The sequence below is a fragment of the Pseudomonas sp. D3-27 genome (genome assembly GCF_051132165.1).
Taxonomy (GTDB): domain Bacteria; phylum Pseudomonadota; class Gammaproteobacteria; order Pseudomonadales; family Pseudomonadaceae; genus Aquipseudomonas.
In genome coordinates, this window is record NZ_CP071667.1 from 4,917,251 (window position 1) to 4,974,921 (window position 57,671).

The window sequence follows — 57,671 nt, forward strand, 5'->3', positions numbered from 1 at the left end:
TACGACACCATAGCCGCGATCAAGCAGGCGGTGTCCATTCCGGTCTTCGCCAATGGCGATGTCGACTCGCCCGAGAAGGCCCGGTACGTGCTGGACGCGACCGGTGCCGACGGCCTGTTGATCGGCCGGGCCGCCCAGGGGCGGCCATGGATTTTTCGTGAAATCGAACATTACCTGCGCACGGGAGAAAAGCTCGCTGCGCCGCAGTTGTCCGAGGTGGAACGTATTCTGCTAGAGCATCTGGCCGCGCTGCATGCCTTCTACGGAGAAGTCATGGGCGTACGCATCGCTCGCAAGCATGTGGGCTGGTATCTCGCAACCCTGCCGGGCGCCAGGGAGTTTCGCGCCCGTTTCAATCGTTTGGATGGTACGCAAGCACAATGCGCCGACGTTCAGGCGTTTTTCGCCGAACGTTACAAGAGCCTGACAGGGGACGAAGGGGTGGCCGCATGACGATGATGACCGAGACTTTAGTGAGTGGAACAGCACCCGTGAGCGACAACGTGAATTTGAAACAGCACCTCAATACGCCCAGCGAAGAAGGCCAGACCCTTCGCGGGAGCGTCGAGAAGGCGCTGCACAATTATTTCGCCCACCTTGAGGGCGCTGCCGTCACGGATGTGTACAACCTGGTGCTCTCCGAAGTCGAGGCGCCTCTGCTCGAAAGCGTGATGAACTACGTCAAGGGCAACCAGACCAAGGCCAGCGAGCTGCTGGGCTTGAATCGCGGAACCCTGCGCAAGAAACTCAAGCAGTACGATCTACTTTAAGCATTCAATCAAACCAGAAAGGCGCCCGCGTAAAAAACGGTCGCCTTTTTTGCTGACTTCCCTTGCTTTTGATGGAACCTGAAATGACCGACCAGACCACCCGCCTGCCGATCCGCCGCGCCTTGATCAGCGTCTCCGACAAGACCGGGATCCTTGAATTCGCCCGCGAGCTGCAACAGTTGGGCGTCGAGATCCTCTCCACCGGCGGGACCTTCAAGTTGCTGCAGGACAACGGCGTCGCCGCGGTGGAAGTCGCTGACTACACCGGTTTTGCGGAAATGATGGACGGTCGCGTCAAGACCCTGCACCCGAAAATCCACGGCGGGATCCTGGGCCGTCGCGGCATCGACGACGCCATCATGAACGAACACGGCATCAAGCCGATCGACCTGGTAGCGGTCAACCTCTACCCGTTCGAAGCCACCATCAACAAGCCCGGCTGCGACCTGCCGACCGCCATCGAGAACATCGACATCGGCGGCCCGACCATGGTCCGCTCGGCGGCCAAGAACCATAAAGACGTGGCGATCGTGGTCAACGCCAGCGACTACGCCAGCGTGCTGGAAAATCTCAAGGCCGGTGGCCTGACCTACGCCCAGCGTTTCGACCTGATGCTCAAGGCCTTCGAACACACCGCGGCCTACGACGGCATGATCGCCAACTACATGGGCACCGTGAACCAGGCGGCCGAAACCCTGGGCACCGAAGGCCGCAGCGAATTCCCGCGCACCTTCAACACCCAATTCGTCAAGGCCCAGGAAATGCGCTACGGCGAGAACCCGCACCAGAGCGCGGCGTTCTACGTGGAAGCCAAGCCTGCCGAAGTCGGCATCGCCACCGCCACCCAGTTGCAAGGCAAGGAACTTTCCTTCAACAACGTAGCCGATACCGACGCCGCGCTGGAATGCGTGAAGAGCTTCGTCAAGCCAGCCTGCGTAATCGTCAAGCACGCCAACCCGTGCGGCGTGGCGGTGAGCCCGGACGCCGAGGGCGGCATCCGCCAGGCCTACGAGCTGGCCTACGCCACCGACACCGAGTCGGCCTTTGGCGGCATCATCGCCTTCAACCGTGAACTGGACGCCGAGACCGCCAAGGCCATCGTCGAGCGCCAGTTCGTCGAGGTGATCATTGCCCCCTCCGTCAGCGAAGAAGCCCGCGCTATCGTTGCCGCCAAGGCCAACGTGCGCCTGCTGGCCTGCGGCCAATGGTCGGCCGACCGGGCGCCAGCCTGGGACTACAAGCGCGTCAACGGCGGCCTGCTGGTCCAGAGCCGCGATATCGGCATGATCGGCAGTGAAGACCTGAAGGTCGTGACCCAGCGCGCCCCGAGCGAGCAGGAAATCAACGACCTGATCTTCGCCTGGAAAGTCGCCAAGTACGTCAAATCCAACGCCATCGTCTACGCCAAGAACCGCCAGACCATCGGCGTCGGCGCCGGTCAGATGAGCCGCGTGAACTCGGCTCGCATCGCCGCCATCAAGGCTGAACACGCTGGTTTGCAGGTCCAGGGCGCGGTCATGGCCTCCGATGCGTTCTTCCCGTTCCGTGATGGCATCGACAATGCGGCCAAGGTCGGCATCACCGCGGTGATCCAGCCGGGTGGTTCGATGCGTGATGCAGAAGTGATTGCTGCCGCCGACGAGGCAGGGATTGCAATGGTGTTCACCGGCATGCGCCACTTCCGTCACTGATACACCGACCCACTGTGGGAGCGAGCTTGCTCGCGATAGCGCCGGTTCAGTCAGCATTGGCGTCCGCTGACGCACCGCCATCGCGAGCAAGCTCGCTCCCACAGAAAGGCAGCTTTAACGCTGCATCCAGAATCAGCGTCATCGAGGTTTTTTGAAATGAATGTTTTGATCATTGGCAGCGGTGGCCGTGAACACGCCCTGGCCTGGAAAGTGGCTCAGGATCCGCGCGTGCAGAAGGTCTTTGTCGCTCCGGGCAATGCCGGCACCGCCATCGAAGCCAAGTGCGAGAACGTCGCCATCGACGTGCTGGCCCTGGAGCAACTGGCCGATTTCGCCGAGAAAAATGTCTCGCTGACCATCGTCGGTCCGGAAGTACCACTGGTTGCCGGTGTAGTCGATCTGTTCCGCTCCCGTGGCCTGGACTGCTTCGGCCCGACTGCCGGCGCCGCGCAGCTGGAAGGTTCGAAAGCGTTCACCAAGGATTTCCTGGCGCGCCACAAGATCCCAACTGCCGACTACCAGAACTTCACCGAAATCGAACCGGCATTGGCTTACCTGCGCGAAAAAGGCGCACCGATCGTGATCAAGGCCGATGGCCTGGCCGCTGGTAAAGGCGTGATCGTGGCCATGACCCTGAGCGAGGCCGAAGAAGCCGTACGCGACATGCTCGCTGGCAACGCCTTCGGTGACGCCGGTTCCCGTGTGGTAATCGAAGAATTCCTCGACGGCGAGGAAGCCAGCTTCATCGTCATGGTCGATGGCAAGAACGTCCTGCCCATGGCCACCAGCCAGGACCACAAGCGCGTCGGCGATGGCGACAGCGGCCCGAACACCGGCGGCATGGGTGCCTACTCCCCCGCGCCAGTGGTCACCGCCGACGTTCACCAGCGCGTGATGGACCAGGTCATCTGGCCAACCGTGCGTGGCATGGCCGAGGAAGGCAACGTCTACACCGGTTTCCTCTATGCTGGCCTGATGATCGACAAGGCTGGTAACCCAAAAGTCATCGAATTCAACTGCCGTTTCGGCGATCCTGAGACCCAGCCGGTCATGCTGCGCCTGCAATCGAGCCTGGTGCTGCTGGTCGAGGCCGCTCTGGCCCAAGCGCTGGACAAGGTTGAAGCCCAATGGGATCCACGTCCGAGCGTTGGCATCGTGCTGGCGGCCGGTGGTTACCCGGGCGACTACGCCAAGGGCAGCGCCATCAAGGGCCTGGAAGCCGCCGCCCAGTTGGAAGGTAAGGTTTTCCACGCAGGTACGGCATTGAAGGACGGCCAGGTCGTGACGGCTGGTGGTCGAGTGTTATGCGCCACTGCCATGGGTGCCAGCGTCGACGCCGCTCAGCAGCAAGCCTACAAGCTTGCCGCGCAGATTGATTGGGAAGGCTGTTTCTACCGCAAGGACATTGGCTACCGTGCCATTGCACGCGAGCGTGGCGAAAACCTGGAATAATCCGGTCATTCAGACAGGCAAGGGTCCAGAGCTCTTGCCTGTCTGCTCGGGCGCCGCGCATAGTTATCATCTGGCATCAACCTACGAAGGGATTTCGCCGTGCGCTGGCTCAGGATTGCCATAAGCTTGACCGTTACCCTGCTGACGCTGCTCTGCGTGTTCCCGGCACAGGCTGCGCCCGGCAGCGGCTGGGCGGTATTGCTCGACGAACAGGGCGACCTGAAGCTGAGCGACATCCGCTCTGCCCGCTATACCAACCAGTTCAGCCCCATTGACCTGGATCACCTCAAGGCAGCCGAGCCGGGGGGAGCCCTGTGGCTGCGCTTCCGGCTTTCCCCCGACAGGCATGAACAGATCCTGCGGGTCTTCGCGCCCGATCTGTCGCGCCTGAATCTTTATGTGCTGGATGGCGACACTCTGGTCAGCCAACAAGTCACCGGCAACGCCATGCCGCATACCGAACCTACGGTGCCCAGCAGCGATTTCATGCTGCCCTTGCCGCGCAGCGATAAATCGCTGGACGTCTACCTGAGACTGGCATCGCGCTACGAACTGCGCCCCTATGTCACGTTGCAGCCGGCGGTCCTGGCGGCGGCCAACCAGAACCAGACGCTGGTCTATGGGCTGTTGTTCGGCTGTATCGCCATGCTGATCCTGCACAACCTCACCCGCTACGCTTATACCCGGTCGCGCAGTTGCCTGTGGCTGGCCGCCTGCGAAGGGCTGCTGATGCTCAGCCTGGTACTGCTGCTGAACCTCGCTGGGGCCTGGCTGCCTGACTGGCCGGCGATCCAGACGCCGGGTGCGTATCTGGCCTTGTTGCTGACCGCGCCCTGCGGCTTGATGTTCGCCTATCGTTATTTCGCCCCGCTGGGACCGCATCCATTGGACCGGCTGCTGCTGGGTGAAATTGTCTTCATCATGCTCTGCAGCCTGTTGCTGTTATTCGTCAACACGCTGCCCCTCAATATCATGACTTATGCGCTGGTGGCCCTGGCCGGCCTGAGCATGCTGTTCGTCAGCGCCTGGCACTGGCAGAAGGGCTACCGCCCGGCGCGGCTTTTCGTCGCCGCCATGGTGGTGTTCAACCTGGGTACGCTGATCATTCTTCCAGCCCTGCAAGGGCTGACCGAAGTCGCGCCCCAAGGGCTGATCGTCACCTTGCTGGTCATTATCTGCGTCAGCGGCCTGCTGATGAGCGTCGCGTTGGGCGAACGCCAGCGATCGATCAATGAAAACCGTTTCAGCCTGAGCCGCGACCTGGCGGCGAGCAATGCCGAGATCAACGCCAAGGCCGAGTTCCTGGCCAAGATCAGCCACGAGATCCGCACACCGATGAATGGCGTGCTGGGCATGACCGAGCTGTTGCTGGGCACGCCGCTCTCCGTCAAACAGCGCGACTACGTGCAGACGATCCACAGCGCCGGCAATGAACTGCTTACCCTGATCAACGAGATTCTCGACATTTCCCGTCTCGAATCCGGACAAATCGAGCTGGATGACGTGCAGTTCGATCTCAATGCACTGATCGAGGACTGCCTGAGCATCTTCCGCGCCAAGGCCGAACAGCAAAATGTCGAGCTGATCAGCTTCATCCAGCCCCAGGTGCCTCGGGTCATCAGCGGCGATCCGACGCGGCTGCGTCAGGCGCTGTTGAGCCTGCTGGAAAATGCCTTGAAGAAAACCGATGAAGGCGAGGTCCTGATCGTTGTCGCCCTCGACGAGCGCAGCAGTCAACCGCGCCTGCGAATCGCGGTACAGGACAGCGGCTCGCCCATGGATGCCGAAGAACGCGAAACGTTGATGCATGCCGAGCTGCACAGCAAGAACGTCCTATCGGCCACGCGCCTGGGCGGCAACCTGGGGCTGGTCATCGCTCGCCAGTTGATCATGCTGATGAATGGCGAATTCGGCATCAAGAGTGGCAGCAGCCAAGGCAGCACCTTGTGGCTGACCTTGCCGCTGGACCCAGACCGCCTGGAACATCCGACCGCCGACCTCGATGGCCCGCTACAGGGCGCGCGGGTCTTGGTGGTCGATGACAACGACACCTGCCGCAAGGTGCTCGTGCAGCAATGCAGCGCTTGGGGCCTGAACGTCAGCGCCGTACCGTCGGGCAAGGAAGCCCTCGCGCTGCTGCGCACCAAGGCGCACCTGCGCGACTACTTCGACGTGGTGCTGCTGGACCAGAACATGCCTGGCATGACCGGCATGCAACTGGCCGCCAAGATCAAGGAAGACCCAAGCCTCAACCACGATATCCTGCTGATCATGCTGACCGGCATCAGCAACGCGCCCAGCAAGATCGTGGCGCGCAACAGCGGCGTCAAGCGCATCCTCGCCAAACCCGTGGCAGGTTACACGCTCAAGACCACCCTGGCGGACGAACTGAACCAGCGTAATAAAGGCCAGGCGCCGAATGTCCCGGTCAACGCCGGCCTGCCACTCCCAGTGAAGGTCCCCAGCGATTTCCGCATCCTGGTGGCAGAAGATAACACCATCTCCACCAAGGTCATTCGCGGCATGCTCGGCAAGCTCAATCTGCAACCCGACACCGCCAGCAACGGCGAAGAAGCGCTCAAGGCGATGAAAGAGCAACGCTACGACCTGGTCCTGATGGACTGTGAGATGCCCATTCTCGATGGGTTCTCCGCCACCCAACAGCTACGCGCCTGGGAAGTCGGAAACCAGCGCACCCGCACGCCAGTGGTGGCGCTCACCGCGCATATCCTCGCCGAACACAAGGAGCGCGCTCGCCAGGCGGGCATGGACGGGCACATGGCCAAGCCGGTGGAACTGTCGCAGTTGCGTGAGCTGATCGAACACTGGGTGGCCCAGCGCGATCAGCAAAACAATACAGCGCATACGTCCTGAGCCGACAGGCGCCAAATCGCCTGATAGACTCCCGTCGTCTTCCTCTGTCACGAGCCTTGACCATGCTCCATGTGCTGTTCAGCGTTTACCTGAAAATGTTGGTGCTCTACAGCCCCTTTTTCGTGCTGTCGTGTTTTATCAGCCTGACACGCGGCTATTCCCGCAAGGAACAGCGTCGCCTGGCCTGGAAAGTCGCGACCGCAACGCTGGTTTCCAGCGTGTTGCTGTATTTGTTTGGCAGGGTGATCTTCAGCGTGTTCGGCATCACGGTGGATGCGTTCCGTATCGGCGCCGGCAGCGTCTTGTTCATTTCGGCCTTGGGCATGGCCCAGGGCAAATCGGCGGTACAAACCGATAATGTTCAGCAGGACGTGACCATCGTCCCGCTGACCATTCCGTTGACCGTCGGCCCCGGCACCATCGGCGCCCTGCTGGTGATGGGCGTAAGCCAGCCGCACTGGGACGACAAGCTCATGGCGATCATCAGCATCGCCCTGGCCAGCTTCACCGTTGGCGTGGTGCTCTACCTGTCCAGCCGCATCGAGCGAATCCTCGGCGACCAGGGCTTGCAGATTGTCAGCCGGCTGATGGGGTTGTTTGTCTGTGCGCTGGCGGCCCAGATCATTTTTACCGGGGTGAGAGGCTATCTGGTGCCGTGACCTTGGCCGAGAAAGGAATTAGCTGCTCTTGCGGCGGCTGAAGCGTTTACTAAGAACTTCCCTGCGATGCTTGCCCAAATACCCTTCAATATCGTTCCTGAGTGCCTCGTAACGTTCCGGGTTGAAGGTCACGAACGATTTGCCCCGGAAGATATCCCGTGCCGACGCACGCCAGTTCACGAAAAGAACGCCACCGTTACTTGAGGAGCCGGTCTGTTTTATCGAACTGGAGGATGCGATGAGAATACCGTTGGGTAACTGCTCACAAGGAAGGACAGACAGGCGCGCACCATCGGCGGACTTGACTTGGGTATTGAATAGGTCAATGGTCTCCTTGTCCTGCTTCAAACCATCAATTGTCGTACTGACCACCGCACCAAGTACCGTTGCCGCCGGTAGGCTGGCTTTCACGCCATCGATAACTCCTTTGACGATGTCGCTGATGACATTGTCCATATCCACCTGTAGCGAATTTTCGGAATAGCGCGAGTAGCCGTCATCGGCCACAAAGCAGCCAAGATCCTGCAAGCATCGAATGAAAGCCTCATACCAGCCATGAGTATTCTTGCCGCCAGGCACCTCATAGTTGGCCTCCATGATTGACATGGTGATCAGGTTCTCCATGATCGCCATGTTATTGAGCGACATATTATTGCCATAACCCAAAAGTGCATCCCCGAGCATCAAGGCATCCATTTCCTTGTTGGGATTATCCTGCACTGTCTGCATAACGGACCTGCGCGTACGCCGCCCGGTATCAACCAACGCCTTCCGCCTATTGATGCGAGCACTCACCAACTCCAAACTTTGCGCAACGCTAACGACACTATCAAACTTTTCCATACTACTTTCCTTTTTTAATGACTGACCGCTCCTGCGGACAAAAAACAATCTAAACCACGCACAACCAAACTCACAATCAAAAAGCAAATACGATATATGTCGCACCACCCCTACCACCGCCAAAAACATATTTAGACGACAACTATCATTCCTACCTTTATAAACACTCTGCGATAGTAGCCCTTCAACTAACCCACCCTCTCTAATGAAGGAAATTTTTGTCATGGCCGACAAACCATTAACCGGACTCGTAACGGGCCCGAATCTGTTCTCATATATCGGGGCACTTTCCCTACAAGACCACGACGACATTGCAGACTGCACCAATATAGCCACCCTATCGGCCGACCTCGGCTATCTCCGTCACGCCAACCCCCGCGATTGGTTTGGCGAATATGTCAACACACTGAATTTTCTCGGCTGGGGGCTTTATGACGGGTCTATCTTCGAAAGCACACAACACTCTTTATCCGGTTCCGTGGCAGAGTTCCTGGTACGAAGCGCCGACGCCATGCGTGATTCACGGCAAGCGAATGCGATGATCGATACATTGGACACCTTCAAGGCCAACAGTCCTGCCCTGTTATCGTTCGATACGGAAACGCTCCAGGGCGAGTCATTTCAAATCGTCCCGGCCCGGTACGACTCACAAGGCAACCTGCATATCGCTCTGTTTAAGCTCGAACTGAGCGTAAATGTAAAAAGAAGCAGTTTTTTGTTCTGGAACTGGGAAAACCGCACTGCCCGAGTGATCCAACGCAAAGCGTACTTGAGACTTGACAGAAGCACGCTGGACACACGAAGGGAATTAATCCGGAAGAAACTTGACGAGCAAGTCATGAGACGATTTTCCCTACGAAGCAATCGCCGCATAAGCGGCCAGTAACGGAACTCAAGGGGGCGCTATCCGTTTAGCGCCCATTAAAAAGGGCTGCTAATGGATCACATGCGCAGCCCTTCTTCTTACCGCTCGATTTAGCCAGGGATCAACCCGCCAAATCGACTTCCCTCGCCGCCGATGTTTCCAGTAACTCCTTTAGCGTGATGCTCTGGCTACCCGACAAAGCGACCACCTGCGTCACCCATGTCGAAACGGAATAGTAACGAGCCCCGCCGAAACTGAACCGCACATTGCCACGCAAGCTGATATCGGTGGCAAACACCTCACGACAAATCACACTGCGTCCGCTGTTCGGATCAAAAATCACCAGGTGTTCATCGACAATGCTCAACTGTAGTTGCTCAGGCTCCTTGAGGTCCCAGACCAACGTGCCGGGAACGGTAGCCTTGTCGGGCAATGAAGGCCGGCAGTCAAGGATGACCGACTGGACTTGCCACCAGATGGACGGTGGAAGTCGGTAAGTCACCGCACCTTCGCCCATGCGCAGGACCAACGTTGTCACATCGTCTGGAAGCAGCGCGGGCAGATCATCAATCTTCGTTTCGGCGCTCTGGACAACCAGCACCTCGCCCTCACGCTGAACATAGCTGAGCGGTCCCGCATCCCCTTCGCGGGGGTATGTCAGCAGTTTCCCATCCTTGTTTTCGCGAAGTAACACGTTGGTCTGGTGCTGGGTTCCAAGCACCTCGAATCCTTGCGCGAAGGCAACCCTGGGCACCCGGATCATGCGCCCGGTATCGGCGACGAACCACGCCAGGCCATCAGGCACTTCCACCGTCAACAGGGCGCTATGGGCGACGGACCTCGCCAATCGCTCAAGCGCTTCTTGCTCTCGCCCGCCCTGGGTGACCACCCACTCACGGGTGACTCCGGTGAGCAAAGCGTGTCCAGGATCTCGCAGCATGATCACCAGGCCCTCCTCGGTGACACCACGCAATCCCGGTCCGTCGACCGTCAGGTTGACGAACTTCCAGGGCGCCCACTCACGTTTCGCAGGAGCCAACACGTCAGCCTGGAGCAACTGCGAACCTTGACCGAACGCGCGCTCCACCTGTTCATGATCGATCAGGGCCTGGCGAAGGACCTCGCCATTGGACATATCGAACAACCAGGCCGCCTCGCCATCCGGGGTGACGTTCAAAAGACGAAGGACGGTCGCGTGCTCCGGTTTAGCCAGCAGCAGCCTGTTGTCGATGTACCAGGCGTACAACCTCGTCTTGCCGTCGGGAGCGACCAGCCCCAGAAGGTCGAAACGATCTTTGTTTTGCTTGCGGGCGAGTGACTCCAGGGCAGGCCACCAATGCTGTTGTTTCTGCGGCGGCGCCTTGAACCAATGTTCGTTTATGCCCCCAAACCGAAGGTCTCCCTGGCGGGTCAGGTTGAAGAACAAGCCGTCGGTCCTCATGGCCGCGTACCCGTTGTCCGTGGCGACGAAATCCTCGACGCTCCCCCTCTGCTGCCATCTATCGGACCAAACTGCTTTGCCATCGACGAGGGTGCGCTGGCGACGACACAGCGTCTGGTATTGGCGGTCGAAAATCATGAATGCATCGATTTCGTCTGCCAGGCTCAACAGGGTCAGCTCGGTCCCGTCCTTGATCGTGTCACGCCAGCCGCGGTAATGCTTGGGTGGCGGCACGGGACGAATGATCAGGTTATCGCTCCAGCGCACCCACGCCATATCCCTGTCTGCATCGTCCAGCATCCAACAGATCGATACAAAGGGAGCCGGTTGCCAGGTGACAGTTTCGAAGGTGTGCATCCCTCCGAACGACGACGAATATTCAAAACCATCCGTAAGCACTTGCGACCAGTCGCGAAGGGTTTCGCTGCTCCCCAGAAGTGCTTCCAGATTGGGGTCCAAACCTCGTGTGATCGAAGTCAGCAGCAGTCTCTCATCCTGGATGACATAAGCCAGAACATCGGTGCTGCCATCCTTGCGGGTAATCCGCTGCACGATATGGATGATCCCCTGTGCGTCTGCCTCGACACTCTTGATCACCGCCTTTACGCTTATTGAACCCCACAACCAATAGTGTCGGATCAACAGCCCTGTCTTAGCGTCGACTTGCCAGATCCTCACATCCTTCGTGTCATAGAACCAGGCACAACCATTTACCACCGCCCCAAGCGATGTCGGTTCGTCACCTATGATTTCATTGCGCATGTAGAGGAAACGGTCCTCTTTCGAGTCGTACCAAGCCGTAACGTGTCGCGGGGGTTTCGGGTCTTCGAACGGAATCAGGTATTGACGAACCGGCGTGTACGGTGCCGTCAGCCGGTGCTGTTGGTTCAAGGCCTTGAAATGTTCCTGCAGTGCCTGCTGACCCTGACACTCCGGCACCACTTCCAGGACAACATTGAGCTGGCGAGAGCCTCGGTCTACCTGGAACACTTTTCCTTGGGCGGTCCGCAACAAAACCTCATGGCGCCCAGTTGCAGTGAATGTCACCTCAACGTCACCAATGGCCAGACTTTCCGTGGATGGAAACTTGATATCGCTTTCCTCGGCCCAGGGAGCGTCCAGTATCCAGGTCGAATGACCTGGTTGCGTTGTACCGAGAGCCAGCTTCACACCTGGGTTGATCAGCACCGCACACCGCTTGCCGGCGCCCTGGATGCGATAAGTGATCAATTTGTGCCAGATCGGCGGAAGCTCGGGGATCACCAGCGAACGATCGGTATCATCCAGCACTACATCGATCGTGGTTGAACTATAGTCCGGCTCGAAAAGACGATGGAGGATGTAGTCACTGGGAAACGAATAAAAGGAAAAAAGGAACAGCCATTCGCCGTTCGCCTTTCTTTTCTCCAGGCGTCGCGCCGTGTCGAAACCGGTGTCATGGCGCCAATTCGCAAAAGGCAGAGCCTTGTATTCGTAGCGGTAACAGGTCTGCGGAATGCACGGCAAGACGATGGCTTGGCCGGCGGCCGGCGTGAAGCTGACTCGAGACGGCAAGTCCAGCTCCCCGCGGATATCGATCGGCTGGCCGCGGTCGGTCGAAAACGATGGCACGCCAAAATGATCGTTCAAGGGATACAGCTTGGGACTGCCCAGGTTCAGGGTTCCCTCGGCCAGATTCACGGCGTCGATGATCAGCGACGGGCGTGGCTTCCAGGCGCCATGAGCCGCATCGAGCCGATAGGCGTTCAAATGGGCTTTTGCCACCTCATCGAAAAACAACCCGACCTGCTTGGCTTCCTCGGCAATAATGGCAAACCCTTGGGCTAGTGCGGCGACTCCGACGCCCAGCCCCGCCAGCAACACGGAAGCGCTGCCGAGGAACGCCCCGGTCGTGGCGCCAGCCATCAGGGCTCCCGCCGACAATGCAAGGCCACCCGAATCGAAAGCCAGTTGGGTGCCGAACTGCGCGCGTTCAACATCGTTATGCGCGGTCGCCAATTGGTAGATGTCGAACCCGACATTCGCCAGTTGCAGCAACCCCCCCGTCGCTTCGCTCACAGTGGCGCCCACGGAGGCCTTGACCACCGGCGCGACGGTGCTGGCGATCAGTTTCTCTTCATCCAACGCTTTGCGGACCAGGCCGACCAGCCCGGCGAAGTCGGCCACAGTGCCATGGGCCATTTGCGCATAATTGACATAGGCATGCAATCGCACCGCCAGGGTGAGGGGACGGTCGGCCCCTTCCCGTCCCCTCAGCGCGTTCATCAACGCCTGTATGGCGAAACCGGCGTTCAACGTATGAACGCCGCCCACCGCATGGGCATCGTCCGTGGCGGTGGGGTGGTTGGCCAACGTCGAGAAACGTTCCGAAAGGTGGTTTTTTATTCGCATGAGACGATGGTCATCGGTCTTGATCTGTACCGGATGCCCTGGATCGGCCGGATCGACCATGGTTATCCGGTACGTCCCGTCCGGATCACCCTCCAGAGTGTCGAACAGCGGTACGAGGCTTGAGGCAGACTCACTCGTCTGTTGCAAACGCGTTGTCGCTTCAGCGATCTGTTGCGCCCACCAATGGCCATCCAAGGCCAGCAAGCAGCTGCCAAGTCGCGGATTGTCCTGGAGCGATTGTCCCCGGGCGCTGGCGATCCGCGTCCTGACAGAGCGTTGCGACTGGCCTCGTAAGGCGTCGGGTTGCAACAACTGCGAAACCCGTACCGTATTGGGTAATACCTCCTTTGCCACCCGGCTACCATCCAGCTCGATCAAGTCAAACGAAGGATGAGTCTCTTCGCCATATGCGCCGTACTGGGCGGCCATCCCCTGGGTGATAAAAAATTCTTCCAGCGCCTTCGTAAAACCCGTGGCGTCCTGATAATCGAACACGCCAAAATTCGGATCGTAGAAGTGGTAGGTTTCGTGTCCGCCTTCGATAGTCTTTGCGGCAAGCATGACGTGATTATCTGAATTGAGCATCAATGTACTGGCCGTCTTGCTCTGCAGAATATGCACGACCTCACCCAGATCAGCGCGTTCGAGGGCATTACCCACGTTGTCCACTTTCATCTCACGCAACGATTCCAGGCTGCTCATGAAATCAGGCGAGTCCCCCTCGTCAGATGCCGCGATCGCCAGCTCGAATCGATTACACAGGGTTCGAATGGCATCCGCCCCCTGAGAAAAAGCAGCCGCCATGGCCAGGGACAATGGGTAGCAACGCCCAGCTACGCGATCACCCGGGCCCTGGAACAGTAGATCCTGTGGTACGGACCTGAAAGCGTTCGGGTCAACGGCAAACAGAACAGTGTTCAACCGCCTGACTATCTGGCTCCGGTATTCATGCATCGCCGCCTGCTGGACGCGCTCTACGTATTGACCCCACTGACGTAACGTCAACGGCTTTTCGAGCAGGGACCTCCTCAGCCCCAACGCGGTTTCGTCATGCCGGGGAGCACCGTTCACCGCACTTTCAATCCCTGCCAGGAACGCCGGGGCCTGATGCGCATATAACGCGCGCTCGATTGCTGTGTAACGGTTCAGGGTTCCGGGTTTCTTGAAATCATTGAGCAGGTTTTCCAACTGCGGGCGAGCCGCGTCGAAACTGGCATTGTCCAGCCTCTTCAAACCGATCAATGCCCCAACCTGAACGCGTTGCAGCGGTCCCAACTGGAGAACGTCAAGATGCCCGCCAGCCATCTCGTTCAAGAGTTGCCCAATGGATAACGGTTGCACCCGCTGTTCGCGCGGTGGCGCTGGCATGAGTTTTCCGTTGCTTTGGGCACGAATGGATTGGCGGTCATCGAACCCCAGGGGAATGACCTCATCGAATACCACCTCACCGGTGTGGCCCTGACTCATCGCGGTGATGAAGGGCTCACCCAACTCATCGGCGAGTGGCTGTAGCACGTCGGTGGAAAGCACATGGCGCCCCTCGATCAACGGCCAGCCTTCCTCGAACTCGATACTGTATGGCTTGAGCAGTTCCGCCAGGTTCGCGGTGTAGCGGGCTTGCATCCGGCCTTCCGTCCAGCGAGCTCTTTCGGCTGCGAACCAGGCGTCCATGTCTTCGATGTTTTCCTTCCATGAATGGTCCTGCTCTTCCTCCGTATTGTTGTTGAAACCCGTCTTCAACCGAATGGATTTGCGTAGCGCTTGAGCCCCATGTGGCGTGAGAAATCTGCTCCCATACTCCATCAGCCCCGCCCGCACAGCGCCCGGCCCCGTCAGGAATATCGAACCCTGGGCCTGGGGACGTAAACCGTCACTGAAATAGTCCATTATTGCCACGCGAAGCCTCAAGGCATGGTTATCTTCAGTGCTGACCTTTTCCTCGACGATATCGAATTCAACCTTGAGGACTCGCTCCGCAAGATTCAAGATGCGGTTGGCCTCATGGAAATCGATATTATTTTTGCGGGCTTCGCGCTCAACAGCGAGCAGTGCCTGATGATGAATCTCGAAGCGCTCGATAATGGCATTGACCGCAGCCGACCCCGGATGGCTGACAATCAAGGCATTGGATTCCCCCCCTTCGATTTGGGCCAGGCGCAAACTGTCGGCACGCGCGCGGTCATCCGTGAACGGAGCAAACACTTGCTTCAACGACGGGGTAGTTTTTGCAAATTGTTCCAACGCCCCGCGATGCTCTTCAGGGATGGCAGCGGTGTAGTCCTTGTATCGATCGGCCAGCGCCTGGCGACCCGGCATCCAATCGGGATTATTGTTGAGCAACAACTGCAACGCGCCCAGCCGTGGATGCTTCTCCAGACGGTTGATATCAACGCCCGCCACGCCTTGGACAAAGGGCGGCAAGAAGTCCACATCGCTGTAGATACCACCTTCGTCATGCACCACCAGCATCCGCACAATGTCCGAGGCTGCCGCGAGGTTACCGCGCAAGGACATTTCACGATGATAAAAATCCCTCAGACGAGGGAAAGCCTGAAGCTCACGGACGTCGCGCAGTTGCATGCCTTCGTCGCTCAAACCGTGCATGACATGAGCGTTCTTATTCTTCAGTGCGCGCAGAACACTTTCATCGCGTTCATATCCGCGAACCAACAAGTCGATGCGTGCTTCGTCCGCACGCTTACCCCGTTTGATAGCTCGGTCAATGTGCATTGACATCTGGCGCTTCAACGCCGTCACTCTCATCTCGTAGCGAGTGGCCAGATCATCGCCAGACGCCGCCGACTGCTCTTCGCCACCCCATGTATCAGCCTTCGCCGCCTCAACGATAATGCGCGTAGTTTCGTGTACCAATAGCCCATCCGGGTCATGCCAGACATTCACGGTGAAATCTTTGGGCATTACCTGTTTCCACAGGCGAAGGTAATCCAGCTGAATGTCGCCCAAGCCTCCGCCAAGCCAAACAAAATGCAGTTTTCGTGGCACTTCGCTGACGGGTTGTTTCATTAACTCAATACGGTTGGACAGGCGCGTTTCGTAACTTTCTACCCTGCGGTGACTACGCCTCAGGCCCATATCCTCGCTGGCCGGGTCCGAAGACGATTCTGACGCACGCCTACGCCTGCTTTGCCCCTGAAGCGACTCCAAGGTTCTTTTCAGCAACGCCAAAGGCGTTAGCATTTCAGGCGTATCTCGCGTTTTGACACAGCTGTCATAGTATCTAAGCGCTGCGTCGTATCCTTCGGTACCTGTATAAGGCGTCAATATTCGCTCTAGCGCATCGCGCGCCACCAACTTGTCGAAAGTGGCGTAATCCCTCACGGGTGAATCCTTGAATCGTTTCATAAAACGGCAATTCCATTTGATATAACAGCCCGACGGGGCGGGCATTGTTTTAATCGAGCACTTCCCTGCACTCGCGCATACTTTTAAAAAACAATAGAACAGTTCACATTTGACGACACAAACATAACCGTCACCCGGGCGAACCTCAACCAATCGCTCCGTCAATCATCATTCAAGATAAAACCATTAAACAGTTACACTTCACCGCGAGGCAGCCGAATACCGTCAAACAACACCTGACAACTATCCTGAATTAACTCGCCTCAACTAATCGGTCGAGACTCAAAAAAAGTAGGGTAACTTAAAGACAGCGACCCGAACGGGCCGCCAGATTTATTCAGAGCGGTTTATCGCCGTACCACCGTGGGGTGTAGACCCAGTTCCCACCCTCGGCACGAGGGAAGACACAGGTCATGGAAGAACCCACAAGCACCATCGTGCGCATATCGACCTGCTCCGGGGTCAACTGCCCCAGTGTCGTAACACGCAATGTCTGGCCGGGACGGCCTATGTCGCGCCCCAAGACCACCGGAGTATCCGGTGCGCGGTGTTCTGCCAAGATCTCAAGCGCACGGCCCAGTTGCCATGGGCGAGAACGGGAAATCGGATTGTAGAACGCCAGGGCCAGGTCGGCTTCCGCCGCCAGGGCCAGGCGCTTCTCGATAATTGACCAGGGCTTGAGGTTGTCCGACAGCGACATCACGCAGAAATCGTGCCCCAGCGGCGCGCCGGCCTGGGCGGCGGTGGCCAGGGAGGCCGACACGCCCGGCAGGATTTGCAAGTCGACGTTATGCCAGCCCGGGTCACTGGATTCATGCAACGCTTCGAGCACGGCCGCCGCCATGGCGAATACGCCAGGGTCGCCCGAGGACACCACCACCACCGATCGCCCCTGGGCAGCCAGTTCAAAGGCGTGCCGGGCGCGCTGCATCTCTTCACGATTGTCGGTGCAATGCTGCACCTGGTCGGCACGGAAAGGGCCGGCCATGCGCACATAGGTTTCATACCCCAGCACGTCGGTGGCGCGGTCAAGTTCGGCGCGCACGGCCGGCACCATCAGCTCGGCCGCGCCAGGGCCAAGACCGATCACCGCCAGACGTCCGCGCGCGCGGCCGATCCGTTGCGGATCGACGGGTTGTGCGGCCACGGCAATGGCGATATTGCCCGTGGTCTGAATCGATACCGGCTGCCCCAAGGCACCGGTCAGCCACTGCGCGACGCTGCCGTCGGGCGCGGCGAATCGCAGCGGTACGCCCAAGGCCGAAGCGGCTTGCTGCAATTGCGGGCGCGCCATGTCGCTGTCCGCCGCCAACAGGCAGGCCAGTGACTGCATTGCAAGCCCCGCCTGGGCCAGCGCTTGGACAATGGCGGTGGAATCGTCTGACGCGCCGGCGCTCACCGCGATCACGACGTTGCGCGGATAGATGCGCAACTCATCCGCCGCCGGCACGCCCGCGGCACTGTCGACACGAATCGCCAGCCGCGCCTGTGCATCCTGTGGCAACTGCGCCTGGTCCAGCCACGGCGCCGAGCCCTCGATCCGCACCGGCTCACCGGCCAACAGGTCGGACACGAAGCGCTTGCCTTGCTCCAGGTCGCCAAGGCTGTAGCCGCCTGGCGGATTAAGCAGGCATGTGCCGAAACGCAATTCGCCGCTGGTGGTGATGGCCGGCGCGACTTGGAGCGCCCCGGCAATCTCGCGGGCCATGACGTTCACGCCACCCAGGCCGCCCAGTAACGGCACCACGGCGCTGCCATCCTCGGCCACCGCGAGCACCGGCGGCTCGACGCCCTTCTCCAGCAACAGCGGCGCCAGCGTGCGGATGACAATGCCAGCCGCGCATAGCGCGATGATCGGCGAATCCTCCTGATAGAGCTGGCGCAACGTCGCGCCAAACTCGGCGTATGGCCGATCGCTACCCTCGACCCGGCCCGCCAGGCCATGGATCAAAGCCTCGGGATAACGCTGCTGGATTCGCCGGGCCGTTGCCAGGCTGCCGGTGCCGAGAATGACAATGGCAGGAGCTTTTGCCGTCATCCCTGCCACCGTTCGCCAGGGACGATGATCAGCGAGAAATACGGCGAGGACATCGGCTCGACTTCATCCAGCGGGACGATTTTCTGGTTGGCCATGGTAGCTCGCTCCACATACAACGCCCGCCCATCCAGATCCAGCTCCTGCAACACCTGTCGAACCTTGGGGAAGTTGCGTCCCAGCTTCATGATGACCGCCGCGTCGGCGTCGGCCAGCCGGCGCTTGAGTTCCTCGTGGGGCAATACCCCCGAAAGCACCGACAAGCTCTGGTTGCGATAGACCAGCGGCGCGCCGAGCACCGAGGCACCACCGAGCATCGAGCACACGCCCGGGATGACTTCGGCGACATAACGCTCGGCCAGCCGATCGTGCAGGTACATGTAGGAGCCGTAGAAGAACGGGTCGCCCTCGCAGATGACCGCCACGTCGCGACCGGCGTCCAGGTGTACGGCCAACTGTTCGGCGGCGGTGTCGTAGAAGTCGGCGATCACCTCTTCATAGGACAGCGGCGCTGGCAGCACCTCGGTGGTGACTGGATAGACCAGCGGCAGCAACGTTTGCGCGTCCTGCAAATGGGCCTCGATGATGCCGAAAGCGTTGCCCTTCTTGCCCTTGGCGACGAAGTACGCCACCACGGGCGATTCGCGCAGCAGGCGCAAGGCTTTGACCGTGATCAGTTCGGGGTCACCGGGCCCTACGCCGAGGCCGATCAGGCGTCCTGGCTGCTGCATCATTCCACCTCCGTGGCGAGGGCGTTGACGGCGGCGGCGGCCATGGCGCTGCCGCCGAGCCGCCCTTGCATGATCACGAACGGCACGCCCCGGCTGTTGGCCGCCAGCGCCGCCTTGGATTCGGCGGCGCCGACAAACCCCACCGGAAAACCGAGGATCAGGGCCGGTTTTGGCGCCCCGGCGTCGAGCATTTCCAGCAGGTAGAAGAGTGCCGTTGGAGCATTGCCGATGACCACGACGCTGCCTTCCAGGTGTGGGCGCCACAGCTCAAGGGCCGCCGCCGAGCGGGTGTTGCCCAGGTCCAGGGCCAACGCCGGCACGCGCTCGTCACGCAAGGTGCAGATCACCGGATTGTTGGCCGGCAGGCGAGCCCGCGTCACGCCCTCGGAAACCATCCGCGCGTCGCACAGGATCGGCGCGCCGGCCGCCAGCGCCTGGCGACCGGCCGTGCCCGCGCCCTCGGAAAACTGCAGGCCATCGACCGCCTCGACCATGCCGCAAGCGTGGATCACCCGCACCGCGAGTTTTTCCAGATCGGCCGGTATGCGCGCCAGGTTGGCCTCGGCGCGGATGATCGCGAAGGAGTTGCGATAGATCTCCTGACCGTCGCGGATGTAATCAAGCATCAAGGGGGCTCCGGGGATGAGCGTCGAGCCAGTGGTCGAGCGCTTCGATAGTCAGATTGTGCGCCTGCAACGCGCCGAAACCCGGCAGCGTCGCATCGCGAAAATACAGGTCATAACGACCGGGGGCGACCGCCAACAAGGTGACGGGCGCGATATGGGCCGCCGCGCAGGAACGCGGGCAACCGGACAAATGAATGCTCAGCGCCTGGCCACGGCGGTGCAGCCGCTCCGCCAATTGGTGAGCGTCGGCCTTGGTGTCGGCCATGGCCTTGGCGCAGCCACTGGACCCGGTGCACGCGATGAGCTGCGCCAGGGGCTGATCGACCGAAACCAACAGGCCCAGCGCCTGAAGCCGCGCCAGTACACCGGCGGCGTTATCGGCGCGAACGTTAGGCAGCAACAGGCTTTGCCAAGGGGTGAAACGAAGGCTGCCGTCGCCCTTCTCCCGCGCCAGCCGCGCCGCGCCGCGCAGCATGGCGGCATCGAGCCGGCCCAGGGGAACCGCGGCGCCAACGAAAACGCCCTCGTCATGCTGGGGATGAATACCGATGTGCAAGCCATCAGTCGAAGCAACCCGCCGCCAATCCGGGCAGGGTTGCAGCGGTACCCGGCGGGCCAAAAGCGTGACGAATTCATCCGCGGAGAGTTCAGCCAGCAACTCACGCATGCGGTTCTGGTCGGGGCGGGCCAGGTCGAGGAACAGCTCAAGTACCGCCACCACCAAGGCGTGCCCTTCGGCCAGGGGTACCCGTCCCGCCGGCTCGTCCAGCGGGACGCCAGCGAAGCCGAAGGCCAGCCAGGGCTCACCATCGCGTACCAACGCCGACAACCACAGGTCGTGGTGATGTTCCAGCATCGCCAGTGCTTCTGCACCGTCCAGTTGCACGGCGAACTTGGCCGACAGTTCATGGAAACGTTCGTGGGTTTGCAACGTAGTGAGGATCTGTTCGGCCAATGGGCGAGTGTCGATGAGCATCCGCCGATCGATGCCGGCCGAGGGGCTGAGCATGAGATTGCGCACGTCATCGCCGGCCGGATTGCGAGGGCCAAGCCCAGCAGCCAGCAAAGACTCGATCAGCGCGTCGCGCTCGGGGCCGATCCCACGAACTTGCAGGTTGGCTCGGTTGGTCGCCTCGATCACACCGCCGGCGAACCGCTCGGCCACCAATGCCACGGCCTCGGCCTGGTCCGCCTGGATCGAACCGCCATCGAGCTTGATCCGACAGATCCCACCGTCCAGCGCCTGGACGACACGCAGCAACCCGGGGCAACCCGAGGGGCGTATGACGTGGCAGGACGGACGTTCGTTCAAGTTATAACCGGCAAGTAGGAGCGCCGCATCGGCGAAAGGCCGCCATTATGCCTGCTTTGCCTGGGGTCATGAAAAGCTTGCTGGTCGGATTGCCGATCGTGCATACACAAATCCTGTATCCATCACAAATCCCACTGTGGGAGCAATGCTGTTCAGTAAAGGCGAACACTGTGGGAGCGAGCTTGCTCGCGATAGCGGTGAGCCTGAAAAAATGAGTGTTGAATGTGACGCCGGCATCGCGAGCAGGCTCGCTCCCACAAGGGATGGTCCACGCCTGATCCGCCAGGGCGCGGTATGATGGCGGCCCGGTTCGCGGACGCAACCAGTGCGCCGAACAATCCCATTTATTCGAGGAACAGAGATGACCCCCTGGCTGACTGTAGTGGGCATCGGTGAAGATGGCTTCAAGGGCCTGGGCCGAACGGCTCGCCATGCATTGCTGCGGGCGCCGCGGATTCTGGGCAGCGCTCGTCAGTTGGAACTGTTGCCACTGTGTATTCGCGGCGAAAGGGAGCTATGGCCCAGCCCGTTCTCCCTGGAGCCGCTGCTGGCTCGAAAGGGCGAAGCAGTGTGCGTGCTGGCCAGCGGCGATCCGATGTTCTATGGCGTGGGCGCCAGCCTGGCGAAACAAGTGCCGGGTGATCAGATGCTGGTCATCCCCGCGCCGTCCTCTTGTTCGCTGGCGGCGGCGCGCATGGGCTGGCCGCTGCAGGACGTGGTCCCGCTGTCGCTGGTGGCGCGCCCCCTGGCGGTGCTCAATGGGTATTTATCCACAGGCGTGAGGCTGTTGCTGCTGAGCAATGATCGCCACAGCCCCGGCGCGGTGGCGACGTTGCTGCGCGAGCGCGGCTTCGGCCCGAGCGCCATGACTGTGCTGGAGCATCTCGGCGGTGCGGCAGAACGCCGGATCGACGGTTGCGCCGCGCAATGGTCCGATGAAACCGTCGCCGACCTGAACCTGATCGCCATCGAATGCCGGGCCGAACCATCGACACAGCGCCTGTCACGCCTGGCCGGTCTGCCGGACACCGCGTTCGAACATGACGGCCAATTGACCAAGCGCGACGTGCGCGCCATCACCCTCGCCCGCCTCGCCCCCACGCCCGGTGAATTGCTGTGGGATGTCGGTGCCGGGAGCGGCTCCATCGGCATCGAATGGATGCGCACCCACCCCAGTTGCCGGGCCCTGGCCATCGAAGTCGACGAGGGCCGCCAAGGCTTGATCGAACGCAACCGCGACACACTCGGCGTGCCGGGCCTGCAATTGATTCGCGGCAGCGCCCCGCAAGCGTTGGAAAACCTGGAGCGGCCGGACGCGGTATTCATCGGCGGCGGCGTCACCCGCGAAGGCGTACTCGACACCTGCTGGGCCCACCTCAAGCCCGGCGGGCGGCTCGTCGCCAACGCCGTGACCCTGCAGAGCGAAATGACCCTCATGGGCTGGCGCGAACGCCATGGCGGTGAGCTGACCCGCATCCACATTGCCCAGGCGCAGCCGTTGGGTGAGTTCGACACCTGGCGCCAGGCGCTGCCGATTACCTTGCTGGACCTGACGAAGCCCCTCGATGCGTGACGAAACCGCCGAACAACCCGCCCCCCTGCGTAGCGGCCTGACCACCGGCAGTTGCGCCACCGCCACCAGCCTGGCGGCGGCCCGCTTGTTGTTGCGCGGCACCGAGGCCGACGCCGTGGAAATCGTCTTGCCCAAGGGCAAGCAGGTGCAGATGCGCCTGGAGTTCTGCCGATTGACCGAGCAAGGCGCCGAGGCCGGGACGATCAAGGACGCTGGCGATGACCCGGACGTAACCCACGGCGCCCTGCTGTTTTCCCAAGTGCGCTTGGTAGCCGAACCCGGCGTGCGCTTCGTCGCCGGTCGCGGCGTGGGCACGGTGACGCGACCGGGGCTGGTGCTGGGCGTCGGTGAGCCGGCAATCAACCCGGTGCCACGCCAGATGATCAACGATCACCTGGGCCGGCTGGCCGAGGAAAGCGGCTACGCCGGTGGTTTCGAAGTCACGGTCAATGTCGAGGGTGGCGAAGCCTTGGCGCTGAAAACCATGAACCCGCGACTGGGCATTCTCGGCGGTCTGTCGATCCTTGGCACCAGCGGCATCGTCCGGCCCTTTTCCTGCGCGGCCTACATCGCCTCGATCCACCAGGGCATCGATGTGGCGAAAACCAACGGCTACCTGCACATCGCCGCCTGCACCGGCAACGCCAGCGAAGACACCATGCGCCGGGTCTATAATCTGCCGGAAATCGCCCTGATCGAAATGGGCGATTTCGTCGGCGCCGTGCTCAAGCATGTGCGCAAGGTACCCGTGGAAAAACTCAGCCTCTGCGGCGGCTTTGGCAAGATCAGCAAACTTGCCGCCGGCCACATGGACCTGCACAGCCGCCATTCGAGCATCGACCTGCCACAACTGGCCGAATGGGCCGCCGCCCTCGGCGCCGATGAGGTTTTGCAACAGGGCATCCGGCAAGCCAATACCAGCCAGCAAGCCCTGGCAATGGCCAGCGCCGCCGGCATCGCCCTCGGCGATGCAGTGTGCGAGCACGCGCTGGCGTTCGCCCGCAGCGTGGTGCCGGCCCAGGTCCAGGTCGAAGTCTTCGCCATCGACCGTCAGGGTGGGATCGTCGGTCACGCGGGAGCCTTGTCATGAAGAGCCTTGAAATGAAACGCATCCTGCTCCTCGGTGGCGTCACCGAAGCCCTGGCCATCGCCCGCACGCTTGGCCCCCAGCACATCTACAGCTTGGCCGGCATCGGCCGCATCCCCACCGACCTGACCTGCCAGGTGCGCGTCGGCGGCTATGGCGGCGCCGCAGGATTGGCGCAATTCATCCGCGCCGAGGGCATCGACCTGCTGTTGGATGCAACTCACCCCTACGCCGCCCAAATCAGCCACAACGCCGCCCATGCGGCCCACGCCTGTGCCATCCCCTGCTGGGCCCTGCGCCGTCCGGCCTGGCAGCCCCGGGCCGGCGATGACTGGCGCGAAGTCGCCGACTGGGCCGAACTGATCCAAGCCCTGCGCCCCTTCCACCGGCCTCTGTTCACCCTTGGCCGAGAGCCGCTGCAACACATGCATGAAATCCCGCCAGAGCAATTCTGGACCTTGAGGGCGTTGGACGTTTACCCCGGCAATGAGCGCTGCGAAGTGATCGGAACCCGGGGGCCGTTTCATATCGAGGGCGAGCGTGAGCTGTTCGAACGACGGCGGATCGATGTGCTGGTGAGCAAGAACAGCGGCAGCACCGCGACTGAACCGAAGCTGGACGTGGCGCGGGAGCGAGGAGTGCCGGTATTGGTATTGAAGCGGCCAATGTTGCCGGAGGTGGATCGGGAGTTTGGGACGGCGGATGAGGTGTTGCAGGGGCTGCGGCAGTAGGCCTGACAGAAACCTGCACAGTCCTACAAGCCTGTCCTGTCAGCACCACTCATCTGAAAATATTTTGCTACTGTTACTCACAAGCCCTGCGACCCTACACCGCACGTGGCTTTTTTACTTCTGCCTCCCGATCAGGCTAAATACCGGCCACCTGATCGCCCAACCGAGCGGATTGCCCCATGTCCCGACAACGGCTTGCATTTGCCTGGATCGCCTGCTTCGCAGTGCTGTTCAACATGCTCGCCATGCCGCTTTCCAATGGCAGCGGTACGACCGCCGACACGCCAACCGAACAATTGCTCTGGGGCAGTTTCTGCTCTTCCGGCGGAACAAAACTGGTGGCGATTTCCCTGGGTAAGTTCGAACAGGGAACGCCGCGACAGGATCCTCACTCGACCATGCAGCATTGCTGGTGCTGCTCAGGCCCGGCGCCGTTGGTGGCGATTGCCGGGCACGCCCCGCAGTTGTATCTGGATGCGCAACTGGCCCATCGCAATGTCGTCCATTCGAAGCTCGACAGCCCCACGCCACGCCAACAATGGCCCAGTCTAAATCCCCGCGCCTCGCCTCTGGCCTGATTCTTCCGCACCCACCTGCGCCCTGAATCGTTCCGGAGAATTGCCATGTTGAACAGACTCATCCTGCTGGTCGCCCTGCTGCTTCCCGTTGGCTTCGCCCAAGCTCACCAGTACAAGGCCGGGGAGCTTGAGATCGCCCACCCGTGGTCCCAGGAATTGCCGCCCAATGCGCCGACCGTCGCCGGCTACTTCATTATCCACAACGGCGGCAGGTCCGAGGATAAACTGCTCAGTGTCGACTCACCCATCGCCGGCAAGGCCGAGCTCCATGAACATGTGATGCAAAACGACTTGATGAAAATGCAACCGGTGGACGGCATAGTTATCGCTCCAGGCGCAACGGTGACCTTCGCACCGATGGCGTACCACGTAATGCTGCTGGACCTGAAGGACCGTAGCCTGCTCAGCGACGGCAAACGTTTCCCCATGACCTTGCATTTCGAAAAGGCCGGGGATGTCACGGTGAACGTCACGGTGCAGAAAAAAGCCCCCGACGGCACCCAAACGCACATGCACGCCCAATAGACATAGCCGCCCATGCAACTTCGTCGCGCCAGCCTTTCCATGCACCGCCGTCAGCCATTGAGCCTGACCCGCGGTAGCTGGATCAGCCTGTTCGCCATGCTGATGATTTTTATCGGCCCGCTGGTTTCCCAGTCGATGCCGATGGATCAGCGCATGTCCATGTCCACGCCTGTATCCATAGGCATGGACATGGAGATGGGCATGGACATGTCGGCACACGAAGCGCCAGCAGGTGACGATTGCCCGCCCCAGAGCGACCATCATGCGCTGTGGGAGAAATGCGGTTATTGCAGCCTGCTGTTCAACTGCCCCGCGTTGCCTGGCGGCCACACGTTCACCGTCTTCGCCACACCGTTTACCCGCACCTACACGAGCCCTTTCCCGCGCCTGGGCCATGCCCGACCGGCGCTCTTCCCTGGCGCCCGCACCCGCGCACCGCCCCTCGACGCGTAAGCCTGACGCTTGCTCACCCGCATGCGGGACAGCCCAAGGCTGTCCTGCATGCGGGTATGAGCGCCTGACAGCTTGGCCGAAGCAAACATAAAAAACTGTGGGAGCGAGCCTGCTCGCGAAAGTGATGTGTCGTTCACATCATTGTTGGCTGGTCCGCTTTCGCGAGCAGGCTCGCTCCCACATCGATTGCATCGTTCAGCCCCCATTTGAAGAACCGAATTTGCCCTGCGGAGCGCTTTGCAATGAGCCTACCGAAACCGAACTTCTACAACCTGGCCTGGCGCTGGCATTTTTATGCCGGGCTGTTCGTGGCGCCGTTCATGGTCATGCTGGCCCTGACCGGCATCATTTACCTGTTCAAGCCGCAACTCGACCCATTGATGTACGGCAACCTGTTGAACGTACCGGCCGGGCATCACACCCTGGCAGCCGACGATCTGCTCAAGCAGGTCCGCCAGGCCTACCCCGAAGGCCAGGTCACGCAGTACCTGCCACCGGTCAGCGCCGAACGCAGCGCGCAATTCGTGGTGATCGACAAGGGCCACGAGCTGAACGTCTTCATCGACCCCTTCCGTGGCAACGTACTCGGCGAGCAGGATGCAAAAAACAATTTGCAAGCCATGGCCCGGGCGATCCATGGCGAGTTGCTGATCGGCACGGTGGGTGACCGCTTGGTGGAAATGGCCGCCGGCTGGGGCGTGGTGCTGGTGGTTTCCGGCCTGTACCTGTGGTGGCCGCGCGGGCAGTCGTCGGCCGGCGTCCTCTGGCCGCGCTGGAGCGCGCGCGGGCGGGTGTTCTGGCGTGACCTGCACGTCGTCGTCGGCTTCTGGGGCGCCGCGTTCCTGCTGGTGATGTTGCTCAGCGGCATGACCTGGACCGGCTTTTGGGGCAAGCAATACGCGGACCTCTGGAACCGCTTCCCGGCGGCGATGTGGAATGACGTGCCCAAGTCCGACGTCGAAGCCGGCAGCCTCAACAACGCTCACCGCCAGACCGTGCCATGGGCCATGGAGAACACGCCGATGCCGATGTCCGGCGACCATGCCGAACACATGGCCCACGGCGGCATGCACGAAGGCCCCGCCGCGCCAACCGTCAGCCTGCAGGCGGTGCAGGACATCGCCGCCGAACGCCAGGTCGAGCCCGGCTACAGCATCACCTTCCCAACGACCGCCTCGGGCGTGTTCACCATCGCCGTGTTCGCCGATGACCCGCGCAACGACGCGACTCTGCACGTGGACCAATACACCGGCAAGGTCCTGGCCGATGTGCGCTGGGAACATTACAGCGTCGTGGCCCGCGCCACCGAAACCGGCGTGATGCTGCACGAAGGCAAGATGTTCGGCCCGCTGAACCAGATCCTTGTGCTGCTGGTTTGCCTGATGATCCTGCTCAGCGCCGTGAGCGGCGTGGTGATCTGGTGGAAGCGCCGGCCCCTGGGCAAGTTCGGCGTCCCGCCGCTGCGCCACGACCTGCCGACGTGGAAGACCGGGGTGTTCATCATGCTGGCCCTGGCGGTGGTGTTCCCGCTGGTGGGGTTTTCGCTGGTGGTGGTGTGGTTGCTGGACCGGCTCCTCACACGCTTGAATCGTCAACCTGAGATCGTCTCATCTTCAAGCTGAAGACCGCGCGTTAACGAAAAGCGGCGCGAAACCTCTACAATCGCGCCCGCTTCCCAAAGGATGAATACCTTCCCCTGTAGGAGCGAGCCTGCTCGTGATCGCAATCGGTCAGTCGCATCTTAATCGGCTGACCCACCGCGATCGCGAGCAGGCTCGCTCCCACAATGGACTGGGGTTGCGAGCCAATAACTTGAGTGAACGCATGACCTCCCTGACCCTTTCCAATCTCGCCTGGACGCCCCTGGGCCATGGCCATTGCCATCACCAGTTCCAGCTGCGTGACGCCACGTTGCAGGTGGCGGCCGGGGAGTTTGTCGGATTGATCGGCCCCAATGGCAGCGGCAAGACCAGCCTGTTGCGCTGCGCCTATCGCTTCAGCCGGCCGGAACAGGGGGAGGTCAGACTCGAGCATCACAACCTCTGGCAACAATCCTCGCGCTGGTGCGCACAGCGCATCGCCGTGGTGCTGCAAGAGTTTCCCGACGCCTTCGGCCTGACGGTGAAAGAAGTGGTCGCCATGGGTCGCACGCCTCATAAGGGCTTGTTTGATGGCGACAACGAAGAAGACCGCAGATGGGTGCTCCAGGCGTTGGAATCGGCGGGGCTCGAAGGCTTTGGCGATCATGCCTTCGCCACGTTGTCGGGCGGGGAAAAACAGCGGGTGATCCTTGCTCGCGCCCTGGCCCAACAACCGCAGTTGTTGATCCTCGACGAACCGACCAACCACCTCGACCCGCACTATCAATTGCAATTGCTGCAGCTGATCAAGGGGCTGGGCATCGGCACCCTCGCCAGCCTCCACGACCTCAACCTGGCGGCCGCCTTCTGCGATCGCCTGTACGTGATCGAACATGGGCGCATCGTCGCCAGCGGCACGCCCAGGGATGTCCTCACCGCCGAGCTGTTGCGCGAGGTGTTCGGCGTCGAAGCCCTGGTGGACGAACATCCCCTGTCCGGCTACCCACGAATCACTTGGATAACCCAACCATGACCTTGCGCTTGCTGCTGTTGCTACCCCTGCTGCTGGGCAGTGCCCATGCCCTGGCCGAAGCCACCCGCTACCCCTTGACGATCCAGAGCTGCAATCGCCAGGTGGTGTTCAACGAGGCCCCTCGCCACGCCGTCAGCCATGACATCAACATGACGCAGATGATGCTCGCTTTGGGCCTCAAGCCGCGCATGGTCGGCTACAGCGGCATCAGCGGTTGGAAATCGGTGACACCCGAGATGGCGAAGATCCTCGAAGGCCTGCCGGAACTGGCCGCCAAATACCCCTCGGTGGAAACCCTGCTCGATGCCAACGTCGATTTCTTCTTCGCCGGCTGGGACTACGGCATGCGCGTGGGCGGCGACCTGACCCCGCAAACCCTGCAACCACTGGGCATCAACGTGTACGAGTTGACCGAATCCTGCGCCTTCGTGATGAAACGTCCGCCGGCTTCCCTGGAAGACACCTACAACGACCTGCGCAACCTGGGGAAAATTTTCGACGTGCAGGACCGCGCCGATGCGCTGATCGAGACGATGCAGGCCCAGGTGGCCGAGGTGCGCAAGCATCTTCCAACCCAAAGACAGCGCGTGTTCCTGTATGACAGCGGCGAAGATCGCGCCATGACCTCTGGGCGCCTGGGCATGCCCCAGGCCCTGATCGACGCTGCCGGCGGACGCAACATCCTCGATGACGTGGAAACCAGTTGGACCCGGGTGAACTGGGAGAACGTGGTGGAGCGCAACCCCCAGGTCATCGTGATCGTCGACTATGGCGAAGTCAGTGCCGAGCAGAAGCAGCAGTTCTTGCTGGCGAACCCGGCGCTGCAATCGGTGGATGCGATCAAGCACCGGCGCTTCATCGTGATCCCCTACGTGCAGGCCACCCCGGGCATCGATAACGTGCTGGCGGTGCAAACCCTGGCGCGGGGTTTCCACGGCCAATGAACGATCGTCGCTACGCCGCCCTGCTGATGACTCTCGGCGCGCTGTTGCTGGTGTCGTGCGTGGTGTCCCTGGGCTTCGGGCCGGCGCGGGTGCCGGTGGCCGTGGTCTGGGACCTGTTGCTGCACAAGGCCTTCGGTGTCGGCGAGGTGTATTGGACGCCCGGCCAGGAACATATCGTCTGGCTGATACGCGTCCCGCGCCTGCTGCTCGGAGCCCTGGTGGGCGCGGGGCTGGCGTTGATCGGCGCGGTGCTGCAAGCGGTCACGCGCAACCCACTGGCCGATCCGCATCTGCTGGGCGTCACCTCCGGCGCGACCCTGGGTGCGGTGATCGTGGTGTTGCATGTCGGTGAAATCATCGGCCTGCTGACCCTGCCCCTCGCCGCGTTCATCGGTGCATTGCTGAGCATGTTGCTGGTGCTGGCCATCGCTGCCCGCCACGGTCGCCTGGAGAGCGATCGGCTATTGCTATGTGGCGTGGCGGTGTCCTTCGTGATGATGGCGGCGGCCAACCTGCTGTTATTCCTCGGTGATCATCGCGCCAGTTCGGCGGTGATGTTCTGGATGCTCGGTGGCCTGGGCCTGGCGCGCTGGGAACTGCTGGCCGTGCCAGCCGCCAGCGTGCTGTTGGGGCTGGTGTTGCTGCTGGGCATGGCCCGGCCCTTGAACGCGCTGATGGCCGGCGAGCAGACCGCCGTGACCCTGGGCCTGAACGCGGCGAAGGTGCGGCTGTGGATTTTCCTGATCGCGTCCTTGATGACCGGCGTGCTGGTGTCCATCAGCGGCTCGATCGGCTTTGTCGGGTTGATGGTGCCGCACATCGCCAGGCGCCTGGTGGGCGCCGAGCACCGTCGTTTGTTGCCTGCCTGCGTGCTGCTCGGCAGCCTGTTCCTGGTGTGGGTGGACGTGGCGGCCCGCACGCTGATCGCGCCGGAGGATTTGCCGATTGGGGTCGCTACCGCGGCCATCGGCGGGCTTTTCTTCATTGGCTTGATGCGCCGTCGTTGAAAAGATGCTTCTTTTTGTACACGCCGAACAGCTCGGTCCCCAGCCCTCCATGACGAAAATGCTCAAGCTCCGCTCGGACCATATCAATGACCAGCGCCCGATCTTGCGCTTGTTCAAGATTGAAATTTCCACTGTAGGCCAGATTGACCATTCGCCAGAGGAAGCAGTTGGTACGGTAAACATCCACAGGCTTGAGCCAGCGTTCAAGCAGCGCGGTAATGTCCTCGCTTCGAATCCCCTCGAAACACCCAATCGAGTGGTCCTTGTCTGGAATGACTGAATCGACGACCTGGGTATCGGCATTTAACCGATAACGCGCCGGCAAGGCTGAGAACGCCGCATCAGCAGCGACTATCGCGTCGGGCCACAAGCGATTGCCATTACGTCCCACCGCCTCCCCGACACTCCAGAACTCGCCGTCATTTTTCAAACTGCGGGAGATAAAGAACATGACCTTTTCCAGCTCTACCAAATGATGCAATGCCGAAACACAAATAATGACATCCCACTGCTCACCGGTAGGCACCAGGTTGTTCGCATCCGCCACGATCAAGTCGAGGCTGATGCCTGGCGGAAACTGCTTTGCAGCGATCTGCAGCAGGTCCTCATTGATATCCAACAGCGACCACTGCACCCCTTCGGGAATAGCCGCCGACAGGCCCGCCTCTATCCGCGCGGCGCCACTGCAGATCGACAAGACTTTTATTTCCCCATGATCCCTGACTTTCTGGCGCAGCCTCGCTTGGAAATCAGGCGGAGTTTGCGGGACATTCGCCCTCAGGAGACGAGTCGCATAGGAGTAGGCTGCCTCACCTTCGAACGGTTCGAGGATCACAACATCAGCCTGCGCACCACGCTCTGGCGCAGGAGCCATTCCATCCAATCGGCGCACGTTGCGAGCAATGCCCATTGCATTAGCACGCTGTTGTTCCTGCACTTTGGAGTAGAACTCGTTCCGGTAGACGCTACTGAAATGCGCTATCTCGTTTTTCATGCGCATTGTATGATGTGTCTTCGCCAGAAGGGCCTTCATCTCCTCCTCCCTGGCGATGCACAAGTCAGATATCGCTAGCCAGTCGGCGGTAGGATCGTTCTGCGCACCTGGCCCGCACTCTATCAAGAGACGGCCACGTTTGCCGGCCAACCAAGCCAGATCCAGCGTTACCGTCCTGCATTCCGACGGCGTAGGCCCTCCTCCAAAATGAAACATGCCAAGTGGACATTCGGCTTGGGCCCCATCATCCAAAAAAACAAAGGCACAGGTGAGCCCATCCAAACTGATGCTGGGCAGGGCAGCCGAAAAGCGAACGTATAACCTTGAATCAGAAGACACCCTCAGCGTGCTACTTCGAAGGCGTTCACCAGCGGTGAGAATCAGCGAATACCGTCCTTCCCTCAAATGCGTCACATGCATCCATCGGGGATGCTCGGCCCGTCTGACTTCAGGCAGCACGTCAAAAACAGCCGTCTCGTCCAAAAGAAAATGGTTCGCAACGCCAGCGTCATTCAAACGGATTCCCCTACTTCAGAATGGCAGAAGCGTCAGCATAGTCGGGCAGTTGAAAATTTCACCTTGAGTCAACCCCGATCCACGCCCCAATGCGGAGCGGCACATTGCACCAACACCCGCGATACGGTCACTGATGGTGCATTGTCATTTTCCTGCCTCGCCGCCATCCCCGCGTTTCAACGCCTTTCTCCAACTGGGCACACCCCTTGCAAAAGCGCTTCCAGCGTTTGCATCTGCCCTTAAAAATCATAAGTCCACGGAGATCGCACAATGAAGCGTCGTAGCTTGATCAAGGCTTTTACACTCTCGGCAAGCATTGCCGCGATGGGCATGACCTGGACCGTCCAGGCCGCCGAGACCATCAAGGTTGGCATCCTGCATTCGCTGTCCGGGACCATGGCGATCTCCGAGACGTCCCTCAAGGACATGGCGTTGATGACCATCGACGAGATCAACGCCAAGGGTGGGGTCAACGGCAAGAAGCTCGAAGCGGTGGTCGTGGACCCGGCGTCGAACTGGCCGCTGTTCGCCGAAAAGGGCCGGCAATTGCTGACCCAGGACAAGGTCGCCGTGGTGTTCGGCTGCTGGACCTCGGTGTCGCGTAAATCCGTGTTGCCGGTGTTCGAAGAGCTCAATGGCCTGCTGTTCTACCCTGTGCAATACGAAGGCGAAGAAATGTCGCCGAACGTCTTCTACACCGGCGCGGCGCCGAACCAGCAGGCGATTCCGGCGGTGGAATACCTGATGAGCGAAGAAGGCGGCAGCGCCAAGCGCTACTTCCTGCTGGGCACCGACTACGTCTACCCGCGCACCACCAACAAGATCCTGCGCTCGTTCCTGCACTCCAAAGGCGTGGCGGACAAGGACATCGAAGAGGTCTACACCCCATTCGGCCACAGCGATTACCAGACCATCGTGGCCAACATCAAAAAATTCTCGGCCGGCGGCAAGACTGCCGTGATTTCCACCGTCAACGGCGACTCCAACGTGCCGTTCTACAAGGAGCTGGCGAACCAGGGCCTGAAGGCCACCGACGTACCGGTCGTGGCGTTCTCGGTGGGCGAGGAAGAACTGCGCGGCATCGACACCAAACCCTTGATCGGCAACCTGGCGGCGTGGAACTACTTCGAGTCCGTGGATAACCCGGCGAACAAGAAGTTCGTCGACTCCTGGAAAGCCTACGCCAAGGCCAAGAACTTGCCGGGTGCCGACAAAGCCGTGACCAACGACCCGATGGAAGCCACCTACGTCGGCATCCACATGTGGGCCCAAGCGGTGGAAAAAGCCAAGTCCACCGACGTCGACAAAGTCCGCGAAGCCCTGGCCGGCCAGACCTTTGCCGCACCGTCGGGCTACACCCTGACCATGGACAAGACCAACCATCACCTGCACAAGCCCGTGATGATCGGCGAGATCCAGGCCGACGGTCAGTTCAACGTGGTCTGGCAGACCGAAGGGCCGATCCGCGCGCAACCGTGGAGCCCGTTCATCGCCGGCAACGACAAGAAGCCTGACTACGCGGTGAAGAGCAACTGAGCCCATGGGAGTCGGCCCTGATCCCCGGGCCGACACACACCCCTTGTGGGAGCGAGCCTGCTCGCGATAGCAGCGGATCAGCCAGAAGACATGTGACTGACACACCGCTATCGCGAGCAAGCTGGCTCCCACAAAGAAAGAAGTTTGCGCAAGGCCTAGCATATGCCCACCGCCCTTTACCGCCTCATCCTCGCCCTGGCCCTGCTGTTGCCACTGGGCGCCCATGCCGGCGACGCCGAAGACTTCGTCGCCGCCAACCCGACCCAGCAGGCCAAGCTCCTGGAAACCTGGGCCGCGCAGCCGGAGCCTGAGCGTGTCGAACTGATCAACGCCTTGCAGCAAGGCCAGTTGACCGTCGATGGCCAACCCAAGACCCTGCGCCTGAACAACCGCTTGCGAGGGCTGATCGAAACCGCCCTGGCCAGCCATCAACTGCTCGCCGTCGATGCCGGCGTGCGCCTGGCTGCCGCGCAACAGCTGCAAAAAAGCGCCCGCCCGGCGCAACTGGCGTTCCTTGATCGGCAACTGGCCGGCGAGCAGGACGAAGATGTCCACGCCGCCCTGAGCCTGGCCCTGGCGAATTTGCAACTGGTGGACACCAACCCCGCCGTGCGCCTGGCGGCCGTGCGACTGCTGGGGGAAACCGGCGACCCGCTGGCCCGCACTCGCCTCGAAAACCTGCTCGAACCCGGTGTCGAAACCGATGCCGCCGTGCGCACCGCCGCCGAAACCAGCCTCGGCCAGGTCAAGCGCAAACTCCTGATCGGCGAGCTGCTGGGCCAGGCGTTCAGCGGCATGTCCCTGGGCTCGATCCTGCTGCTGGCCGCCCTTGGCCTGGCGATCACCTTTGGCTTGCTGGGGGTGATCAACATGGCCCACGGCGAGATGCTCATGCTCGGCGCCTATTCCACTTATGTGGTGCAGATGCTGTTCCAGCGCTTCGCCCCGAACGCCATCGAGTTCTATCCGCTGATCGCCTTGCCGGTGGCGTTTTTCATCACCGCCGCCATCGGCATGGCCCTGGAACGCACGGTAATCCGCCACCTCTACGGACGGCCCCTGGAAACCCTGCTCGCCACTTGGGGCATCAGCCTGATGCTGATCCAGCTGGTGCGCCTGGTGTTCGGCGCGCAGAACGTGGAAGTCGCCAACCCGGCCTGGCTGTCGGGCGGGATCCAGGTGCTGCCGAACCTGGTGCTGCCGTACAACCGCATCGTGATTATTGCTTTCGCGCTGTTCGTGGTGGTGCTGACCTGGTTGCTGCTGAACAAGACGCGCCTGGGCCTGAACGTGCGCGCCGTGACCCAGAACCGCAACATGGCCGCCTGCTGCGGCGTGCCCACCGGGCAGGTGGACATGCTCGCCTTCGGCCTCGGCTCGGGCATCGCCGGGCTCGGTGGCGTTGCCCTGAGCCAGATCGGCAACGTCGGCCCGGACCTGGGCCAGAGCTACATCATCGACTCGTTCCTGGTGGTAGTGCTCGGCGGCGTCGGCCAGTTGGCCGGCAGTGTGTTCGCCGCGTTCGGCCTGGGCATCGCCAACAAGATCCTCGAACCGCAGATCGGCGCCGTGCTCGGCAAGATCCTGATCCTCGCGCTGATCATTCTGTTTATCCAGAAGCGTCCGCAAGGCCTCTTCGCGCTTAAAGGACGGGTAATCGACTGATGAACCAGCCCCTGATGCTTACGGCCACGCAAAAGGCCGGACCCAAAGTCACCCTCGCCGTCGGCGCGGTGATCCTCGCCGTGCTGCTGAGCCTGCCAGTGTTGTCGCTGTTGGCGGTGGATAACCCGCTGCATGTCTCGGCATATACCCTGACCCTGGTGGGCAAGATCCTCTGCTACGCCATTGTCGCCCTGGCGCTGGACCTGGTCTGGGGCTACGCCGGCTTGCTCTCCCTGGGCCACGGCCTGTTCTTCGCGCTGGGCGGCTACGCCATGGGCATGTACCTGATGCGCCAGGCCGCCGGCGATGGCGTGCCGGCGTTCATGACGTTCCTGTCGTGGACCGAGCTGCCCTGGTACTGGGCCGGCACCGACAGCTTCCTCTGGGCGATGTGCCTGGTGGTGCTGGCGCCGGGCTTGCTGGCGCTGGTGTTCGGTTTCTTCGCCTTCCGCTCGCGGATCAAGGGCGTGTACTTCTCGATCATGACCCAGGCCCTGACCTTCGCCGGGATGTTGCTGTTTTTCCGCAACGAGACCGGCTTTGGCGGCAACAACGGCTTCACCAATTTCCGTTCGATCCTGGGCTTTGGCATCACCGAGCCGGGCACCCGCGCGGTGCTGTTTTTTGCCACAGTGCTGCTGTTGGTGGCGAGCCTGTTCATCGGCTGGCGCCTGGCTCGCAGCAAGTTCGGCCGGGTGCTGACCGCCCTGCGCGACGCGGAAAACCGCCTGATGTTCTGCGGCTACGATCCCCGTGGCTTCAAGCTGTTCGTCTGGGTGTTGAGCGCGGTGTTGTGTGGCCTGGCCGGGGCGCTGTACGTGCCGCAGGTGGGGATCATCAACCCCAGCGAAATGTCGCCGACCAACTCCATCGAGGCCGCCGTGTGGGTGGCGCTCGGCGGGCGCGGCACGCTGATCGGGCCGTTGCTGGGCGCCGGCGTGGTCAACGGCATGAAGAGCTGGTTCACCGTGGCGTTTCCGGAATATTGGCTGTTCTTCCTCGGTGCCCTGTTCATCGTCGTGACCCTGTATCTACCCAAAGGCGTTATCGGGCTGTTGAAGAAAAGGGGCGAACAATGAAAATCACACCGACAGCGGATTTCATGCTCGAACCGATTATTGAACCCCCTCTCGATGCCAATCGGGACCAAGGCAGCAGCCGCGACGCCATTGGCCTCGGCCGGGCCGCCGGCGTAGGCCTGAACACCCGCCACGGCACCATCCTGACCCTGGAAGACATCAGCGTCAGCTTCGACGGTTTCAAGGCGCTGAACGACCTGAACCTGTACATCGGCGTCGGCGAACTGCGCTGCATCATCGGCCCCAACGGCGCCGGCAAGACCACGCTGATGGATGTCATCACCGGCAAGACCCGTCCCAGCCACGGCAAGGCCTGGTTCGGCGAAACCCTCGACCTGACGACCATGAGCGAAGTCGAGATTGCCCAGGCCGGCATCGGGCGCAAGTTCCAGAAGCCGACGGTGTTCGAAGCCCTGAGCGTGTTCGAGAACCTGGAACTGGCGCTCAAGACCGACAAATCGGTGTGGGCCAGCCTGCGGGCGAAGCTGACCGGCGAGCAACGCGACCGCATCAGCGAAGTGCTCGAGAAGATCCGCCTCGCCCCTTCGGTCAACCGCGCCGCCGGGCTGCTGTCCCACGGCCAGAAGCAGTTCCTGGAGATCGGCATGCTGCTGGTGCAGGACCCGCAACTGCTGCTGCTTGACGAGCCGGTGGCGGGCATGACCGACGCGGAAACCGACTTCACCGCCGAGCTGTTCAAATCCCTGGCGGGCAAGCATTCACTGATGGTGGTGGAGCACGACATGGGCTTCGTCGGCGCGATTGCCGACCACGTCACCGTGCTGCACCAGGGCAGCGTGCTGGCCGAAGGGTCGCTGGAACAGGTGCAGGCCGATGAGCGGGTGATCGAGGTGTATCTCGGTCGCTGAGGCGAAAGCAATTGGCTTTTATGTGGGAGCGAGCTTGCTCGCGATAGCGGCGGATCAGCTGGAATGCAATGTAACTGACCCACCGCTATCGCGAGCAAGCTCGCTCCCACAAGGGGCCTGAGGAGAATCTGGAAAATGCTGCAAGTCGACAAGCTGCACCAATACTATGGCGGTAGCCACATCCTGCGCGGCCTGTCGTTCGACGTGAAGGTCGGCGAGGTGACGTGCCTTCTCGGTCGCAACGGCGTGGGCAAGACCACCCTGCTCAAATGCTTGATGGGCCTGCTGCCGGCCAAGGAAGGCGTGGTGAATTGGGAAGGCAAGGCCATCACCACGTTCAAGCCGCATCAGCGGGTCCACGCCGGCATCGCCTATGTGCCGCAGGGCCGGGAAATTTTCGGGCGGCTGACGGTGGAAGAAAACCTGCTGATGGGCCTGTCGCGCTTTCCGGGCTCAGAAGCCAAGGAAGTACCGGCCTTCATCTACGAATTGTTCCCGGTGCTGCTGCAGATGAAACAACGCCGGGGTGGCGACCTGTCCGGCGGCCAGCAACAGCAGCTCGCCATCGGCCGGGCCCTGGCCAGTCGGCCGCGCCTGTTGATTCTCGATGAGCCCACCGAGGGCATCCAACCGTCGGTGATCAAGGAGATCGGCGCGGTGATCAAGAAACTCGCGGCCCGGGGCGACATGGCGATTTTGCTGGTGGAGCAGTTCTACGACTTCGCCGCCGAGCTGGCTGATCAGTACCTGGTGATGTCCCGGGGCGAGATCGTGCAGCAGGGCCGTGGAGAAAATATGGAAGCCGAGGGTGTGCGCGGATTGGTTACGATCTAGTCTGTAGCGTCCCGACGACAATCAGAAAATCATGAATCTACCTGTATCGCCATCCGCCCTGTTCACCCCCAGCTGGCACGCCGAGCTGGACTTGGGCTATGCCCGATTCGGTGATTGCACGCGCCCGGTCCGGCGCCGGCACAAAGGCCCGTTGCGGGTGCAGAAGCACTTGTACGCCGAAGGTTCCGAGGTGTGCCAGCACATCATCGTCCACCCGCCCGGCGGCATTGCCGGTGGGGATCGGTTGGACATTTCGGCCCAGGTCGGCCAGGGCGCCTGGGCGCAATTGACCAGCCCCGGCGCGGCCAAGTGGTACCGCGCCGCCGGCCCGGCGTACCAGCAACTGAGCCTGAGCGTGGCCCCCGGCGCGACCCTGGAATGGCTGCCCCAGGAAACCATCGTCTTCAGCGCGGCCCAGGCCGAACTCAGCACGAACATCGATCTGCAAGGCGACGCCCGCTTGTTCTACTGGGACATCGTTGCCCTCGGTCGGCCGGCCAGCGGCGAGCGGTTCGACGTGGGACACTTTCAGTCGTGGCTGGACATCCGCCGCGACGGCCAGTTGCTCTGGCACGAGCGTCAGCGCATCGCCGGTGGCGATGGGTTGCTCGACTCCCCCATCGGCCTGGGCGGCGACCCGGTGTTAGCCACCTTGCTGGTGACCGGCGAGATCGACAGCGAGCTGCTGGAGCGCTGCCGCTCCCTGGACCATGCCGTGCGTGGCGACCTGACCCAACTGCCCGGCCTGGTCGTGGCACGCTGCCTGGCGAGCGAGGCATTGTTGGCGCGGGGGTGGTTGATTGAGTTGTGGCGGCTCCTGCGCCCGGCGTTGCTTGGTCGAGAGGCTGTGCCACCTAGAATTTGGAGCACCTGAATTTGCTTTTACCTGTGGGAGCGAGCTTGCTCGCGATAGCGGTGTATCAGCCAACCATTATGTTGAATGTTCGATTGCCATCGCGAGCAAGCTCGCTCCCACAAGGGATCGGTGTTTACTGCGAAAAAAATTATCTGCCCCTTATGGATTGCACATGGACCTGACCCCACGCGAAAAAGACAAGCTGCTGATCTTCACCGCCGGCCTCGTCGCCGAGCGGCGACTGGCCCGGGGCTTGAAGCTCAATTACCCAGAGGCCATGGCCTACATTTCCGCCGCGTTGCTCGAAGGCGCCCGCGACGGCCAGACCGTGGCCGAGCTCATGCACTACGGCACCACCTTGCTGAGCCGCGAGCAGGTGATGGAAGGCATCCCGCAAATGATCCCGGAAATCCAGGTAGAGGCGACGTTTCCCGACGGCACCAAACTGGTCACCGTCCACCAACCCATCGTCTGAGGCAACGGCATGACTTATCAGATCCGAGACGCCCAGCACCGCGACCTGCCGGCGATCCGCGACATCTACAACGATGCCGTGCTCAACACCACGGCGATCTGGAACGAGCAGCCCGTGGACCTGGGCAATCGCCAGGCTTGGTTCAGTGCCCGGCGCTCCCAGGGCTACCCGGTACGGGTGGTCATCGATGCCGAGGACAACGTGCTTGGGTATGCCTCGTTCGGCGACTGGCGGCCGTTCGACGGCTTCCGCCACACCGTCGAGCATTCGGTGTACGTCTGCCGGGACCAGCGCGGCAAGGGCCTTGGCCCTGTGCTGATGATTGACCTGATCGAGCGCGCCCGGGCCTGCGGCAAGCACGTCATGGTCGCCGCTATCGAGAGCGGCAACGCGGCGTCGATTCGCCTCCATGAGCGGGCGGGTTTCGTCACCACCGGGCAGATGCCCCAGGTGGGCACCAAGTTCGGCCGTTGGCTGGACCTGACCTTCATGCAGTTGGTCCTCGACCCCGGGGCGCCACCGCCCGCCATGGACAAGGAGTGATACCGATGAACGCCGCCCAGTTGCGTCGAATCCACGCTGAAAGCTTTGCGCATTATCGCCAGGGCCTGGTCGACCTGTTGCTCGACGCCGTGGGTCATGGCGCCAGCGTGGGGTTCATGGCCGACCTGGATGCCGTACAGGCCAGGGCTTATTTCGACGAAGTCCAGGCCAGCCTCAATCAGGGTCACCTGCTGTTGTGGGTGGTGGTCAAGGATGAACAGGTACAGGCCAGCGTCCAGCTCGCCCTGTGCCAGAAGCCCAACGGCCTCAACCGTGCCGAAGTACAAAAACTGCTGGTGCGCGGCGACGCTCGTCGCAGGGGCCTGGGCCAGCAATTGATGAGCGCCCTGGAGCTCGGCGCCCGTCAGCACAAGCGTGGGCTGCTGTACCTCGACACCGAGGCCGGTTCCGAAGCCGAGGCGTTCTACCGCGCCATGGGCTACACCCGCGTCGGAGAACTGCCCGACTACTGCCAGAGCCCGGACGGGACCTATACCCCGACCGCCATCTACTACAAGACTTTGGGACAACCGCAATGATTCCAGGCCAATACCAGGTTCAGCCCGGCGATATCGAGCTCAACGCCGGCCGCCGCACCGTGACGCTGAAGGTCGCCAACAGCGGCGACCGGCCGATCCAGGTCGGGTCGCATTTTCATTTTTTCGAGACCAACGACGCCCTGGCCTTCGACCGCGCCGCCAGCCGTGGCATGCGCCTGAACATCCCGGCCGGCACCGCCGTGCGCTTCGAGCCGGGTCAGAGCCGAGAGGTGGAACTGGTGGACCTGGCCGGGCATCGCCGGGTGTTCGGGTTTGCCGGGCGGATCATGGGCGACCTTTAGGTCATGCGGTGTCTGCTCTGGCCCCATCGCGAGCAAGCTCGCTCCCACAGGGGACCGCGATCAAACTGTGGGAGCGAGCTTGCTCGCGATGAGTGAGCGCAGCGAACGGCTTCAACATTCAATTGAATCTCAAGGCAAGCACATGAAAATCTCCCGCCAAGCCTACGCCGACATGTTCGGCCCCACCGTCGGCGACAAGGTCCGCCTGGCCGACACCGAGCTGTGGATCGAGGTGGAAAAGGATTTCACCACCTACGGCGAAGAGGTGAAATTCGGCGGCGGCAAGGTGATTCGCGATGGCATGGGCCAGAGCCAGCTGTTGGCTGCCGAGGTCGTCGACACGCTGATCACCAACGCGCTGATCATCGACCACTGGGGCATCGTCAAGGCCGACGTCGGCCTCAAAGAGGGACGCATCGCGGCCATCGGCAAGGCCGGCAACCCGGACATCCAGCCCGACGTCACCATCGCCATCGGCGCCAGCACCGAAGTGATTGCCGGCGAAGGCATGATCCTCACCGCTGGTGGCATCGACACCCACATCCACTTCATCTGCCCGCAGCAGATCGAAGAAGCCCTGATGAGCGGCGTCACCACCATGATCGGCGGCGGCACGGGCCCGGCCACCGGGACCAACGCCACCACCTGCACCTCCGGGCCGTGGCACCTGGCGCGCATGCTGCAGGCCGCCGATGCCTTCCCGATGAACATGGGCTTCACCGGCAAGGGCAACGCCAGTCTGCCGGAACCGCTGGTCGAACAGGTCAAGGCCGGCGCCATCGGCCTGAAGCTGCACGAAGACTGGGGCACCACGCCGGCGGCCATCGACAACTGCCTCAGCGTGGCCGACCAGTACGACGTGCAGGTGGCGATCCACACCGACACCCTCAACGAGTCCGGTTTCGTCGAGACCACCCTGGCCGCGTTCAAGGGCCGCACCATCCACACCTACCACACCGAAGGCGCCGGTGGCGGCCATGCGCCGGACATCATCAAGGCCTGCGGTTTCCCCAACGTGCTGCCCAGCTCCACCAACCCGACCCGGCCGTTCACCCGCAACACCATCGACGAACACTTGGACATGCTGATGGTCTGCCACCACCTGGACCCGAGCATCGCCGAGGACGTGGCGTTCGCCGAAAGCCGTATCCGACGCGAGACCATCGCCGCCGAAGACATCCTCCACGACCTCGGCGCCTTCTCCATGATCAGCTCCGACAGCCAGGCCATGGGCCGCGTTGGCGAAGTGATCACGCGCACCTGGCAGACCGCCGACAAGATGAAAAAGCAACGCGGCGCCCTGCCCGGCGACGGCGAAGGCAACGACAACTTCCGCATCAAGCGCTACATCGCCAAGTACACCATCAACCCGGCGATCACCCACGGCATCAGCCATGAAGTGGGTTCCATCGAAGTGGGCAAGTGGGCCGATCTGGTGCTGTGGCGCCCGGCATTCTTTGGCGTCAAGCCGACGCTCATTCTCAAGGGCGGAGCGATTGCCGCCAGCCTGATGGGGGACGCCAACGCCTCGATCCCGACGCCGCAGCCGGTGCATTACCGGCCGATGTTCGCCAGCTACGGCGGCTCGCGACACGCCACCAGCCTGACGTTCATCAGCCAGGCCGCCGCCGAGGCCGGGCTGCCGGAACAGCTTGGGCTCAAGAAAAGAATCGCCGTGGTCAAAGGCTGCCGCGACGTGCAGAAAACCGACCTGATCCACAACGACTACCTGCCGAGCATCGACGTCGACCCGCAGACCTATCAGGTCAAGGCCGACGGCGTGCTGCTGTGGTGTGAACCGGCCGACGTGTTGCCGATGGCGCAGCGCTATTTCCTGTTCTGAACAGAGCCGGCGGCGAGAAGGCAAGTGCCCTCGCCGCCGGTTCGTCTTACAGGTCTGTACTCTCCTGGGGCGAATCCAGTTCATCCTGGGTCAACGACTGGATCAGCTCCGCTTCCTTGACCCTTTGCTGCAAGCCCAGCGCCTCGGTTCGACTGTTGTAGTCAGCTTCCTCCAGGGTTCCGTCCGCTTTCTGCTCATCCAGCGCCAGCAGGTCCTCAGTGAGGGCGTAGGTCAACGCCTGGAAATCTGCCGCATGCTGCTGCTTCAAGTAGTCGATCCAGAAATCACGGCCCACCAGTGACTGCATCTCTTGGGGCGAGCCGTCCAGGGCCAGGACCTCGGCGGCAGCGGCATCGAGCATGGCGCTGGAAACGTTCCCCAGGTTGGTGAAGCGTCCCCCTCCCGGTTGCCCCGGCAGCTCCAGCCGATCCCTGAGCCCCGTACGATAGGCCAAGCGGACCTCGACTTCTTCGATCAGCCTGATCAGCTCGGTCTTTTGCGCGGCTGTGAGCCCCTCACGGCCGTTGATTGCATCACGGCGCCCCTGGATGTCCCGCAGGGCAATCCGCTCCACTTCATCCAGCCGGAATAATCCCTTGGCCAAGCGAATCAGCGTGGCAGCCTCATCCCCTTCCACCGACAGGGCCTTGGCGTTGTGGATCATCATCTTTATTTCCAGGTTGCTGAATGACAACGAAGCCCGATCTTCACAGGCCGGCTCGCCGGCCAGTTCGAACAGCTCACGACGCAATTCAGTGGAATCCCTGGCAGCCTCCAGCATCTGCCAGACGCGGGCCTGCAGGTCCGAATAGTCAGCCACGTCCTGATAGGACCCGATCAACCGACTCAGCAACTGGAAGAACTCCCCGGATTGCGGATCTGCCTGCAGGCACCGCCACAGGGCCTTTTTATCCTCTCGTTGTTCGGACGGCAGATCACGCAGCCATGGCCGCACGTCTGGCCGCATGCTTACCACAGCGTTGGCCGCCAGCTGGAGTGTTCCTGGCCTGCGCGGGGCGACCCAGTCGGGATGGGCCTGCTGTAGGTTCGCCCAATATTCGCGCAAGCGCTGCCCAGTCGCCTCGCTCATCGGATTGCCCTGGATAAAGGTCACGCCATTGAGCCGGGCCATGGCGTGGGCTTGGTCGGCGGGCGGATCGATCACGTGTGCCGGCACTTCGGTCAGTTGGTTGGCGCGCAAGTCCAGCTCCTCCAGCGGCTGTTCCAGCAGGCCCGTGGGCCAGGTGTCGATCCTGGTGTTTCGAAGCGACAGCTCCGTCAGGGCCGGCATGGTGCCGAAGTCCGGCAAACGACCCAGTGGATTGTCGTGGAGGGTAAGGAATTCCATGGCGGGCAGGCCGGCCAGGATCTCAACACCACGCGGCGTCAGGCCGATCTGGTTCGATGCGAGCGTGAGGTTGCTCAGACGGGGCATTGCCGCCAACGCCTCAGGCAGCTCGGTCAGGTTGTTATGGCTCATGTCCAACCAACGAAGGGCAGGAAAGCGCGTGAGGAAACCGTTGCAGGTTTGTTGCGATAACCCCACGTTATAAAGTTTCAGGAAGGTCACGTGACTGAAATCAGCCGACAATTGCGGCAACGACCTCACATGCATCCAGCTCAAATCAAGCTCATACCCGACACGCCGGCCGTCGACCACGCTGATAGCCCGGGACTGGCGTCTCCAGCATTTACGGATACGATCGGCAGTGATCTGCTTGACTCTTCGCCATGACGCGGATAAGTCGTCGTTCCCATCATCCGTCTCGGTGGAAGCGACCCAACGGTCCAGCTCGTTGCGCAACGTACGGTACTCGGTTTCAAGGCGCCCGATCTCCGCGGCCGCTCCGTCGCCCAATTCCCGCACAAAGACCCGGGCTTCCTGAGGGGAATAATCGGGGAACAAATTTCGCACCCGTCTTTCCGGCGACCGGCCCAGGCGCAGCCATTCCAGCGGCCCGCCCAATGGATAGCCGTATCTGCCCGAGGCCAGGCGCATTGGCGACACGAGCAACGGTTTGACTGCCGGCATCTTCAAGACCTTTGCCAATGAACCCCGCCTCACCGGCGCCGCGCCGATAGCCGTCTTCAGCAACGCGCCATGATGAATCGAGGGGCGGCCCATGGCCTGGCGCTCGGCGTCCGGAAGGGCATGTTGCAAGGCGGTATAGAAGCTTCCCTGGCCGCTCAGGTCGTTGCCACTGTCGTCATGGGCTTGATAGAGACCGTCACGCTTGACCAGGATCTTGACCTGGGTCGAGTCCTCCGGCCCGATACTGTCGATCAACCGCCCTGAGGTGAAATCTTCCCGCAGTTCGATGCGTACCGTATCGCTCCAGCCTGGCAAGCTCTTGAGCGTCGCCAACGCCAGCCGGGGAGTGTCCGCCATGGCCAGGCTCTCGTGGTACAGGCCTTCATAGGCCCGGTTCAAACGGATCGCCCGCTGGAAGTGACGCAGTTCCTCGGCGATGCGCAGCGGGATGGGTTTGGTCTGTGTGGCATCGGTGTAGTCCCAGCCCGCCATCTGCTCGACTTCCGCGGGGCTGGCGTGGGTCAATACTTGGTCGATGGCAGCCGCCGGAACCGAAGGGAAACGGGATTTGATCAGCCTGACACGTGGATCTTGCGACACATCGCCCTTGGCGTAGTGGTCGTTGATCAATTGGCTTTTCTCACGCACCGCCACTTTTAGAAGATTCTTGCGAAACTGCTGGACCCGCGCGGGCATGTCGGTTTTCGCAATCGGCGGGCGCGTGCTGGCCAACAAATCGCTCCCCGCCACATCCACGGCCTTGATCAGGTTTTCAGGAAATGCCGAGGAATGAACTTCTTGATCACTGACGATGACTTCATGGACGGTAGACACTTCATCGGATCGCGGGGCGTATTTCCAAAGAGCCTTGCCTGAGCTGTCGATCACCTTCAGCTTCAAGCCTTTGGGCCATGGGCCGTAGCCGGTGAGCAAATGCAGCTGGGTCATCGAATCGGCTTTTTCATACTCCAGCGGATCCTCGCTGTGCATATGCAGGAGAAAATCATCCACCTGGCGCGCGATACTGAAGCGCTTGATCGTGTCCTCCAGCAAGACAGGAGCCGGTTCCCCCTCGGCATGCATGCGCCGCAGCGCATCCTCGCTGGTGCCGCTGACGGTACGTATCTGTTCGAGCTCAACGTCGCTAAAACCCCTGACGCGATGGCCAAGCCGGCGCATGAGGGTCGCTCCCTCCCAGGTCCGCGGCTGCTCCAGTTCATGGTTCCAGGCCCCGCTGCCGTTGTGGGTCAGCTCGGGCTGATAGGCATCGGGTCGGGCCGGATGGCGAATGCGATAGCGCCCGGTGGCTGGTTCCTGCCGGACTTCGTAGTGGCTTTCATCCAACGGCAAGACGTCGCGACCGTTGACACGGTGCAGTCCCAGGTCATCCGGCGCCGAGTTCGCGGGCGGCTCCAGCGCGCTCTGGTAGGGCGTTAGGTCGGGGCGCCAAAGACGCGGTTCTCCATTGGGCAAGGTGACGGGCGTTAACTGATCCACCGTCGTGGAGGGCATGATGCGCGGAAGCACCTTGGCGCCCGCTGCCATGAACGCCGCGTTGAGCGCCAGGCTTGAAAAATGCCCCCACATTTCCTTGATTTCACCCTGTTCGAACGCCTCGACGCCTTCGAACGCCTCGTACAGCATCTGCAACGCCCACACCGCCATCATCACCTGCCCGAGCCCGGGGACCACGAACGCGGCCATGTTGAGCACATCGACGACCGTGTTTTCCCAGCTTTCCAGGCGCGCCAGACGCGCCTTATTGTCTTCATCACCGGTGGGCACCGCCGCCGTTCGCGCGTCCTGGAGAATCTTGCGCAATTGATTTTGACGCAGCGTCTCCCACAAGGCGCCACGGATATCGGAGGCGCTCATCGGCAGCCTGGGCGGATCCGATTTGAGCAGGAAGTCGCCCTTGGCATCGCCCTGCGACGCGGGCTTGAAGAGGCGATTGAAGCGTTCGAAAAACGCGCCTTGCTCACCCAGCGGCACGAAGCGGCTGAAAAAGCGACGGTAGTCGATACGGTGCAGGCGGCGCCGCAACTCGACCATGAACTCGACGCTGGAGGCGTACTCTTTCACCGGGTGTTCAGGATCGTCGGGAAGGTACAGCACGACGCGCTCCAGGCGGTTGCTTTTCTCGCGCTCCGGCCCGATCAGCAAAGGGCCGACCAGCTCTATGTCAAAGACCTTCAACGACGTGAACGTCACCGCGCGCCCGTCCAGTTCGCCTGCCGGTTGATCAGCGACCACCCGTTGCAGCATGCGGTACGTGTCCTGCCGGATGTCGCCCTTGGCCTGGGCGATCTCGGTACTGATTGCCAACAACTGCTTGTGGTGCTCGCGCAGCTGGTTGTCCAGCCGCTCGCGGGCCTGATTATCGTCCGGTTGCACAATGGCCTTGACGTGTTCCTGATACTGGCGCCCCAAGTCCAGTTTGCGGCACAACTTGATGAACGCTCCAGGGGCGATCGGCAACTTCCCCGCTTGCACCGATTCCAGGGTATGGGCCAGGGTGCCATCGGCAGACACCGGTGTCGTCGTGATCAGATGGCAGTCATCGCAGTCGAGCTTGCGTTCTTCGTCAGGCTCGAAATTCGCCAGCGCGACCTCCAATAGCGAGCCGCCCCGGTATTGGTAAGTATCGTAGGCCTCGCCCGTTAGACGGTGGAGCAGGTTGGCCCCCAGGTCGGTACGTGTCTTGACGGCGAATTTGCGGGCAAAATAAACCTCCCTGACCTTGAGCGTACGCCGGAAGGTTTGCTGGATGGCCTGAGTGAGCAAGGGGTCGGCAAAGTCCCGTATATCCTGGACGTTGCCCAGCGCATAGTCGACCTGGTTGAAAATCTTGCAGTACTGCGCGTGGCTGTTCTTGAGGCTGGCCAAGGTCTGGTGGGAAGCGTTCAGGTACCAATGTGGAATGTCCAGCTCATGATCGCGCAGCGCCTGCTGGCGCTGCACGGTGGCGTTCATGTAGCAATCGGGAATGCGCCCCTTGAGCAAATCGTAATGCTCGCCCTTTTCCTGGGAGGTCGGGGGCGTATCGGTCTTGGCGGCTGTAGGGTCTGGCATATCGGGTCGTCCTTGAGGTTGGAAAACCCGAGCCTATCCCTTGCCGGCAGCCTGGATGCGGTAACTATTTATCGCTTTTTCGACGAGTCATGACGGGGGTGCCCCCTATCGCAGTGACCGCATCCTCGACCCAGGTCCGCCCTACAGGTCGGTACTTTCCTGCGCCTCCAGTTGTTGCTCCGTCAACGACTGGACCAGCTCCGCCTCCTTGACCCGGTGCTGCAAGCCCAGTGCCTCGGATTGGCTGGCATGGTCAGCCTCCTCCAGGGTCCCCGCCGCTTTCGCCTCATCGAGTTCAAGCTGCCGGATAACCAGCGTGTCAGCCAAGGTCTCGAAGGCCGGTTGATGCTGTTGTTTCAAGAAGTCGACCCAGAACTCCCGTCCGACGATCGACTGCAGCAGGCGGGGCGAATCATCCAGCGCCATTATCTGCTTCGCCGCGTCATCGAGCATCTGCGGGGTGACGTTACCCATGTGAATAAATCGCCCGCCTTCGGGCTGGCCCGGTAGCGCCAGCCGGTCCTTGAGCCCCACGCGGTAGGCCAGGCGCACCTCGACTTCTTCTATGTTCTGCAGTTGCCGGGCTCTCTGGGCGGGCGTCAGGTCCGACCGGACAGTGATGGCGTCACGTCGTTTCTGAATATCCTGGAGCGCGATGCGCTCCACTTCGTCGAGACGAAACAAACCCTTCGCCAGCCTGATCAACGTTGTCGCTTCTTCCTCGCCGCTCGCTGCGGCCTTGGCGTTGTGGATCATCAATCGGATTTCCAAATAGCTGAACGACAACGCGGCGCGGTCTTCGCATGCCGGCGCTCCCGCCAGTTCGAACAATTCCCCACGCAGCTCAGTGGAACCAGCGGCGGCTTCCAGCATTTGCCAGACACGCAACTGGAGGTCAGCGTAGTTTTCTTCGCCCTGATAGGAGGTGGCCAGGCGGCTCAACAGTTCAAAGAATTCGCCGGATTGCGGCTCACTCGCCAGGCTTTGCCACAACGCGCGTTTTTCCGATAATTGGCCGGAGGGCAGGTTTTCCAGCCATTGCTGCACGTTGGCTGCCGTTCCCGTGGCCGCGTGGCCAAACGCCCCGTGTTGACGCACGGTCACCCACTCAGGATGGTCCTGCAACAGGCCGGCCCAGTAATCACCCAGGCGCTGCTGGGTCGCTTCGCTCAGTGGATTGCCCTGGAGGAAGGTCACGCCGTTGACGCGGGCCGTGGCATGGGCGTTCTCGGCCGTTGGCGCGACCCGTTCGTCCGGAACGTCGGTCAGCCGGTTGTCGCGCAAATCAACGAACTCCAGCGGCAAGCCTTGCAGGCCGACGGGCCAGGTGTCGATCCCGGTGCCCTTGAGCCCCAAGCCGCGCAGATCGCGCATGTGGCGAAAATCCGGCAGTCGGCCCACGGGGTTGTTCGTCAGCTCGAGGACTTTGAGTTGGGCAAGTCCCTCCAAGATCTCAACGCCTCGGGGCGTCAGGCTGATGTGGTTGTCTACGAGCAACAGCTTGGTCAAGCCATTCATCGTTTCCACGGCGGGGGGAATCTCGGTCAATCGGTTATTGGACAAGTCCAGCCAGCGAAGCGCGGAGAACCCCGAGAGAAAACTCTCGCAGGCCTGCTGCGTCAACGCCATGCCTCCCAACCTCAGCGACGCCACATGACTGAAATCGGCCGTCAGATCGGGCAGGTGCCCGACACTCAACCGGCCCAGGTCAAGCTGATACCCCGCGGTGCGGCCTTCGGATGTACGCACGGTCGGCGTCTGGCGCCTCCAGCAGCGCTTGATTTGCTCAGCCACCCCACGTTTGCGCGCTAGTGGCACCTGTTGGACGCGATCGTCGCCGGTGTCGATCCATGTGGTAGCACTGGCCCAACGGTCAAGGTCGCGTTCAAGCATGTCCAGCTCGACCTTGCGGCGCTTGAGTTCCGCCACGGCGCCCTCGCCCAAGGAACGCACCAACGCCCGGGCTTGCTCATTCGTGAAGTTCGGGTACAACTCCAGCACTCGACTTTCCGGCGAACGCCCCAGACCCAAAAGCCCTCGCAGCCCGCTCAACGGGTAACCGATCTTGCCCGACACCAGGCGCATCGGTGAGCGGAACGAGGATCGGGTGGTTTGCATCTTCAATACCCGCGCCAGCGAGCTGCGTTCCAACGGCGTGGCGCCGATCGCCGCTTCCAGCGAAGCGGCGTGATGGATCGAAGGACGCCCCATGGCTGCTCGCTCGGCATCCGGAAGGGCGTGTTGCAACGCGTCAAAGACATTGCCCCAATGGCTCAACTCATTGCCCCCGTCATCAAAGGCCTTGTAGCGGTCGCCGTCCCTGACCACCACCTTGGTTTGTTCCGCGTCCACTGGCCCGATGCTGTCGATCAAGTTGCCTGCCCCATGGTCATCACGTAGTTCGATGCGCACCGTGTCGCTCCAGCCGGGCAAGGTCTGGAGGGTCGCCAGCGCCAGCCGGGGCGTGTCCGCCGTGGCCAGCGCCGGCTGGTACAGGCCTTCATAGGCACGGTTCAATCGCACCGCTCGCTGGCAAAGGCGCAGTTCCTCGGCAATACGCAGCGGGATGGGTTTGGTCTGGGTGGCGTCGGTGTAATTCCAGGCCGCCATCTGCCGAAGTTCGGCGGTGCTGGCGTGGGCGATCATCTGTTCAATGGCCACGGTCGGGACCGAGGGGAAACGGGATTTGATCAGTGTGACACGAGCGTCGTCCGGTACTTGATGCCTGGCATAGTAATCGCTCAGCAGGTTCGCCTTTTCCAGCCTCGCCACCTCGGCGAGGTTCTTTCTGAACTGGCGGATTCGAGCCTCCATGTTCGTTTTGGCGATCGGCGGGCTCGTACCGGCCAGCAGGTCCTTACCGGCCGCGTCCACGACCTCGATCAGATTTTTTAACACCGATGGCGTGCGTACTTTCTCCTCGGGGAGGATCACATCGCGAACTGGAGCCGCCCCGTCCGAAGGTCGGGCGTATTGCCAAAGCGTCTTGCCCGTCCCGTCCACCACCTTCAACCTCAGCCCGCTGGGCCACGGACCGTAGCCGGCGAGCAGGTGCAACTGGGTCATGGGATCGGCTTGGTCCTGTTGCAACGGTTCCTCGCTCTGCAGTTGGCCGATGAAGATGTCGACGTGTCGGGCCAGGTCAAAGCGCTGGATGGTATCGGCCAGCAAAGCGGGCATTGGCTCGCCTTCCACGTGCAGGCGTCGCAGCGCGTCCTCCGTGATGCCGCTGGCGATACGGATCTGGTCAAGCTCGACATCACTGAAGTCCTTGAGGCGATGGCCGAGCCTGCGCATCAGCGTTGTTCCTTGCCAGCCTTGCGGCCGCTCCAGCTCATGGCTCCAGGCGCCGCTGCCGTTATGGGTCAACTTGGGCTGATAAGCCTGCGGCCGGGAAGGATGGCGAATGCGATAACGGTGAGTGACCGGATCCTGTTGCACCTCGTAATACTGATCGTCCAGCGGCAGGATCGTCCGACCCGACACTGGGTACAGCCCTTGGGCGTCCGGGACCACGCCCTCCGGTGGGCGCAATGGGCTGCGGTAGGGGACAAGGTCCGGTTGCCAGAGACGTGCTTGCCCGTTGGGCCGTTCCACCGCCTCCAATTGATCCACCCGGACCGATGCCTGGATCTTGGGCAGCACTTTGGCGCCCGCGGCGATAAACGCGGTATTGAGCGCCACACTGGAAAAATGCGCCCACATCTCCTTGGTCTCCCCCTGCTCGAACGCCTCGATCCCTTCGAACGCTTCTTCGAACATCTGCACGGCCGCCACGGTCAGCATCAGCGGCCCCAACGCGGGCACCACGAACGCCAGTTGGTTGAGCACGTCGATCACCGTGTTCTTCCAACTCTCCAGGCGCGCCAGACGGGCAACCTTGTCTTCATCGGCGGTGGGCACCGCCACCGCTCGCGCGTCCATCTCGATCTTCTGGAGTTGTTCGCGGCGCAAGGCTTCCCACAGGGCGCCGGTGATGGGCGACGAAGCCATGCGCAAATTTTTCAACGAGGGCTTGAGCGGATAGTCGGACTGCGCATCGGCCTGGGGAGACGGTTGGTAGAGCTGGTCGAACTGCTTGAAAAAAGTCCCTTGCTGGCTCAGCGGTATAAAGCGACTGAAGAACCGCCGATAGGCGATGCCATGGAGGCGTCGGCGCAGTTCAATCATGAACTCGGTACTGGACGCGTATTCCTTGAGCGGGTGCTCGGGATCGCCCGGGAGATACGCCACCATTCGCTCCAGGCGCCGGGTCTTTTCGCGGTCGGGGCCGATCAGCAGCGGGCCGACCAGTTCGACGTCGAAGATTTTCAGCGAAGTGAATGTCACCGGCCGCCCGTCGAGCATGACCCCGTCGTGATTGCCAATCACTTGCTGCAACATCTGGTACGTGTCCTGGCTGATGTCCGCCTTGGCACAGGCGACTTCGACACTCAGCGCCAACGATTGTTTGTGGTGATCACGCAGTTGCTGGTCGAGCCGCTTGCGAGCGTCGTCGTCAGCGGGTCGGGCAATGGCGCGAATGTGTTGCTGGTAGCGCCGTCCGAGGTCCAGTTTGCGGCACAGCCTGGCAAAGGCGTGCGGGGCGATTGGCAATGCCCCCGCCCGGACGGCTTCCAGCGTGGACTTAGCCGTACCACTGGCGGACAGTGACGTGGTGGTGATGACATGGCAGCCGTCGCAATCGAGCTTAAGCTCTTCGTCGGGTTCGAAGTTCGCCAGCGCGGTTTCCAACAACGAAGCGCCTCGATATTCGTAGGTATCCCAGGCCTCTCCCGTCAGACGGTGAAGCAGCGTGCTGCCCAGGTCCTTGCGTGTCTTGAGGCCGTACTGGCGCGCGTAATAAACCGCCTCCACGTCCAGTGTTCGCTTGAATTCCTCCTGGATGGCCTGGGTCAGTAGCGGTTTGGCAAAGGCCCGGATGTCCTCGATGCTGCCCAAGGCACTGTCGATCAGGTTCAAGCTGTCGCGGTAGCGCGCATGCTGTTCCTTGAGACGGATTCGGGTTGCGTGGGAAGCCTTCGCGTACCAGGCCGGGAGTTCCAGGTCGTGGTCGCTCAACGCTTGCTGGCGCCGCAGGGCGGCCCCGATGTACCAATCGGGAACTCGCTGCTTGAGCAGGTCGAAGTGGACGCCGCGACTTTCAGGCCGCGGCGTCATGCCGGGGTCGGCAATGGCAGGAATAGGTATTGGCATGCGGATCATCCTTGAGAGTGGAAAACCCGAGCCTACCCAGTGCACCACCGGCCAGTGCGGTAATTATCTATCGTTTTTTTCTGCAAGACCCGGCGAGCACGCCTGCCGTTCTTACTTCACCCAACGGCCCAACTGCTGGCGCAGCCGACGGTTCTCGGATCGCAACTGCTGGACCTCCTCCAACAGATCCAGGGCCAGGGCGACACCTTCCCATTCCAGTTCCAACTCACGGCGCAGCTTGGCGGCCCGGCGGGCCAGGACCAGTTCGTAATCGGTGAAACGCCAATCGGTCGGGGCCGCGCCGTGGGGCTCGAGGATGCCGTGCTCGACGATTTCAATCACGTGGACATCCGCCAACGCAGCGGCTTCACAGAATTCCATCAGGTTCAGTTCGATGATCGGGTCGTTCATGGTCTGCTTCTCCCAATGCTTCAACTGTCGAGTCTAGCCAGGATTGTGAAAACCCGGTTTTGTGGCGAGGGAGCTTGCTCCCGCTCGGCTGCGCAGCAGTCGTAAAACCTGCCTACCGGTTTTTCCTGGCGCACCGTGTCGAATGGTTTTGGGGCTGCTTCGCAGCCCAGCGGGAGCAAGCTCCCTCGCCACGGCGTGCGTTGCCAGGCCTGTGATTACCGGTCAGAAGTGCTCCCGAGGATCGAACGCAGCTTTCTTCGCCAACTCGGCCCACAACGCCTTGACCGATTCGTCGCTGGCCTTGGGCATCACGGCCTTGAGCTGCACGAACAGGTAGCCGCGCTCGCCGGCCTTGTTGCGCAGGCCGTGGCCCTTGGCGCGCATGCGCTGGCCGTTCTGGCTGCCTGCCGGCACCTTGAGGTTGATCTTGCCGGTGAGGGTCGGCACCGCCACCTCGGTCCCCAGGGCCAATTCCCACGGCGCCAGGGGCAAGGTGATGATCAGGTCCTGGCCTTCGACGTCGAACTTGGGGTGCGGGGCGAAACGAATGGTCAGGTACAAGTCGCCATTGGCGCCACCGCCGATGCCGGGCGCGCCCTGGCCCTTGAGGCGGATGCGCTCGCCATCGGTCACGCCCAGCGGGATTTTCACGTTCAGGCTCTTGCTGGTATTGCTCACGTGCTGGCCCGCCGCGTTGTATTGCGGCACCTGGAAACTGACCTTCTTCGACTCGTTCGACAGGGTTTCTTCCAGGAAGATCGGTAATTCCATTTCCACGTCTTGCCCCCGACGGCCGGCGCTGCGACCCGATTGACGGCCACCGAAACCCGGCCCGCGATTGCCAAAGATCGAACTGAAGAAGTCCGAGAAGTCACCCGTATCCTGGCCACCAAAACCGCCACGGCTCTGCCAACCCGGCGGTCCCTGGAATGGCTGTCCGTGCTGACCATAACGGCGCAGGTCGTCGTACTCGGCACGCTTGTCGGCGCTTTTCAACGCCTCATAGGCTTCGGAGACGTCCTTGAACTTGGTTTCGGCGTCCTTCTCTTTGCTCACGTCCGGGTGGTACTTGCGCGCCAACTTTCGATAGGCAGCCTTGATCGTGGCATCGTCGGCCGTCGGCTCGACACCCAGGATCTTGTAATAGTCTTTGAAGTCCATCTTAAGCATCACCATCCGTTATCGATGTCGCACCGCCACGCACGGCATGCCCGGATGACCGGACAGCGGGTTGACCAGCCTCAAGATTGGGACCGGGCGGCGCATCAGAAGTTTATCGGCAGCGGGTGGCGGTTCTTGTGTCCGCCCGATGGCTGCCAGGCTCATGCCAGCAAGTTTGGGGGTGTGACGTCGTCTTTCAAGGCCCGTGTTTGGGAATTAGCGGATAACCGGCCTTCGAATCCGCGCCGCACTGGCATACACTGCGCGGCCGTTTTTTCGACCGGAATCTGAAAGACATGAAAAACGCATCCCCGGCCCGTGCCTGCGGCATCGACTTCGGCACGTCCAACTCCACTGTCGGCTGGCTGCGCCCCGGCATGGAAACGTTGATCGCGCTGGAGGACGACAAGATCACCTTGCCCTCGGTGGTCTTTTTCAATCAGGAAGAGCGCCGTCCGGTGTACGGTCGCCTGGCGCTGCACGAATACCTGGAAGGCTACGAAGGCCGGCTGATGCGTTCGCTCAAGAGCCTGCTGGGCTCCAAGCTGATCAAGCACGACACCAGCGTGCTGGGCACGGCGATGCCGTTCAAGGACCTGCTGGGGCTGTTCATCGGCCAGTTGAAGAAACGCGCCGAAGCCACTGCCGGTCGAGAATTCGAAGAAGTGGTGCTGGGCCGCCCGGTGTTTTTTGTCGATGACGACGAAATGGCCGACCAGGAAGCCGAGAACACCTTGGTCGATGTGGCACGGGCCATCGGTTTCAAGGAAGTGTCGTTCCAGTACGAACCCATCGCGGCGGCTTTCGACTATGAATCGACCATCGAGAAAGAAGAGCTGGTGCTGATCGTCGACATCGGCGGTGGTACGTCGGACTTCTCCCTGGTGCGCCTGTCGCCCGAGCGTCGTACCCACGATAACCGTCACGCCGACATCCTGGCGACCGGTGGCGTGCACATCGGCGGCACCGACTTCGACAAGCAACTCAGCCTGCAAGGCCTGATGCCGCTTTTCGGCTACGGCAGCCGCATGAAAAGCGGCGCCTACATGCCCACCAGCCACCACATGAACCTGGCGACCTGGCACACGATCAACGCGGTGTATTCGCAGAAATCCACCCTGGCCCTGGGCAGCATGCGCTACGACATCGAAGACACCGCGGGCATCGACCGGCTGTTCAAGCTGATCGAACAGCGCGCCGGGCATTGGCTGGCGATGGAAGTGGAAGAAACCAAGATTCACCTGACCCACGCCGACCAGCGCCACGTGGCCCTGGATCGGATCGAGCCGGGCCTGAGCGTGGACTTGAGCCGCGCCCTGTTCGAGTCGGCCATCGACAGTTTGCTGGAGCGGGTCCGCGGCAGCGTCACGCAACTGCTCAACGATGCCGGTATCGGTGTGGACCAGGTTGACACGGTGTTCTTCACCGGCGGCTCCAGCGGCATCCCGGCGCTGCGCAATAGCGTCTCGGCAATGCTTCCCCAGGCGCGGCATGTGGAAGGCAATATCTTTGGCAGTATCGGCAGTGGATTGGCGATCGAGGCGATGAAGCGGTATGGGAGTCTGGCCTGATTCAGGACCGAGGCGCCCCCTTCGCGAGCAGGCTCGCTCCCACAGTTTGACCGAATGCGATCGAACTGTGGGAGCGAGCCTGCTCGCGAAAGCGGTAGATCAATCGATACAAAGGTCGGATCAAACCATCCCCACCTGCTTCAACTCGCTCTTGAGATACGCATAGTAGATAGGCCCCGCCACCACCCCCGGCAGGCCGAATGCCGCTTCGAACACCAGCATCGCCATGAGCAATTCCCACGACTTGGCGCTGATCTGTCCGCCGACGATACGGGCGTTGAGGAAGTATTCGAGCTTGTGGATCACGATCAAGTAACCCAGCGCGGCCACCGCCACCCAGATCGACAATGACAGGGCGACCACAGTGATCAGGGTGTTGGACATCAGGTTGCCGATCACCGGCAACAGCCCCAGCAGGAACGTCATCACGATCAGGGTCTTGGTCAGGGGTAGCTGGATGCCGAACAGCGGCAGCACCACCGCCAGGAAAATCCCGGTGAAGAACGTATTGAGCAGGGAAATCTTGATCTGGGCGAAGACGATGTTGCGAAAGGCCTTGACCAGCAGGTTCAGGCGATCGAACAGCGCAGCGGCCAGGGGCTTGCGCTTGATCAGGTCGGGGATGCGCTGCAGGGCGACGATGGCGCCGAGCACCATGCCGATCAACAGCGTCACGAACATGTGGGCCGCGTCCTTGCCCACCAGCTGCAGGTCGCTCAAGTGCTTGCTCACCCAATCACCGATCGCCACCCGGAACTCGGCGGCGCTGGCCGGCAGGTAGGCATCGATGAACGGCGGCAGTTGCCCACGGGCGCGATCGACCACGGTCATGAACTTGTCCAGGGAGGCCCCGGGATTCTCCGCTTCGTGCAGCAGGAAACTGAAGGCGCCGGCAAAGATCAGGGTCAGCACACTGACCACCAACGTGCCGAGCAATGCCACCGCCAACCAGCGGGCACGCCGGCCTTCGATCAATCGTTGCAACTGCGGAGTGAGCATGTTGACCAGCTCGAACACCAGCAACCCGGCCAACAGGCTCGGCAACAGGCGCAGCGGCAACACCAGCAACAGCCCACCAAAAATGATCACCCAACTGATCACCAACAACACATGACGCTGAGAAAACGTTGGCATACAGCCCCAGGACAAAACGGCATGAAAGGATCGGCAGTCTGCCAGCGATCCGCTGGCAGCACTAGGGATTGTATCGGCCGATTTGGCCCAGGGCTCAGAAGATCAGGCGCTTATTTTTTCTTCAGGCACTCACTCATGAACGCCTTGCGAGCGTCACCCTTCAACGCCTGCTCGGTGGCAGTGGCATTGCAGCTTTTCATGCGGTCCTGTGGGGTCGCCTTGAGGCAGTTGCTCATGAAGGCCTTGCGTTCGTCACCCTTGAGGGCCTTGGCGGTGGCGTCGGCGTTGCAGGTGGTCATCTTGGTTTGTTGGGCCGTGGCGGCGAACCCCTGGGAACACAGCAGCAAACCCATCATCAACAAAGGGACACGGAGCATCTTCATGGTGTTTCTCCTGGTTGCCGCACGAGGGTGTGGCGATGGGGTGCAGTGTAGACAAAGCCTGTTACACCTTCATCTGTTCGATTTCCCGAGCATGAA

General features: G+C 61.6%; 42 protein-coding genes (1 of these 42 cut by a window edge). 29 read left to right on the forward strand and 13 right to left on the reverse strand.

Annotation, left to right across the window (positions count from 1 at the left end):
• The 6 genes from dusB to J3P92_RS22215 all read left to right on the forward strand — a co-directional run.
• A protein-coding gene (dusB, locus tag J3P92_RS22190; RefSeq protein ID WP_434560863.1) for a tRNA dihydrouridine synthase DusB crosses the window boundary here: on the forward strand, positions 1 to 453 show its 3' portion. The gene continues 555 nt to the left of window position 1, outside the view; the window shows 453 of its 1,008 coding nt (coding positions 556-1,008); the start codon falls outside the window, past its left edge; its stop codon occupies positions 451 to 453.
• Complete coding sequence (fis, locus tag J3P92_RS22195) at positions 450 to 770, forward strand: DNA-binding transcriptional regulator Fis (RefSeq protein WP_007921650.1); 321 nt, start codon at positions 450 to 452, stop codon at positions 768 to 770. Before dusB ends, fis begins: the two co-directional genes overlap by 4 nt.
• Positions 771 to 853: 83 nt before the next feature.
• Complete coding sequence (purH, locus tag J3P92_RS22200) at positions 854 to 2,461, forward strand: bifunctional phosphoribosylaminoimidazolecarboxamide formyltransferase/IMP cyclohydrolase (RefSeq protein ID WP_420766270.1); 1,608 nt, start codon at positions 854 to 856, stop codon at positions 2,459 to 2,461.
• A gap of 156 nt (positions 2,462 to 2,617) precedes the next feature.
• On the forward strand, positions 2,618 to 3,913 hold the full coding sequence (gene purD / locus J3P92_RS22205) for a phosphoribosylamine--glycine ligase (RefSeq protein WP_434560865.1): 1,296 nt from the start codon (positions 2,618 to 2,620) through the stop codon (positions 3,911 to 3,913).
• Between the two features lie 99 nt (positions 3,914 to 4,012).
• Complete coding sequence (locus J3P92_RS22210) at positions 4,013 to 6,787, forward strand: response regulator (RefSeq protein ID WP_434607982.1); 2,775 nt, start codon at positions 4,013 to 4,015, stop codon at positions 6,785 to 6,787.
• 62 nt (positions 6,788 to 6,849) lie between these two features.
• Positions 6,850 to 7,446: a MarC family protein gene (locus tag J3P92_RS22215; RefSeq protein WP_230148745.1), complete on the forward strand. Its 597-nt coding sequence runs from the start codon at positions 6,850 to 6,852 to the stop codon at positions 7,444 to 7,446.
• An 18-nt stretch (positions 7,447 to 7,464) separates the two neighbouring features.
• Here J3P92_RS22215 and J3P92_RS22220 read toward each other — a convergent pair whose 3' ends face one another.
• Positions 7,465 to 8,289: a hypothetical protein gene (locus J3P92_RS22220; protein ID WP_434607984.1), complete on the reverse strand. Its 825-nt coding sequence runs from the start codon at positions 8,287 to 8,289 to the stop codon at positions 7,465 to 7,467.
• A 223-nt stretch (positions 8,290 to 8,512) separates the two neighbouring features.
• Between J3P92_RS22220 and J3P92_RS22225 the strand changes: the two genes are divergently transcribed.
• A complete protein-coding gene (locus J3P92_RS22225; RefSeq protein WP_434649066.1) occupies positions 8,513 to 9,175 on the forward strand; it encodes a hypothetical protein in 663 nt (220 codons plus the stop codon).
• 100 nt (positions 9,176 to 9,275) lie between these two features.
• Here the strand turns inward: J3P92_RS22225 and J3P92_RS22230 are convergent, their stop codons facing one another.
• From J3P92_RS22230 to cobG, 5 genes are all read right to left on the reverse strand, one after another.
• Positions 9,276 to 16,349 (reverse strand): TcdA/TcdB pore-forming domain-containing protein, encoded by a 7,074-nt coding sequence (locus J3P92_RS22230; protein ID WP_434649067.1) that lies wholly within the window; start codon positions 16,347 to 16,349, stop codon positions 9,276 to 9,278.
• 337 nt (positions 16,350 to 16,686) lie between these two features.
• Positions 16,687 to 18,387, reverse strand: coding sequence for a precorrin-3B C(17)-methyltransferase (gene cobJ / locus J3P92_RS22235; protein WP_434649068.1), 1,701 nt, complete (start codon positions 18,385 to 18,387; stop codon positions 16,687 to 16,689).
• A complete protein-coding gene (locus J3P92_RS22240) occupies positions 18,384 to 19,115 on the reverse strand; it encodes a precorrin-2 C(20)-methyltransferase (protein ID WP_434651186.1) in 732 nt (243 codons plus the stop codon). The genes cobJ and J3P92_RS22240 overlap by 4 nt, the downstream gene beginning before the upstream one ends.
• A complete protein-coding gene (locus J3P92_RS22245) occupies positions 19,115 to 19,741 on the reverse strand; it encodes a precorrin-8X methylmutase (protein WP_434560877.1) in 627 nt (208 codons plus the stop codon). Before J3P92_RS22245 ends, J3P92_RS22240 begins: the two co-directional genes overlap by 1 nt.
• Entirely contained in the window at positions 19,734 to 21,053 is a 1,320-nt protein-coding gene (gene cobG, locus J3P92_RS22250) for a precorrin-3B synthase (RefSeq protein ID WP_434649070.1), read from the reverse strand. The genes J3P92_RS22245 and cobG overlap by 8 nt, the downstream gene beginning before the upstream one ends.
• A gap of 361 nt (positions 21,054 to 21,414) precedes the next feature.
• On the opposite strand from cobG, the gene cbiE reads away from it, so the two are divergent.
• The 10 genes from cbiE (at position 21,415) to J3P92_RS22300 (ending at position 30,564) form a co-directional block, all read left to right on the forward strand.
• Entirely contained in the window at positions 21,415 to 22,626 is a 1,212-nt protein-coding gene (gene cbiE / locus J3P92_RS22255) for a precorrin-6y C5,15-methyltransferase (decarboxylating) subunit CbiE (protein WP_434607996.1), read from the forward strand.
• Positions 22,619 to 23,716: a cobalt-precorrin-5B (C(1))-methyltransferase gene (locus tag J3P92_RS22260; RefSeq protein ID WP_434560883.1), complete on the forward strand. Its 1,098-nt coding sequence runs from the start codon at positions 22,619 to 22,621 to the stop codon at positions 23,714 to 23,716. Before cbiE ends, J3P92_RS22260 begins: the two co-directional genes overlap by 8 nt.
• An 11-nt stretch (positions 23,717 to 23,727) precedes the next feature.
• On the forward strand, positions 23,728 to 24,444 hold the full coding sequence (locus J3P92_RS22265) for a cobalt-precorrin-6A reductase (RefSeq protein WP_434651188.1): 717 nt from the start codon (positions 23,728 to 23,730) through the stop codon (positions 24,442 to 24,444).
• A gap of 179 nt (positions 24,445 to 24,623) precedes the next feature.
• A complete protein-coding gene (locus tag J3P92_RS22270) occupies positions 24,624 to 25,022 on the forward strand; it encodes a DUF2946 domain-containing protein (protein WP_434607998.1) in 399 nt (132 codons plus the stop codon).
• Positions 25,023 to 25,067: 45 nt separating this feature from the next.
• Positions 25,068 to 25,547 (forward strand): copper chaperone PCu(A)C, encoded by a 480-nt coding sequence (locus tag J3P92_RS22275; RefSeq protein WP_434608000.1) that lies wholly within the window; start codon positions 25,068 to 25,070, stop codon positions 25,545 to 25,547.
• Positions 25,548 to 25,559: 12 nt separating this feature from the next.
• A complete protein-coding gene (locus tag J3P92_RS22280; RefSeq protein ID WP_434649072.1) occupies positions 25,560 to 26,000 on the forward strand; it encodes a DUF2946 domain-containing protein in 441 nt (146 codons plus the stop codon).
• Positions 26,001 to 26,242: 242 nt separating this feature from the next.
• On the forward strand, positions 26,243 to 27,622 hold the full coding sequence (locus tag J3P92_RS22285) for a PepSY-associated TM helix domain-containing protein (protein WP_434649074.1): 1,380 nt from the start codon (positions 26,243 to 26,245) through the stop codon (positions 27,620 to 27,622).
• Positions 27,623 to 27,824: 202 nt separating this feature from the next.
• A complete protein-coding gene (locus J3P92_RS22290) occupies positions 27,825 to 28,613 on the forward strand; it encodes an ABC transporter ATP-binding protein (protein WP_434608005.1) in 789 nt (262 codons plus the stop codon).
• The gene (locus J3P92_RS22295; protein WP_434608007.1) at positions 28,610 to 29,557 is read left to right on the forward strand and encodes an ABC transporter substrate-binding protein; all 948 of its coding nucleotides are present in this window, start codon (positions 28,610 to 28,612) and stop codon (positions 29,555 to 29,557) included. Before J3P92_RS22290 ends, J3P92_RS22295 begins: the two co-directional genes overlap by 4 nt.
• Entirely contained in the window at positions 29,554 to 30,564 is a 1,011-nt protein-coding gene (locus tag J3P92_RS22300; protein ID WP_434608009.1) for a FecCD family ABC transporter permease, read from the forward strand. The genes J3P92_RS22295 and J3P92_RS22300 overlap by 4 nt, the downstream gene beginning before the upstream one ends.
• Here the strand turns inward: J3P92_RS22300 and J3P92_RS22305 are convergent.
• Positions 30,539 to 32,074 (reverse strand): class I SAM-dependent methyltransferase, encoded by a 1,536-nt coding sequence (locus J3P92_RS22305; RefSeq protein WP_434649076.1) that lies wholly within the window; start codon positions 32,072 to 32,074, stop codon positions 30,539 to 30,541. The genes J3P92_RS22300 and J3P92_RS22305 overlap by 26 nt on opposite strands.
• Positions 32,075 to 32,344: 270 nt before the next feature.
• Here J3P92_RS22305 and urtA point away from each other — a divergent pair, with 270 nt between their 5' ends.
• From urtA to ureC, 11 genes are all read left to right on the forward strand, one after another.
• A complete protein-coding gene (urtA, locus tag J3P92_RS22310) occupies positions 32,345 to 33,610 on the forward strand; it encodes an urea ABC transporter substrate-binding protein (RefSeq protein ID WP_420766250.1) in 1,266 nt (421 codons plus the stop codon).
• A gap of 162 nt (positions 33,611 to 33,772) precedes the next feature.
• The gene (gene urtB / locus J3P92_RS22315; RefSeq protein WP_434649078.1) at positions 33,773 to 35,275 is read left to right on the forward strand and encodes an urea ABC transporter permease subunit UrtB; all 1,503 of its coding nucleotides are present in this window, start codon (positions 33,773 to 33,775) and stop codon (positions 35,273 to 35,275) included.
• On the forward strand, positions 35,275 to 36,354 hold the full coding sequence (gene urtC, locus J3P92_RS22320; protein WP_420766248.1) for an urea ABC transporter permease subunit UrtC: 1,080 nt from the start codon (positions 35,275 to 35,277) through the stop codon (positions 36,352 to 36,354). Before urtB ends, urtC begins: the two co-directional genes overlap by 1 nt.
• Entirely contained in the window at positions 36,351 to 37,223 is an 873-nt protein-coding gene (urtD, locus tag J3P92_RS22325; protein WP_434649080.1) for an urea ABC transporter ATP-binding protein UrtD, read from the forward strand. Before urtC ends, urtD begins: the two co-directional genes overlap by 4 nt.
• A gap of 135 nt (positions 37,224 to 37,358) precedes the next feature.
• Entirely contained in the window at positions 37,359 to 38,057 is a 699-nt protein-coding gene (gene urtE, locus J3P92_RS22330; protein WP_434560905.1) for an urea ABC transporter ATP-binding subunit UrtE, read from the forward strand.
• Between the two features lie 31 nt (positions 38,058 to 38,088).
• Positions 38,089 to 38,931, forward strand: coding sequence for an urease accessory protein UreD (locus tag J3P92_RS22335; protein WP_434649081.1), 843 nt, complete (start codon positions 38,089 to 38,091; stop codon positions 38,929 to 38,931).
• Between the two features lie 154 nt (positions 38,932 to 39,085).
• Positions 39,086 to 39,388, forward strand: coding sequence for an urease subunit gamma (gene ureA / locus J3P92_RS22340; protein WP_420766244.1), 303 nt, complete (start codon positions 39,086 to 39,088; stop codon positions 39,386 to 39,388).
• Positions 39,389 to 39,397: 9 nt separating this feature from the next.
• The gene (locus tag J3P92_RS22345; protein WP_434649083.1) at positions 39,398 to 39,931 is read left to right on the forward strand and encodes a GNAT family N-acetyltransferase; all 534 of its coding nucleotides are present in this window, start codon (positions 39,398 to 39,400) and stop codon (positions 39,929 to 39,931) included.
• Positions 39,932 to 39,936: 5 nt separating this feature from the next.
• Entirely contained in the window at positions 39,937 to 40,470 is a 534-nt protein-coding gene (locus J3P92_RS22350; RefSeq protein ID WP_434560911.1) for a GNAT family N-acetyltransferase, read from the forward strand.
• Positions 40,467 to 40,772 carry an urease subunit beta gene (locus tag J3P92_RS22355; protein ID WP_420766241.1) on the forward strand — a complete coding sequence of 102 codons (306 nt, stop codon included), beginning with the start codon at positions 40,467 to 40,469 and terminating at the stop codon, positions 40,770 to 40,772. Before J3P92_RS22350 ends, J3P92_RS22355 begins: the two co-directional genes overlap by 4 nt.
• A gap of 142 nt (positions 40,773 to 40,914) precedes the next feature.
• Entirely contained in the window at positions 40,915 to 42,615 is a 1,701-nt protein-coding gene (ureC, locus tag J3P92_RS22360) for an urease subunit alpha (RefSeq protein ID WP_434608025.1), read from the forward strand.
• A 46-nt stretch (positions 42,616 to 42,661) separates the two neighbouring features.
• Here ureC and J3P92_RS22365 read toward each other — a convergent pair whose 3' ends face one another.
• The 4 genes from J3P92_RS22365 to J3P92_RS22380 form a co-directional block, all read right to left on the reverse strand.
• On the reverse strand, positions 42,662 to 47,719 hold the full coding sequence (locus tag J3P92_RS22365) for an NEL-type E3 ubiquitin ligase domain-containing protein (RefSeq protein WP_434649084.1): 5,058 nt from the start codon (positions 47,717 to 47,719) through the stop codon (positions 42,662 to 42,664).
• A 141-nt stretch (positions 47,720 to 47,860) separates the two neighbouring features.
• The gene (locus J3P92_RS22370) at positions 47,861 to 52,915 is read right to left on the reverse strand and encodes an NEL-type E3 ubiquitin ligase domain-containing protein (protein ID WP_434649085.1); all 5,055 of its coding nucleotides are present in this window, start codon (positions 52,913 to 52,915) and stop codon (positions 47,861 to 47,863) included.
• A gap of 111 nt (positions 52,916 to 53,026) precedes the next feature.
• On the reverse strand, positions 53,027 to 53,326 hold the full coding sequence (locus J3P92_RS22375; RefSeq protein WP_434649086.1) for a chaperone modulator CbpM: 300 nt from the start codon (positions 53,324 to 53,326) through the stop codon (positions 53,027 to 53,029).
• Positions 53,327 to 53,548: 222 nt separating this feature from the next.
• Complete coding sequence (locus tag J3P92_RS22380; protein WP_420766236.1) at positions 53,549 to 54,487, reverse strand: DnaJ C-terminal domain-containing protein; 939 nt, start codon at positions 54,485 to 54,487, stop codon at positions 53,549 to 53,551.
• Positions 54,488 to 54,783: 296 nt separating this feature from the next.
• On the opposite strand from J3P92_RS22380, the gene J3P92_RS22385 reads away from it, so the two are divergent.
• Positions 54,784 to 56,058: an Hsp70 family protein gene (locus tag J3P92_RS22385; protein WP_434649087.1), complete on the forward strand. Its 1,275-nt coding sequence runs from the start codon at positions 54,784 to 54,786 to the stop codon at positions 56,056 to 56,058.
• Between the two features lie 120 nt (positions 56,059 to 56,178).
• On the opposite strand, the gene J3P92_RS22390 is transcribed toward J3P92_RS22385, so the two are convergent.
• Both J3P92_RS22390 and J3P92_RS22395 read right to left on the reverse strand, forming a co-directional pair.
• Positions 56,179 to 57,192, reverse strand: coding sequence for an AI-2E family transporter (locus J3P92_RS22390; RefSeq protein ID WP_434649088.1), 1,014 nt, complete (start codon positions 57,190 to 57,192; stop codon positions 56,179 to 56,181).
• A 110-nt stretch (positions 57,193 to 57,302) separates the two neighbouring features.
• On the reverse strand, positions 57,303 to 57,575 hold the full coding sequence (locus tag J3P92_RS22395; protein WP_420766233.1) for a PsiF family protein: 273 nt from the start codon (positions 57,573 to 57,575) through the stop codon (positions 57,303 to 57,305).
• Positions 57,576 to 57,671 lie beyond the last annotated feature (96 nt).

Bases quoted from the DNA above. Each gene is read 5' to 3' on its own strand.
- J3P92_RS22265 (WP_434651188.1), top strand. From the start codon at position 23,728: ATGAAACGCATCCTGCTCCTCGGTGGCGTCACCGAAGCCCTGGCCATC.
- urtC (WP_420766248.1), top strand. From the start codon at position 35,275: ATGAACCAGCCCCTGATGCTTACGGCCACGCAAAAGGCCGGACCCAAA.
- ureC (WP_434608025.1), top strand. From the start codon at position 40,915: ATGAAAATCTCCCGCCAAGCCTACGCCGACATGTTCGGCCCCACCGTC.
- ureA (WP_420766244.1), top strand. From the start codon at position 39,086: ATGGACCTGACCCCACGCGAAAAAGACAAGCTGCTGATCTTCACCGCC.
- J3P92_RS22375 (WP_434649086.1), bottom strand. From the start codon at position 53,326: ATGAACGACCCGATCATCGAACTGAACCTGATGGAATTCTGTGAAGCC.
- J3P92_RS22240 (WP_434651186.1), bottom strand. From the start codon at position 19,115: ATGCAGCAGCCAGGACGCCTGATCGGCCTCGGCGTAGGGCCCGGTGAC.
- J3P92_RS22335 (WP_434649081.1), top strand. From the start codon at position 38,089: ATGAATCTACCTGTATCGCCATCCGCCCTGTTCACCCCCAGCTGGCAC.
- J3P92_RS22280 (WP_434649072.1), top strand. From the start codon at position 25,560: ATGCAACTTCGTCGCGCCAGCCTTTCCATGCACCGCCGTCAGCCATTG.
- J3P92_RS22270 (WP_434607998.1), top strand. From the start codon at position 24,624: ATGTCCCGACAACGGCTTGCATTTGCCTGGATCGCCTGCTTCGCAGTG.
- J3P92_RS22260 (WP_434560883.1), top strand. From the start codon at position 22,619: ATGCGTGACGAAACCGCCGAACAACCCGCCCCCCTGCGTAGCGGCCTG.
- J3P92_RS22385 (WP_434649087.1), top strand. From the start codon at position 54,784: ATGAAAAACGCATCCCCGGCCCGTGCCTGCGGCATCGACTTCGGCACG.
- J3P92_RS22295 (WP_434608007.1), top strand. From the start codon at position 28,610: ATGACCTTGCGCTTGCTGCTGTTGCTACCCCTGCTGCTGGGCAGTGCC.
- cobJ (WP_434649068.1), bottom strand. From the start codon at position 18,387: ATGACGGCAAAAGCTCCTGCCATTGTCATTCTCGGCACCGGCAGCCTG.
- J3P92_RS22285 (WP_434649074.1), top strand. From the start codon at position 26,243: ATGAGCCTACCGAAACCGAACTTCTACAACCTGGCCTGGCGCTGGCAT.
- urtB (WP_434649078.1), top strand. From the start codon at position 33,773: ATGCCCACCGCCCTTTACCGCCTCATCCTCGCCCTGGCCCTGCTGTTG.
- J3P92_RS22230 (WP_434649067.1), bottom strand. From the start codon at position 16,349: ATGAAACGATTCAAGGATTCACCCGTGAGGGATTACGCCACTTTCGAC.
- urtD (WP_434649080.1), top strand. From the start codon at position 36,351: ATGAAAATCACACCGACAGCGGATTTCATGCTCGAACCGATTATTGAA.
- urtE (WP_434560905.1), top strand. From the start codon at position 37,359: ATGCTGCAAGTCGACAAGCTGCACCAATACTATGGCGGTAGCCACATC.
- cbiE (WP_434607996.1), top strand. From the start codon at position 21,415: ATGACCCCCTGGCTGACTGTAGTGGGCATCGGTGAAGATGGCTTCAAG.
- purD (WP_434560865.1), top strand. From the start codon at position 2,618: ATGAATGTTTTGATCATTGGCAGCGGTGGCCGTGAACACGCCCTGGCC.
- urtA (WP_420766250.1), top strand. From the start codon at position 32,345: ATGAAGCGTCGTAGCTTGATCAAGGCTTTTACACTCTCGGCAAGCATT.
- J3P92_RS22275 (WP_434608000.1), top strand. From the start codon at position 25,068: ATGTTGAACAGACTCATCCTGCTGGTCGCCCTGCTGCTTCCCGTTGGC.
- J3P92_RS22345 (WP_434649083.1), top strand. From the start codon at position 39,398: ATGACTTATCAGATCCGAGACGCCCAGCACCGCGACCTGCCGGCGATC.
- fis (WP_007921650.1), top strand. From the start codon at position 450: ATGACGATGATGACCGAGACTTTAGTGAGTGGAACAGCACCCGTGAGC.
- J3P92_RS22215 (WP_230148745.1), top strand. From the start codon at position 6,850: ATGCTCCATGTGCTGTTCAGCGTTTACCTGAAAATGTTGGTGCTCTAC.
- J3P92_RS22390 (WP_434649088.1), bottom strand. From the start codon at position 57,192: ATGCCAACGTTTTCTCAGCGTCATGTGTTGTTGGTGATCAGTTGGGTG.
- J3P92_RS22370 (WP_434649085.1), bottom strand. From the start codon at position 52,915: ATGCCAATACCTATTCCTGCCATTGCCGACCCCGGCATGACGCCGCGG.
- J3P92_RS22300 (WP_434608009.1), top strand. From the start codon at position 29,554: ATGAACGATCGTCGCTACGCCGCCCTGCTGATGACTCTCGGCGCGCTG.
- J3P92_RS22355 (WP_420766241.1), top strand. From the start codon at position 40,467: ATGATTCCAGGCCAATACCAGGTTCAGCCCGGCGATATCGAGCTCAAC.
- purH (WP_420766270.1), top strand. From the start codon at position 854: ATGACCGACCAGACCACCCGCCTGCCGATCCGCCGCGCCTTGATCAGC.
- J3P92_RS22395 (WP_420766233.1), bottom strand. From the start codon at position 57,575: ATGAAGATGCTCCGTGTCCCTTTGTTGATGATGGGTTTGCTGCTGTGT.
- J3P92_RS22290 (WP_434608005.1), top strand. From the start codon at position 27,825: ATGACCTCCCTGACCCTTTCCAATCTCGCCTGGACGCCCCTGGGCCAT.
- J3P92_RS22380 (WP_420766236.1), bottom strand. From the start codon at position 54,487: ATGGACTTCAAAGACTATTACAAGATCCTGGGTGTCGAGCCGACGGCC.
- J3P92_RS22220 (WP_434607984.1), bottom strand. From the start codon at position 8,289: ATGGAAAAGTTTGATAGTGTCGTTAGCGTTGCGCAAAGTTTGGAGTTG.
- J3P92_RS22365 (WP_434649084.1), bottom strand. From the start codon at position 47,719: ATGCCAGACCCTACAGCCGCCAAGACCGATACGCCCCCGACCTCCCAG.
- J3P92_RS22225 (WP_434649066.1), top strand. From the start codon at position 8,513: ATGGCCGACAAACCATTAACCGGACTCGTAACGGGCCCGAATCTGTTC.
- J3P92_RS22350 (WP_434560911.1), top strand. From the start codon at position 39,937: ATGAACGCCGCCCAGTTGCGTCGAATCCACGCTGAAAGCTTTGCGCAT.
- J3P92_RS22245 (WP_434560877.1), bottom strand. From the start codon at position 19,741: ATGCTTGATTACATCCGCGACGGTCAGGAGATCTATCGCAACTCCTTC.